The sequence below is a fragment of the Coprococcus sp. AM11-30B genome, from assembly GCF_027674365.1.
GTDB lineage: Bacteria > Bacillota > Clostridia > Lachnospirales > Lachnospiraceae > Allocoprococcus > Allocoprococcus comes.
Map to the genome: position 1 here is coordinate 1 of NZ_JAQDVB010000006.1, position 57,671 is coordinate 57,671.

46 protein-coding genes and 20 tRNA genes (1 of these 66 running past the window's edge) are annotated in these 57,671 nt (G+C 35.5%); 5 read left to right on the forward strand and 61 right to left on the reverse strand.

Annotated features, from left to right (window positions below; genetic code table 11):
* The first annotated feature begins 218 nt into the window (after nt 1-218).
* Genes PGU50_RS04655 through PGU50_RS04670 form a run of 4 tightly spaced genes read left to right on the forward strand, consistent with a single transcriptional unit; the run spans nt 219 to nt 4,974 of the window.
* A complete protein-coding gene (locus tag PGU50_RS04655; protein WP_118174462.1) occupies nt 219-557 on the forward strand; it encodes a hypothetical protein in 339 nt (112 codons plus the stop codon).
* Nucleotides 547-2,373, forward strand: coding sequence for a Mu transposase C-terminal domain-containing protein (locus PGU50_RS04660; protein ID WP_270246230.1), 1,827 nt, complete (start codon nt 547-549; stop codon nt 2,371-2,373). The genes PGU50_RS04655 and PGU50_RS04660 overlap by 11 nt, the downstream gene beginning before the upstream one ends.
* Nucleotides 2,357-3,607 carry a TniB family NTP-binding protein gene (locus PGU50_RS04665; RefSeq protein WP_270246231.1) on the forward strand — a complete coding sequence of 417 codons (1,251 nt, stop codon included), beginning with the start codon at nt 2,357-2,359 and terminating at the stop codon, nt 3,605-3,607. Before PGU50_RS04660 ends, PGU50_RS04665 begins: the two co-directional genes overlap by 17 nt.
* Nucleotides 3,601-4,974, forward strand: coding sequence for a TniQ family protein (locus PGU50_RS04670; protein WP_270246232.1), 1,374 nt, complete (start codon nt 3,601-3,603; stop codon nt 4,972-4,974). Before PGU50_RS04665 ends, PGU50_RS04670 begins: the two co-directional genes overlap by 7 nt.
* Before the next feature lie 42 nt (nt 4,975-5,016).
* Here the strand turns inward: PGU50_RS04670 and PGU50_RS04675 are convergent, their stop codons facing one another.
* The 17 genes from PGU50_RS04675 to PGU50_RS04755 all read right to left on the reverse strand — a co-directional run bounded on the left by PGU50_RS04675 (nt 5,017) and on the right by PGU50_RS04755 (nt 29,470).
* Nucleotides 5,017-5,517 carry a hypothetical protein gene (locus tag PGU50_RS04675; RefSeq protein WP_270246233.1) on the reverse strand — a complete coding sequence of 167 codons (501 nt, stop codon included), beginning with the start codon at nt 5,515-5,517 and terminating at the stop codon, nt 5,017-5,019.
* A 9-nt stretch (nt 5,518-5,526) separates the two neighbouring features.
* Nucleotides 5,527-5,985 carry a hypothetical protein gene (locus PGU50_RS04680; protein WP_270246234.1) on the reverse strand — a complete coding sequence of 153 codons (459 nt, stop codon included), beginning with the start codon at nt 5,983-5,985 and terminating at the stop codon, nt 5,527-5,529.
* A 10-nt stretch (nt 5,986-5,995) separates the two neighbouring features.
* Nucleotides 5,996-6,451 (reverse strand): putative ABC transporter permease, encoded by a 456-nt coding sequence (locus PGU50_RS04685; RefSeq protein WP_118174474.1) that lies wholly within the window; start codon nt 6,449-6,451, stop codon nt 5,996-5,998.
* 72 nt (nt 6,452-6,523) lie between these two features.
* Complete coding sequence (locus tag PGU50_RS04690) at nt 6,524-7,138, reverse strand: hypothetical protein (RefSeq protein ID WP_118174476.1); 615 nt, start codon at nt 7,136-7,138, stop codon at nt 6,524-6,526.
* Between the two features lie 54 nt (nt 7,139-7,192).
* On the reverse strand, nt 7,193-8,839 hold the full coding sequence (locus tag PGU50_RS04695) for a phage tail tip lysozyme (protein WP_270246235.1): 1,647 nt from the start codon (nt 8,837-8,839) through the stop codon (nt 7,193-7,195).
* 55 nt (nt 8,840-8,894) lie between these two features.
* Complete coding sequence (locus tag PGU50_RS04700; protein WP_118174480.1) at nt 8,895-9,284, reverse strand: hypothetical protein; 390 nt, start codon at nt 9,282-9,284, stop codon at nt 8,895-8,897.
* Nucleotides 9,285-9,295: 11 nt separating this feature from the next.
* Entirely contained in the window at nt 9,296-9,700 is a 405-nt protein-coding gene (locus PGU50_RS04705; RefSeq protein ID WP_270246236.1) for a hypothetical protein, read from the reverse strand.
* Nucleotides 9,701-9,726: 26 nt separating this feature from the next.
* Complete coding sequence (locus PGU50_RS04710; protein WP_270246237.1) at nt 9,727-10,272, reverse strand: hypothetical protein; 546 nt, start codon at nt 10,270-10,272, stop codon at nt 9,727-9,729.
* Between the two features lie 10 nt (nt 10,273-10,282).
* The gene (locus tag PGU50_RS04715) at nt 10,283-10,498 is read right to left on the reverse strand and encodes a hypothetical protein (protein WP_270246238.1); all 216 of its coding nucleotides are present in this window, start codon (nt 10,496-10,498) and stop codon (nt 10,283-10,285) included.
* Nucleotides 10,461-11,729: a reverse transcriptase domain-containing protein gene (locus PGU50_RS04720; protein WP_270246239.1), complete on the reverse strand. Its 1,269-nt coding sequence runs from the start codon at nt 11,727-11,729 to the stop codon at nt 10,461-10,463. Before PGU50_RS04720 ends, PGU50_RS04715 begins: the two co-directional genes overlap by 38 nt.
* A gap of 333 nt (nt 11,730-12,062) precedes the next feature.
* Nucleotides 12,063-12,692, reverse strand: a complete 630-nt coding sequence (locus tag PGU50_RS04725; RefSeq protein WP_270246240.1) for a hypothetical protein — start codon at nt 12,690-12,692, stop codon at nt 12,063-12,065.
* An 87-nt stretch (nt 12,693-12,779) separates the two neighbouring features.
* On the reverse strand, nt 12,780-13,712 hold the full coding sequence (locus PGU50_RS04730; RefSeq protein ID WP_270246241.1) for a hypothetical protein: 933 nt from the start codon (nt 13,710-13,712) through the stop codon (nt 12,780-12,782).
* 18 nt (nt 13,713-13,730) lie between these two features.
* Nucleotides 13,731-15,647: a DUF859 family phage minor structural protein gene (locus PGU50_RS04735; RefSeq protein ID WP_270246242.1), complete on the reverse strand. Its 1,917-nt coding sequence runs from the start codon at nt 15,645-15,647 to the stop codon at nt 13,731-13,733.
* 29 nt (nt 15,648-15,676) lie between these two features.
* On the reverse strand, nt 15,677-22,546 hold the full coding sequence (locus PGU50_RS04740) for a hypothetical protein (protein WP_270246243.1): 6,870 nt from the start codon (nt 22,544-22,546) through the stop codon (nt 15,677-15,679).
* Nucleotides 22,546-23,346: a phage tail domain-containing protein gene (locus PGU50_RS04745; RefSeq protein WP_118174495.1), complete on the reverse strand. Its 801-nt coding sequence runs from the start codon at nt 23,344-23,346 to the stop codon at nt 22,546-22,548. The genes PGU50_RS04740 and PGU50_RS04745 overlap by 1 nt, the downstream gene beginning before the upstream one ends.
* Before the next feature lie 38 nt (nt 23,347-23,384).
* Nucleotides 23,385-23,687, reverse strand: a complete 303-nt coding sequence (locus PGU50_RS04750) for a hypothetical protein (protein WP_118174497.1) — start codon at nt 23,685-23,687, stop codon at nt 23,385-23,387.
* 44 nt (nt 23,688-23,731) lie between these two features.
* Nucleotides 23,732-29,470: a hypothetical protein gene (locus PGU50_RS04755; RefSeq protein ID WP_270246245.1), complete on the reverse strand. Its 5,739-nt coding sequence runs from the start codon at nt 29,468-29,470 to the stop codon at nt 23,732-23,734.
* An 82-nt stretch (nt 29,471-29,552) separates the two neighbouring features.
* Here PGU50_RS04755 and PGU50_RS04760 point away from each other — a divergent pair, with 82 nt between their 5' ends.
* Nucleotides 29,553-30,086 (forward strand): ribosomal protein L7/L12, encoded by a 534-nt coding sequence (locus PGU50_RS04760; protein WP_270246246.1) that lies wholly within the window; start codon nt 29,553-29,555, stop codon nt 30,084-30,086.
* Nucleotides 30,087-30,489: 403 nt separating this feature from the next.
* Here the strand turns inward: PGU50_RS04760 and PGU50_RS04765 are convergent, their stop codons facing one another.
* From PGU50_RS04765 to PGU50_RS04980, 44 genes are all read right to left on the reverse strand, one after another.
* Nucleotides 30,490-32,667, reverse strand: a complete 2,178-nt coding sequence (locus tag PGU50_RS04765) for a phage tail tape measure protein (RefSeq protein ID WP_270246247.1) — start codon at nt 32,665-32,667, stop codon at nt 30,490-30,492.
* 14 nt (nt 32,668-32,681) lie between these two features.
* Nucleotides 32,682-33,110, reverse strand: coding sequence for a hypothetical protein (locus tag PGU50_RS04770; RefSeq protein ID WP_118174503.1), 429 nt, complete (start codon nt 33,108-33,110; stop codon nt 32,682-32,684).
* Nucleotides 33,111-33,136: 26 nt separating this feature from the next.
* The gene (locus PGU50_RS04775) at nt 33,137-34,171 is read right to left on the reverse strand and encodes a tyrosine-type recombinase/integrase (protein WP_118174505.1); all 1,035 of its coding nucleotides are present in this window, start codon (nt 34,169-34,171) and stop codon (nt 33,137-33,139) included.
* Between the two features lie 57 nt (nt 34,172-34,228).
* Nucleotides 34,229-34,783 carry a hypothetical protein gene (locus PGU50_RS04780; RefSeq protein ID WP_270246249.1) on the reverse strand — a complete coding sequence of 185 codons (555 nt, stop codon included), beginning with the start codon at nt 34,781-34,783 and terminating at the stop codon, nt 34,229-34,231.
* A gap of 3 nt (nt 34,784-34,786) precedes the next feature.
* Nucleotides 34,787-35,083 (reverse strand): hypothetical protein, encoded by a 297-nt coding sequence (locus PGU50_RS04785; protein WP_270246250.1) that lies wholly within the window; start codon nt 35,081-35,083, stop codon nt 34,787-34,789.
* A 347-nt stretch (nt 35,084-35,430) separates the two neighbouring features.
* The gene (locus PGU50_RS04790; protein ID WP_118174512.1) at nt 35,431-35,700 is read right to left on the reverse strand and encodes a hypothetical protein; all 270 of its coding nucleotides are present in this window, start codon (nt 35,698-35,700) and stop codon (nt 35,431-35,433) included.
* 68 nt (nt 35,701-35,768) lie between these two features.
* Nucleotides 35,769-36,794, reverse strand: coding sequence for a hypothetical protein (locus PGU50_RS04795; protein WP_118174514.1), 1,026 nt, complete (start codon nt 36,792-36,794; stop codon nt 35,769-35,771).
* 27 nt (nt 36,795-36,821) lie between these two features.
* Nucleotides 36,822-37,589, reverse strand: coding sequence for a hypothetical protein (locus tag PGU50_RS04800; RefSeq protein ID WP_118174516.1), 768 nt, complete (start codon nt 37,587-37,589; stop codon nt 36,822-36,824).
* Nucleotides 37,576-38,061: a hypothetical protein gene (locus PGU50_RS04805; protein ID WP_118174518.1), complete on the reverse strand. Its 486-nt coding sequence runs from the start codon at nt 38,059-38,061 to the stop codon at nt 37,576-37,578. The genes PGU50_RS04800 and PGU50_RS04805 overlap by 14 nt, the downstream gene beginning before the upstream one ends.
* Before the next feature lie 12 nt (nt 38,062-38,073).
* Complete coding sequence (locus PGU50_RS04810) at nt 38,074-39,105, reverse strand: hypothetical protein (protein ID WP_270246251.1); 1,032 nt, start codon at nt 39,103-39,105, stop codon at nt 38,074-38,076.
* Nucleotides 39,106-39,117: 12 nt separating this feature from the next.
* Nucleotides 39,118-39,540 carry a hypothetical protein gene (locus tag PGU50_RS04815; RefSeq protein ID WP_118174522.1) on the reverse strand — a complete coding sequence of 141 codons (423 nt, stop codon included), beginning with the start codon at nt 39,538-39,540 and terminating at the stop codon, nt 39,118-39,120.
* 21 nt (nt 39,541-39,561) lie between these two features.
* Nucleotides 39,562-40,137 carry a hypothetical protein gene (locus PGU50_RS04820; RefSeq protein ID WP_270246253.1) on the reverse strand — a complete coding sequence of 192 codons (576 nt, stop codon included), beginning with the start codon at nt 40,135-40,137 and terminating at the stop codon, nt 39,562-39,564.
* A gap of 75 nt (nt 40,138-40,212) precedes the next feature.
* Nucleotides 40,213-41,325, reverse strand: a complete 1,113-nt coding sequence (locus PGU50_RS04825) for a hypothetical protein (RefSeq protein ID WP_270246254.1) — start codon at nt 41,323-41,325, stop codon at nt 40,213-40,215.
* A 35-nt stretch (nt 41,326-41,360) separates the two neighbouring features.
* A complete protein-coding gene (locus PGU50_RS04830) occupies nt 41,361-41,825 on the reverse strand; it encodes a hypothetical protein (RefSeq protein ID WP_270246255.1) in 465 nt (154 codons plus the stop codon).
* 29 nt (nt 41,826-41,854) lie between these two features.
* Nucleotides 41,855-43,078, reverse strand: a complete 1,224-nt coding sequence (locus PGU50_RS04835; RefSeq protein ID WP_270246256.1) for a hypothetical protein — start codon at nt 43,076-43,078, stop codon at nt 41,855-41,857.
* Nucleotides 43,079-43,161: 83 nt separating this feature from the next.
* Nucleotides 43,162-43,356, reverse strand: a complete 195-nt coding sequence (locus tag PGU50_RS04840; protein WP_118174532.1) for a hypothetical protein — start codon at nt 43,354-43,356, stop codon at nt 43,162-43,164.
* Nucleotides 43,357-43,373: 17 nt separating this feature from the next.
* Nucleotides 43,374-45,032, reverse strand: coding sequence for a hypothetical protein (locus tag PGU50_RS04845; protein WP_118174535.1), 1,659 nt, complete (start codon nt 45,030-45,032; stop codon nt 43,374-43,376).
* Nucleotides 45,033-45,051: 19 nt separating this feature from the next.
* A complete protein-coding gene (locus PGU50_RS04850; protein ID WP_270246258.1) occupies nt 45,052-46,794 on the reverse strand; it encodes a terminase large subunit domain-containing protein in 1,743 nt (580 codons plus the stop codon).
* Nucleotides 46,778-47,839 carry a hypothetical protein gene (locus tag PGU50_RS04855; RefSeq protein ID WP_270246259.1) on the reverse strand — a complete coding sequence of 354 codons (1,062 nt, stop codon included), beginning with the start codon at nt 47,837-47,839 and terminating at the stop codon, nt 46,778-46,780. Before PGU50_RS04855 ends, PGU50_RS04850 begins: the two co-directional genes overlap by 17 nt.
* 51 nt (nt 47,840-47,890) lie before the next feature.
* Nucleotides 47,891-47,974 (reverse strand) — tRNA-Leu (locus PGU50_RS04860).
* Between the two features lie 43 nt (nt 47,975-48,017).
* The gene (locus tag PGU50_RS04865) at nt 48,018-49,460 is read right to left on the reverse strand and encodes an MBL fold metallo-hydrolase (protein WP_270246260.1); all 1,443 of its coding nucleotides are present in this window, start codon (nt 49,458-49,460) and stop codon (nt 48,018-48,020) included.
* A gap of 32 nt (nt 49,461-49,492) precedes the next feature.
* Nucleotides 49,493-49,572: transfer RNA gene (locus PGU50_RS04870), tRNA-Leu, on the reverse strand.
* Nucleotides 49,573-49,659: 87 nt separating this feature from the next.
* Nucleotides 49,660-49,742, reverse strand: a tRNA-Leu gene (locus PGU50_RS04875).
* 78 nt (nt 49,743-49,820) lie between these two features.
* Nucleotides 49,821-49,893 (reverse strand) — tRNA-Thr (locus PGU50_RS04880).
* A gap of 322 nt (nt 49,894-50,215) precedes the next feature.
* A tRNA-Gln gene (locus PGU50_RS04885) sits at nt 50,216-50,287 on the reverse strand.
* A 7-nt stretch (nt 50,288-50,294) separates the two neighbouring features.
* Nucleotides 50,295-50,366: transfer RNA gene (locus PGU50_RS04890), tRNA-Asn, on the reverse strand.
* 466 nt (nt 50,367-50,832) lie between these two features.
* Nucleotides 50,833-50,903: transfer RNA gene (locus PGU50_RS04895), tRNA-Ile, on the reverse strand.
* Nucleotides 50,904-50,915: 12 nt separating this feature from the next.
* A tRNA-Ser gene (locus PGU50_RS04900) sits at nt 50,916-51,007 on the reverse strand.
* A gap of 4 nt (nt 51,008-51,011) precedes the next feature.
* Nucleotides 51,012-51,082: transfer RNA gene (locus tag PGU50_RS04905), tRNA-Lys, on the reverse strand.
* 65 nt (nt 51,083-51,147) lie between these two features.
* Nucleotides 51,148-51,240: transfer RNA gene (locus PGU50_RS04910), tRNA-Ser, on the reverse strand.
* A gap of 9 nt (nt 51,241-51,249) precedes the next feature.
* Nucleotides 51,250-51,321 (reverse strand) — tRNA-Arg (locus PGU50_RS04915).
* 4 nt (nt 51,322-51,325) lie between these two features.
* Nucleotides 51,326-51,397 (reverse strand) — tRNA-Arg (locus tag PGU50_RS04920).
* A 70-nt stretch (nt 51,398-51,467) separates the two neighbouring features.
* Nucleotides 51,468-51,540, reverse strand: a tRNA-Phe gene (locus tag PGU50_RS04925).
* A gap of 116 nt (nt 51,541-51,656) precedes the next feature.
* A tRNA-Tyr gene (locus PGU50_RS04930) sits at nt 51,657-51,740 on the reverse strand.
* A gap of 26 nt (nt 51,741-51,766) precedes the next feature.
* Nucleotides 51,767-51,839, reverse strand: a tRNA-Gly gene (locus PGU50_RS04935).
* A gap of 4 nt (nt 51,840-51,843) precedes the next feature.
* A tRNA-Trp gene (locus tag PGU50_RS04940) sits at nt 51,844-51,915 on the reverse strand.
* 126 nt (nt 51,916-52,041) lie between these two features.
* Nucleotides 52,042-52,114, reverse strand: a tRNA-Glu gene (locus PGU50_RS04945).
* 4 nt (nt 52,115-52,118) lie between these two features.
* Nucleotides 52,119-52,190, reverse strand: a tRNA-Asp gene (locus tag PGU50_RS04950).
* 141 nt (nt 52,191-52,331) lie between these two features.
* Nucleotides 52,332-52,405 (reverse strand) — tRNA-Cys (locus PGU50_RS04955).
* Between the two features lie 87 nt (nt 52,406-52,492).
* Nucleotides 52,493-52,565 (reverse strand) — tRNA-Met (locus PGU50_RS04960).
* A 147-nt stretch (nt 52,566-52,712) separates the two neighbouring features.
* Complete coding sequence (locus tag PGU50_RS04965) at nt 52,713-53,096, reverse strand: hypothetical protein (RefSeq protein ID WP_147343918.1); 384 nt, start codon at nt 53,094-53,096, stop codon at nt 52,713-52,715.
* Nucleotides 53,097-53,140: 44 nt separating this feature from the next.
* Complete coding sequence (locus PGU50_RS04970) at nt 53,141-54,349, reverse strand: hypothetical protein (protein WP_147343919.1); 1,209 nt, start codon at nt 54,347-54,349, stop codon at nt 53,141-53,143.
* Between the two features lie 187 nt (nt 54,350-54,536).
* Nucleotides 54,537-55,490: a hypothetical protein gene (locus PGU50_RS04975; protein ID WP_270246262.1), complete on the reverse strand. Its 954-nt coding sequence runs from the start codon at nt 55,488-55,490 to the stop codon at nt 54,537-54,539.
* Nucleotides 55,487-57,671, reverse strand: the 3' portion of a protein-coding gene (locus PGU50_RS04980) for an RNA dependent RNA polymerase (RefSeq protein ID WP_270246263.1). Its footprint extends 635 nt past the window's final position; only the last 2,185 of its 2,820 coding nucleotides appear in the window; its start codon lies off the right edge, out of view; it ends in the stop codon at nt 55,487-55,489. The genes PGU50_RS04975 and PGU50_RS04980 overlap by 4 nt, the downstream gene beginning before the upstream one ends.

The following is a 57,671-nucleotide window of genomic DNA, read 5'->3' on the forward strand; positions in this document are numbered from 1 at the left end:
TTAAAACAGAGGATAACGATTTTTACGAAAAACAGAAAAATCATGTTTGCGAAAGGATATATAGTATTTTTGTTTTACGTTTCTGGGAATATATCTTTTTGGGGAAAATGGCTTAAATCTCACATAATCGGCACTTTCGCCCCAATTTTCCCAAAAACAAAACACGTTTTTGGCAATTACTTCTGATTTTGGGAAATATTTTTGGGAAGGAGATTCATATGCGAAAAAAGAATTTCAAAGGGCGATGTGAAAAAATCACAGTCACAAAATCAAAATCAATCTGTAAAACCTACGATGATCTACAAAGAAGCTATCTCGAAAAATTAGAAGCAAATTCCGACATTCAAGAAATCCGTATGAATATCGTTTTAGACAGCTTGCCAGATTATATGTCAGACTTTGTTTGTGTTAAGAATGATGGTGGTTTAATGGTGCGAGAATGCGTATATCGGAAATTTCTCACTAAACCAATGACAGTAAAGTTATTGGACGATTCAAGGAACTATTGGCGAAATCATGGTGTAGAAGATTGGGGGTTAGTTATAGATGCAGAATAATCTTATCAAAATTCAAGATGGCACGATTTACCGTATATTACAAGAACGTGACTCAGAATGGCTTGTAATTGATTGTATTAAGCGTACTATGCCGAAATGGATAGAAAGTTTGGCTGAATTTGAAAGCGTGCCTGAAAGCGTTTTATGGGTGACTACTGGCATTTATCCGACTGACACAAACACTTTATCAACCAAAGAGAAAAAGTATATGAATGAGCATTACAGCTTGTTTGCTAGTGTTCTGGGCGTTATTGATGATGAGAAAACGAGAAGCTATATTATCCGTGAGATTGCTGAATTATATAAAGTTACTAAGCAGACAATACGCAACAATTTATGTTTATATTTAGTTTATCAAGATATTACAGTCCTGCTGCCACACAAAAAAGAAAAACGAAACTTGACCAATGATGAAAAAAATATGAGGTGGGCATTAAACAAATATTACTACACCACAAAGAAACACAGTATTTCCGATGTTTATACAATGATGCTGAAAGAGAAATACTGTGATGAAACTGGTCATCTCAAAGAAGATCATCCTTCTATTCATCAATTCCGCTATTACTTTCAGAAGACCAAGAAGCTGCAAAATTTATATATCAGTCGTGGCGGTTTAAAGGATTATCAGAAAAATCATAGACCGTTGCTTGGTGATGGTGTACAGGAATTTACCCCAAATGTAGGTTTTGGTATGTTGGATTCTACAATTTGCGATATCTACCTTGTGAATGATGCAGGGGAAGTTGTAGGAAGACCGATATTGACGGCTTGTGTAGATGGGTATAGTGGTATGTGTTTAGGTTATTCGCTTGGTTGGAAAGGTGGAATATATAGTGTTAAGGGACTAATGCTTAATATCGTTGCAGATAAAAAGGAACACTGTAAAAAATTTGGTATTGATATTGCTGATAATGTGTGGGATTGCCACCAAATGCCAGGGGTAATGATAACAGATAAAGGATCAGAATATATATCTGAAAACTTTGAACAAATCACAGAACTGGGAATAAGGTTGATTGATTTACCATCATACCGACCAGAGCTAAAAGGATCAGTCGAAAAATTCTTTGACCTTATACAGAATTCTTTCAAAACCGTGTTAAAAGGAAAAGGTGTAATAGAGCCGGATTTTCAAGAAAGGGGCGCACACGACTATCGAAAAGATGCTTGTATCACATTGGAAATATTCGAAAAAGTCTTGTTACATTGCATCATTTATTATAATAGTGGACGCATACTGGAAAATTACCCATTCACTGAAGAGATGCTTTCTGCTAACATAAAACCATTTGCTTGTGAAGTTTGGAATTATGGCAGAAACCGTAATAATGCAAACTTGATAGATGTATCTGCAGAGCAAGTTATTATGACACTGCTGCCTAGATGCATCGGCAAATTTGCCCGAAACGGCTTAAAGGTGAACGGATTACGATATAAGCACCCTAACTATACAGAAATGTATCTGAAAGGTGGGGAGGTTACTGTTGCTTATAATCCGGATTCTGTTTCTGATGTTTGGCTTATTGATAATGGTGAATATGTAAAATTTGAACTGATTGAAAGTCGATATGAACACATGAATGTGGCGAATGTTGCCTCAATAAACGATGTGAAAAAAGAAGTTATCAAACAAGCGGAAAATGAAAACAAGCAAGCAAAAATAAATTTGCTAAAAACGATTGAAGTCATAACGGCTGGATCAGTGCCAAAATCTGTCCCTATAAAGAAAATACGTGAAAACCGTACAAAGGAAGAAACTCGTACACATATTGATTTTACGAAGGGAGTAAAGAAATATGCTACAAGAAAATAAGATTATCGAATTATTACCACAAGTGTTATCGGGAGATCGTTTAATTGAAGAACTTGGGTATCTTCCAGCGTATAATGAAACAATAATAGAACAAAGTCAGGCAAGCAGATTACTGGCATTGTCGGATATATATAGGGTGTATGTGCCATCTGAAATGAGTATTGAAATATATAATAAATTATATCTGGCACTATTACTATCTATAAAAAAGAAATTCACGGCAGCAGCAGTAAAACAAAGATATGAGAATGCAAAAATGATAAAACGAATGGATTCTGTGGGAATAATCGGTGGTTCGGATTCATTCACTATTATTGGTTCATCTGGTATTGGAAAGAGTAGTGCTATAGAAAAATCCATTGGACTCTTAACAGAAAACGCCATTATACAGGATGATGAACTGATAGGGAATGTTATTCCTTGCCTGGTTGTACAGTGTCCTTTTGACAGCTCAGTAAAAAGTTTGCTTCTGGAAATTCTCAGAAAAACAGATGAGGTGCTTGAAACGAATTATTATGAGTCAGCTAAAAAATCAAGATATACGACAACAGATGTTTTAATTGGTTCGGTCAGTACGATTGCATTAAATCACATAGGACTTTTGATCGTGGACGAAATACAAAATGTGGTTAATTCTAAGAATGGGAAAAGCCTCATTGGATCACTAACACAGTTAATCAATAATAGCGGTATATCTATCTGCATGGTGGGAACACCAGAAAGTGTGCCATTCTTTGAACAGGCTATGCAGTTGGCACGTAGAAGTGTAGGGTTGAGATATGAAGCAATGGAATATGGCGATTACTTCAAATTTTTATGTCAAGTATTATGGCAGTATCAATATGTAAAAGAGTGCGTAGAACTTACAGAAGAAGTCACGTACTGGCTGTATGAGCATTGTGGGGGTGTTGTTTCTATTCTTATAACATTGCTGCATGATAGTCAGGAAATGGCAATTATGAGTGGCTATGACACCTTAGATTTGACGATATTGGAAGAAACATATAAAAGCCGGTTATCTATGTTACACGGATATATTAAGCCAAATATGGGAGCAAAAGCCAGCCAGAAAAGAAAGAAAAGGATGCCAGAAATCAGCAGTAAAATTCTTTGCATCGAAAACGAGTCCCTAATTTCAGACCTAAGTACAATCGTAAAACAGGGGGCAATGGATATTGATGAAATGATAAATAGAATGAATGTGGCATTTATGGTAGAGGTGATTGCATGTTAGGGATTGTACCAAAGTTATACGAAGATGAGCTTTTTTATTCATGGCTGTGCCGGTATTATGTGGCAAAAGGTTTTACGTCCAATTCTCATTTTATAGAGGAAGTAACCAGGAACAACAGATTGTATTTGAATAAAGAGTTTGTGCCACCATTCAAAGCAGAGTTTCGCCATGACATTGAAAAAATATTTGGTTTTGAGAATGTTATAAGAAATCATACTCTATACGGACAAGAAGCACGTTTCTATACTGAGGAAGAAATAAATAATGTGTGGGAGCTTTTGCAGACAGATTCCTTTGATATTAGAACATTATTTAGAATGCAGAAATCAAAAGAGGGGCATTCTCTTAGTTATTGCCCTTTGTGTGTTAAAGAGGAACGGGAATCTATCGGTGAATGCTACTGGCATAAATCCCACCAAATACAAGGTATAGATATCTGTTTAAAACACAGGTGTAAGCTAAAAGAATCCGAAATAAGAGTTGGTTCAAAACATAATGATATGATATCTCCGGCAGAATGGTGGTGTAATGATTCGGAAATAGAAATGGTAGAAAACACGCATTGCTTGAAATATTATAATTATGTGTGGGAAATTGCCAATGCCCCCTGTAACGGGATGGATGCAAAAAAGATTATAGCTCTGTTATACAAGAAGCTGAAAGAAAAAGGCTACCGGACACTAGGACAACGGCTTTTAGGGATTATGTCAGAAGATATGGAGCAGTATTATGAGGAAATGGGCGTATCTTATGAAATGTGTTATTCAACATTACAGACAATATTTGCAAAGTATAATTATCCGTTTATTGCCATTATCCAAACAGCGTACTTTTTAGGTGTGACAGCAGAAGAGTTACTGAATCCAGTTGTTAGTGATTTTGATATTGCAGATGAGGAATGTAGCCACTATGTCAGTGACCGTAATAATACAAATATCAATCGTGATCTGATGGATCGAAATTATCTGAAATCTGTTAAAAGAGAATGTGAGTTGATATATAGTGGTCATTATCATGCAAAAGGAAGACCGATGAAGGTGTCTGCACTTAAAGTATGCAAGAGAGTTGGAATTACACATACTTTGATTAAGTTTATGCCACTTTGCAAGGCTTGTATTGATGAATATGCAGAAACGGATGACGAATATCATGCGAGGATTATTGTGTGGGCTTATAGAAAATTGAAAGCAGAAAAAACGGACGGTGAAATAATTCGTGTGTCAGAAATTCATAAACTTACAAGTGAATGGAAGGAAAATATCATAAGAGCATTGCCATATATGGCGAAATTTGCGGATCAAGAAATGATAAATGAGATAGATGCATTAGCGAGAGAGAAGCATTGGCATAGAAATTTAGTGGACTAAAGCGTAAAAAATAGGCTGTAGAATATTCTACAGCCTTAAAATTTATTCACACATTATACTAAAATATACCTGTCCACTATATGAACCGGCAGATGCAGAATGTGGATCAACATCTACTTCCGTATTAAAAGTAGTAATCTGTCCGTCTGGACTAGAACCAAATTGTGCAATTATGTTGTTTCCAGAATTACATCGGTTTCCAGTCTTATCAACGAAGAAAACATTTATTGTTTTAGAAGAATCATTATCATTGTGAAGTTGAATTGTACCATTAGAATCAAGACCTTCAATTCTTACATAGATTGACTTCTCTGGCGAGATATTAGTTTCCATAGCATAGATTTCAGATTCAGTTCCGACATTGATAGTCTCTGGAATCTGTACATAGAAATAATCGTCTACCGTATATGTAAGTGTGGAACTTCCAAACTGAGGTTCTGCAGCTTGCACGACCATTGGTGTTTGAATTGGACTAACCAATAACATCAGAGATGTAAGAATACATGCAATATTCATTTTAACTTTCTTTACAAAATTTCTCATATCTTTCACCTAATAAACATATAAAGTAAATGCAATATTACATCCGTTTAATTCTACACCATCTTTGTAGCATCTTATTGTAAAAGTGCATTCTTCATAAGTCCCTTTTTCTAATTCTTTATTGAGTTGTATATCGTATAATCCGTAACTGGGTTGAATATTTTCTTCTGACCATAGAACAGAACCATCCGGCATTAAGATACTAAAATCCATACTACAAGTATTTGTATCTGGATTATATAAATTGATTTTCTGATTGGTTGAATTCGCTTCAAATGAGATTTTTGTGAATCCAGGAATAGCAATAGAAGACTGCTCATAGTCAGTCTCTATAGTTTGCTTTCCATTCCATAAAATACCATTACTTTCTCTTTTATCATTCCGACCAAACAGAAAAAGTAATGGCAAAATAATCACCAATGCAATAACCGCAACAGCTATCACATATTTCTTCTTGAACTTTTTCATTTACTTTCTCCTATTTTTCTTTGAACTGTATGATTGTACGTCCGAACAGTTTATAGTATGGTGCTGGTTCTTCATCAAAGACATAATAATTTATTGAATCCGCAACGATTATTGCCAAAAAAGAAAGAACTATCCATAGCAGCATAAACGGTACACAGATAATTCCTTTATAATTGAGTGGCAAATTTGAATAGTCCCACATTACAGGTAACAAATCCGTATTCAAGAAAATGTTCCCTATAATCAATTCAAGTGCCGTAACCATTGACATGCCTATCACGCACTGTAATAGAATATCAACATCCCATGATATATGATCGTTGATTTTATCCAACACAACAACTACTAAACCGGCACAAACACCCATGAGAGGGTATGAATATCCTCTAAACAATACTTCTATAGTGATATACAGGCAGAAGCCAACAATAAATAAAATTACATTTTTATATACTTTTTTACTCATTTATACTTCTCCTTATTAAGATAAAAAAATAGAGCGGATGTCAAATTTCCGCTCTATTAAACAGATATGCAATTAAATATTATATCCACGCACATCTTCAACAAATGAGTGATTTTTCATATGGGTTTCATAAGCATCCATAATGATATGATATGCAATATCAATCTCACCATTTGTCAGATTATTGTCTTTGATAATATCCTCATACTCTTTGTACAGCTTGAATACACGGGTAAATTCCTCTCTCGTAACAGAACTGTTTTCGTCAACAACTTTCGATGCAAAAGCAATAACAGTATTTCGCTTATTCTCTATGAGTAGAGACAGAGTATCGGCATTATTTTTATCTAGTTTCTTATCAAATTCCTTAATCCATTTATCATTTTCTTTCAGACTCTCATTTACACTTTTAATCCAATTATCTCTCATACGAATATTATCCGTATCGTAATGAGATTTGAATTCATTGAGTGACTGCTGAACTTCCCTTAATGTTTCAGGAACTTGACGTAGGATTTCCCTTTCTTGCTTTTTGCGAGAAAAGTATTTACGAATTTTCACAAACTCAGGAACAACCTTTCCTTGCACTTCCATCAATTCACCGACAACTTGCGTTATCAAGAACAATGCAACAATGGAGAGTGCAACCTTTGTTGGAACATTCAAATATTCTATATATTCAATCAATTTCTTCACTCCATACTAGATGGTGGCAGAAAACCCACCACCATCATAGCTTTCTTATTGTTTTTTCAAATACTGGCTTGAAACATATCCAGTGTATGTCTTGTAGGCAACATAGTACCATTTCACACCACCAGATACATTGTAATAGCCATAGCACTTCACTGTACCACCACTAGGAATAGCAAGGATTTTACCTTTTGAAGTTCCTGCACCAAGTCTCAGATTCAGACCATCACTTGAAGTTACTTTGTAAGTTCCGGCGATTGCTTTATTGAAGTTCTGTGCCCCCTCAACCTTTGAGCTTGATGTAGCTGGTGAACTAGCGGAAGCAGAAGTGCTTCTTACATATGAACTATGTACGAAACCATATTTTCCGTTATACTTAATATAATACCAAGTAGATCCGTCTTTCGCTTTTACAGAATCACACACATCAACAGAAACATTCGCTTTAAGCGGACTAAATGAACATGTAGCATTTTCTGTACCAGCCCATTTTCTTACATTCAGTTCTGTGATAGTAGTACCTTTCCATTTAACTGTACTATTCAATTTTGTTGAAGTAGAAGTTGTAGGTTTGGAAGGGGTGGAAGGTGTAGACGGAGTAGAAGATGTTGCTTTTGAAGAATATTTCGGTGCGATAAAGCCACGAATATATCTCTGATTAACAACAAGGTTTCTTTTCTTTACTGTGTTAGAATAATTTCCTTCAATTACTACAAATGAATTGCCGGAAACACTGTACACAATACCAACATGATCGGCAGAACCCATATTGTCACCAACACCATTATCCTGCCAGTCGTAGAGAATAACATCTCCGACCTTTGGAATATAGGCATCATTCTCAATCCAGATTCCGGCGTTTTTCGCTTTTGTAATCATGTTGTTACATGAGCATTCAACACATGGGAAAATACTTGTCAAACCACATGCGATAAATGCAGCAGAAACAGCAGTAGCACACCAAGCATCATTTACTGTCATGGTATATCGTGTGCAAAGTCTACTGTTATTGAAGATAGAAAGAATTTCTCTATGTTTAGCAGAGCCTTCAGCACAACCAAGATAGCTGTCAAGCCAAGTAGCAACTTTACGTCTTAATTCGCTTTCAGTCATAGTGTTACCTCCTAATGATGATACGCCATTTATTTTGGCGTATTTATTGTAATAATTTTGTCCGTAACTAGCACGTTTCTCCTGAACAGAAGTACCCATGTTTGCTGGTACTTCAAATTTCTTCAATACAATGTCAGATGCTTCACGGACAGATTTTGCATTTTTCAAAACGGACATTACAGATTTATAAGAACCATTCAACTCTGTTAATAAAAATTCCAAACAGTTTTCTTCGTCTGCAATGGAAACGCCTTTAGCTTTTGCGGAATCATATAATCCGGCTTTTCTATTGGTACTTGTCCATTGAGCAATTGAATAGCCGTATACTTTGCCTGGAAGTGGATTTAAGAATTCAGCTCTGCTAATCTTTCCACTGTCAACATCAGCAGTATAAGTGGCATCCGTATAGGTTTTTCCGTTCTCTTTTAATCGCTTCAAACAAAGCATTTCTACACGATTAAAAATGAGTCCAGATTCAGCGTAGAGATTACCCATTAAACCAGCCACGCCAAATTTGTTCCCGATTTTTTCATAAAGATAATTCCATATTCTTTCCTCTACAGAATTTCCATGTAAACTCATAATTTACTCCTTATAAAAAAGAGAGTGGTTATCAGCCACCCTCAATCAACAGTTCTTATTCAGTTTTAGAATCTTCTGTGTTTGTCGCAACGATTTCTCTCAATGTTTTAAGAGATTCTTTGATTTGATTATCAATCCATTCTGTCAAAGCAGTCTGATCCTTAACCTTTGAAAGAATAGGATATTTTCTATAAATCTCTTCGATAACCTGTGAACGTTTAATAGAACCAGCAGCATTCCAATCTTCCCATTCACATTCTGCATCAGAAATCATTTTCAAGATTGTTTCCTGAATCTGAGATTTTGCGATTTTTATTTTTTCGTCATCTGACTTAGAGAAAAAATCAACAGTTTTTCTCACAATTCCGGCAACACAACCAAGACAAACAAGAATTGTAATCCAGTTGTCATTTAACAACTGCAAAAAGTTCTGTACTCCCTGCATAACGCTTCCTCCTAACCTTGTGTAGAACTATCAGATGCACCAACACCATTATTTACGTCTGATAATCCATGCTCCAACATCGCCATGTCGTATGTAATGCCACCTTTGGTATTCTGAGCTGTGGCTTTTTTTGCATATATATAATAGGTAATTACTTGACCAGCAATATCAGTAATTAAAACACCCAGGCAAGATAAATCTGCAAAATTCCACATGCTTATCATAGAATACACAAGGATTACATTTAATATAATGAACAGATAAATTGCGATTAACTTATCTGTTGTTGGTTTTTTTATATTGATAGACACTTTTTTCTTTTCATCTTTTAATTTGTTATATCTATCAATTGATTCATTCCTACGTTGAATCACTCTCATTTTTGAGTTAAATTCTCGTTCACTTATATATTTCATAACGAACACCTTGTCACTCGTTTATTTTAGCTTGTTTGTGCATATAATGCTTTTAATACTTCAGATTGATATTCCTTTGGTATGACCATGCCATATTCAACATTACATACGCTATTTAGATCAGTCATACTTTGAATATAATCCCTTAAAGAATTAAAATAAGTTACTTGAAATTCTATGCAATTCTCCATTTTAGTATTGATTGTCACAATATCGTCCTTTGAATAAAATTTACAAGGTTCACCATCTGCATGATAAGGAAGAACAGTAACACCAGCATTTGCCCTATCATTAAGTTTAGAAATCTTTAATTGATCGGAAACTTCTAAACTAAAATGGTGCTTTTGATTATCAGATAGTGTTATGTCAAATCCTTGCACAATTATTTCATTACAAACAATACTCATTTCAGCAATTTTTGCTTCTTTTACAGCATCAATGTTTTCATCTGTTATTATTCCAAGTTTAATAAGTTCATTGACAACAGAACTTTTTATTTTATCAGGAACATCATCTAAATTTTTTTCTCCATTTTTAACAAGGTTAGTCCAAAAATTTGTTAATTGAATCATATAATCCCTCCTATAATAAAGAACTCATTTCGATAATGCAGCGTTTCATTTTTTCCATTTCTGTCATTTCCCGAATGATAAATCTTGTATGACCGTCTTCTTGCCAAATATTTGTACATATCATATCGGCATAGTCAACGCCACCTATATTAACTGTTGTTAAATTGTTATCAGACAAAAGTTCCATATTAACCACATCGTCTGTTATATAATTGTTTCCATTCATTGTGGCGTGAATCTCTGTTTTGTCTGCGAGGATAATATTGTAAATAGTATTTTCCATCTATAAAACCTCCAAATAAATCAAAATAAAGAAGATTCAAATTATCTCGTTGTATTTTACTCATTAAATGAGCATGACCGCCCATCCATGCACGAAACATATTCTCAACTTCTTCTTGTGTACGTTCTCCACGTATAACTTTTAGACTAAGTTTCTTTAATTTTCGCCTCATATCAACAATTCTTCTTGGATTTATTTTTCTAATAACCCTACCAGTATCGGTAAGAGAATATGTGATTTGCAGAAATTTATAGTAATCTGATAATTTTACGATTCTTGTCTTTTTGCGATTGAGAGTCATACCTAATTCTTTTGCTTTTTCTGCAATTTCTATTTCAAGCTGTACTAAAAATTCTCTGTCACGGTGGATAACATAACTGTCATCCATATACCTTCCATAAAATTTCTGACTTTTTACAATTTTTACAAAATTATCTACAGGTGTTGGATAAAAGATACCTATAATTTGAGAACATTGATCCCCAATATTTACAGATTTGCGCATATACTTTTCGCCAGTATGAGCAGATTTAGGAATTTTCAATCTATATTCAGTTGAATTAAATGGAACATTCATACAATTTGAAAATTCTTCATCATTCATATACGAAACATCAATTTTAAAATTATCAAAAATCTGTTGTAACAACCAAAGAGAAAATTCATCATTCACATGCTTGGCAATTTCTCGATAAGCTATATCATGTGGAATATTATCGTAAAACTTACTATAATCCATCAATAAAATATATCCGTCATTACCATACATTCGATAATATTTATGTAAATGTTCTTCAAAGCGTTTTCGACTAAAATCAATGCCTTTACCCTTAAGAGAAGCACCATTATCATAAATAAGATAATCTATGAGAGATGGAGATAAAACGTTATCACAAAGAGAATGACGAATTACTCTGTCAGACATTTGTAGTCCTGTAATTGGTCGAACTTTACCACGTTCATTGATAATAAATTCAGAAGATGGTTTTGAATGATATTCTCTATTCTTTAACAAATCCTTGGTTGATACAATATTAGGCAAAAAGTCAATTCCATACTTTTGTACTTGTGGTTTCCAATCAGAATCTTTCTTGGCTGCGAGAAATGCAGAATATAATGAGTTCAAATCATATACAATATTATCTACATTGTCTTGAGCATTTTCTTTATTCATTTCATAATCTTTTCTTTCATAATCATATTTATTTATATTTGACGTATATAGCAATCAGTCGTAACGAATTGCATCGTCTTTATCTTTTTGCGTATTATATAGCACACGCAAGGACAACTTCTCCTTTCTTCGTTTCCTGTATCTGCATATAGCATAGTTAAACAGGCAGAAGAAATCGGGCGAACACCATTAGAATTAGAGGCGTTGTTGTTGTTCGCATTACCGTTGTTGTTCACATTAGCGAAGTTAGTCGCACTCCTCACACCACGAAGCCAATAGTTGAAGCGACAAAACAGTACATAAACATGTAGAAGTAGCCCTAATAAAACAGAATTATGAGGTTGATAAATCAGGTGTTATGATAGTCACCCATAATTCTTTTAACAAATTATAAGATTTACGCAACTTACTTTCAGTAAGCTGCCCAGTTAATTCTTTCTCAAGAATCTTCTTACGAACCTTATTATCAGATTTACGCCATCCTTTAATAAGTTGTTGTTCATGAACAATCATTTTTGTGATTGTCTCATATTTTTCTATGTTTACATGAAGAGTAGTAATAACATACTGCAATTCCTGGATCAAATTTTCACAATATCCAATTGCTAAATCTTGGTGAAGTCTACGTTCATCGCATTCACAAAGATGTTGCGGATATATTTCATTTGCAAGAAATATTTCATGAATCATATTTCTGCACAAATTTAATATTGATTTTTGTTCATCTGGTATGAACCATTCAATGAACGCTTCATAGCGTTCCTTATTCTTTGCTACAGATTTATCATAACCATCCTTTTGTTGTTGACTCCATTTACTGTATGTTTCTGGTTTAGGCTTTTCAACGTATTCTTTTAATCCAAATTTACGAAGTGCTAAATCAGTTATTACAGTTCTAATTTTATATGCATAATGTTCAACTTCAAAAGGAGAGGGCTTTTGATTAGCTTTTAATACAGACATTTTAATCTCCTTCGATTTGTAGCTGTAACACCACCCACCTAAAGGTGGATGGGATTACAGATATTGTTTTATATTTCCGTCAACATCTTAATTAACGAAGAAGAGCGGGCGAACACCAAGAGAATAAGAGGCGTCGGTGGTGTTCGCACAACCGGCGTTGGTCACAAAAGCGAAGGTAGTCGCACTCCTCACACCACGAAGCCAATAGTTGAAGCGACGGTGAATGTATTCTGGTGCTAATGTAAACAATGGAAGCTGAGAGTTAATACATCCAACTTCATAACCACTGTTAGCCCATACTTTAGTTCCATATACCATTACTTCTGACATCAGTTCAACTTTACAGTCGTACCACGCCCAACCCGAAGATTGTCCGTCAGCAGTAGCATTCGGTAAAACATCTCTGTATGATATAACATGAGAAGATCCAAAATCATTTACAATTTTCTGAGTAGCTTGTGCAAGATTTGATGTTCTCATATCGGAATTTGCGTATGCACCGGTTGTTGTATTTGCAGCAGAGCCTTCCGTGTACTGACCGCTATCTGTATTGTGCATCTGTGCGTTATATAATGCAGAATCGGGAACAAGGCACATGTTATTACCAATTGACACATTATCACCACAATTTTTAATAATGTTAAAACCAGCAATTCGGTAAACAGTACCATTGATCGTCAGATAATCTCCAACATATAAATCATCAAAAGTTCCATTTTGAATAGCTTTTGACATAGCCGAAGTATAAGAAGTCCCAAGATTCTTGCCTCTGAAAATAGAATTGTGACCAGCAGCACTGTTTCCTACAGAACTTTTATAAAGTTCATTAACAGCCATTGGTAACGTTTTTGTACCTTGATCGAGTCCATAAGTTTTTGAAGACAATTTGTTTAAAATTGTTGTTGCGAGATTCGCCAAAGTGATACCCTTAGTCCCATTTGCGCCATCGACAGCGATGACATCAGAATCGGAAGGAGTGGTAACACTAGAAAGATCTTTTATTCGAGTCGTATTTGCCATAGTATATTTCCTCCATTTTTATATACCAAGTATCTTTTCGATATTTTTTAAGCGTTCATCATACGCTTGCAATTTCATCTCATCGTAAAGCAATCTGACAATTAAAAAATGAGTATACTCAATACAGTAATACTCATCTTCATCATCAGGATTAAGTTTTCTTGTATCTAACATAAGTAACTTATCAGCTACTCCATACCGTTGAAATGATCGTTGTAAATCTTGTGCCAAAATACCGACACATAATAAATCATGATCGTAACCTGGCGCAGACATTCTAAATTGTTTAAATGGTACTTCACCAACTGCATTTATGATATTTCGTGCAATTGGTTCGATATCACGCTTCATTCTTTGATCGGAAAGTGAACCACTCCATGTCCCGTCAAGAAATCCTTTTCCATTTTCGGCTTTGATATGTATACCATCGGAATTTGCGTAGATACGCCCACGTTTTCCTTGAGTTCCATTATTATTGTAATACCAATCAGACCATCCATATCCACCGGGCGTATTTTCATTCATTAGATTTACACCTTTAAAAATACGCATTAGCATAGCGCAATCAAAACCAGAGCGATTAGCGGTTTTTCCAAACGCAATACCATCACCACCAGCTTTATAATCCATAGTTGCGAAGCCGTTTGATAATGTCATTGTGGCTGTGGCTTCACGACCTGCTTTATCTCGAATGACAATTCTGATATCATATGCTTCAGTGTCCGAAACAGCGATAACACGAATATCATTAAGAGATAAGGAACTTGTACTGATATCTAGGTTTGTCCAAGCGGATTGCCCTGCAATTCTGTATTGTAGGACAGGAGTGAGCGTGTTGCCGGATATACTGCTTACAGAACCTTTGGCAACGATTTTAGCATGATCTCCAGTATCGTCTGATACGAAATTACTGGTAGTTGTTCCAGTACCACGAGATGCTGTGATAGAAGCGGATGGGAGACTATAATCAACTACCGTAACATCTAATGCAACAAATGCAGAACGACCTCTACTATCGGTAGCAGATACTTTGACAACTTTTGTTCCTGTCTTTGTAAACGCATCGAATGTATATTCCGTTCCGCTTGATGCTGTTTTATCTGACATATCAGTAACGGATATCTTCAGTGTTTTTATGGATGACCCGTACACACCAGAAGCAGTAGGTTTTACCTTAACTCCAGAAAGCAACTTCGCATAACATCCAAACGTATTATTCGTATTGGAAAGCGATGCAATATTGCATGTAGGAACTACGGATGCCGGGAGATAAGCAGTAACTGACACAGTTTTCGTACCAATCTTTGTGCTTCCATTCATCGTATCAACAGTGAATGTTAATGTTCCGCTTGTCGCATTCGGTATCTGACCAGCATATTTTGCTATCGTAAATCCATTCCATACGACATTATCCACACAAGAGTTCGTTACTACTTCTGACTTATTTCCGAATGTAGCTGTTACCTTATGTGTAAAGTTCGCTTTCTTGTTCATATGTATGGTTATTTGATCGCCAATGTTTACCGAAGATACGCTTGAAGGCCAGTTGTTTACAGAGGGCTGCGATGCTCTTGGTATGGTGTCAAGAGACCAGCTACCACTTCCGTTTCCAGTACCATCTGCGTAATAGTAAATAGCACTAGAAATACTTGCTGAAAAAGATTGCGTACCATTACTGTTATGACTAACAGTAACAGATCCACTACACAGCTTTCCTTTATATTGTTTCCATCGACCAGTGTTGTTATAAACTATGTTCCCGGCAACAACTACCTTACATGGTCCAGTCATATACCATCCAGCACTACCTCCTATAGCTTCGACAGTATAAGAGATTGTAGATGTATTTGCGCCAACATTTTGTGAAGCAGTCCAGCTGAATTTCCAGCATCTTCCTTCGTATCCACTGGTCGTAAAACTTCCGCTTAAAGCCATACAATACCACCTCCTTTATGGCTAAGAATTTATTGCCCCCCCAAGTACCTAAATGACAGGTTGCCATTTGAACGTGGGATAAAAGCAAATTTTCCAAGTTGCAATCTATCTAAGATTTCAGCATCCGTTACATACAGCTTATTGTTACTGAAATAAGCAACTTCATCTGTTCCTTGGTAGAAACTTAACTTTTGCTCGCTCAACAGCATTGATAACTGCATAGACGGATCTTGGCTAGAAATCTTTCTTGTAATACGCAGTCCGGCATCTTCCATAGAGAAACATTCAGTCGTTTGCTCTATACTTTCAACTCTTCCGTTTATGGCATCAACACGAACAATGTATGTATTGACATCAGTTTGTACCTTATCAACTTGTTGTTGTGTCGTGACATTACTTTTCCGGATTTCTTCTATACGCCCATCTTCGCCGACCAAATCATCAAAGTCTTTTCTATTTGAAACAACATCATTGATTACATCAGAGATAATCTTCTTCAATTCGTCAGACATATCACCAGTAATCTTATCTGCGTAATCTGTTAAATCCTCTGGAGCAGGGTAGTAGTCTGTAGGACGGTTTCCTTTTTCCAACTGGATATAATCAATTGCATAATAGTCATTACTGTTCATGTTATCTGTAATTCTAAGCACATTTGATGTCACCCCAACATTGCCAGTAGAAATCAACTGACCTGAAGATGTAACAAACATGTCACGATTGTCAGATACAATATCAAACTCTGTATCTTCTAAAGTCAGGACGGTGTAAACCTTGTTCCATCCAGATGTAAGCTGTATCTGTTGCATATCAGTTGTCTGCATTACACCATTCGTATTTGCAAGGCAAACATTGAGTGTCATATTTTGACGAGAATATACATTCATTGATACCGTCAGTTTCGTTCCAAGTTCCGTAGCAACCAAATTGTCCGTATATACTTCGTAGTACACAGCCTTGGCAGCATTTGAGCCAGTTCCAGGCTGTACCTTGATTACACGCTTTGCATCAATTTCAGCTTCAGAAATAGAATATACTTTGTCAGTTCCATAATAATGACAACCTTCAAGCTGGTTCGATTTCTTCAACAGGTTTCTTGCTCCGATAAGCATGTTTGAACTATCAACTAAGATAGGAACTGTCTGAATATCAAGTAGATTATCTTCAGTTGGAATTTGATTAGCTTTGTGCATTTCTATAGTGTAAAAAGCTGGCATGTTAGCCTCACCATAAATAGTAAATATTTGTTCGGAAATATTATTTGATGAACTTATAATTTCTTCTGTACGATTATCACTATAAGTTTTTGATATAATAAAACGGCATGGGTAAACAACTCGATCACCATCCCCATCTCTATAATATCCTTTTGCTTTTATCGTATCTGGTGTGATAATATTATTTCCGTCAATTTTTACAGCACTTGTATCAAGTTCTAAGAAATAAGTTCTTCCGGCATCACCAACATCACCTTGTTTTGCATTAGTATATGAGACAGTAGAGTTGCCATCTGAATATTGAACGGTTGTTCTTGTCCAAAGGTACATGCCATCTACTAAATCAGGGATTTCATCTGACCATTTATTCGTTACGAATAAATTAGAAGAATTATCAATCAATGATTTTCCATCATTTGTAACAAGCTCAACTGATTCTGGAGGAACAGAAGAATTTTCTGTTGTGGTGATATATTCTACTTTAGTAGAAGTGATAGTAACATCATCACCCTTGATTTTTGACCAAGTGTAATCTGTGGGATTTTTACTATCTGTCTCAATATTGTCAGTATATTGTCCGATATATTTTTTATTTGTTCCATTAACTGTATCAAAACCAGTTTTACCGTCAGAGGAATCGGCATAAGCTATATGAATATATCCGTTTTCACCAGGAACGCCATTTTCACCTACATATTTAGACCACTTATATTCGCTTGATTTTGTTGGTGCGATTGAAGTGGTAGTTGATGCTATACCAACATATTTTGTCGTTGATGATGGAGTTGCAGTCATTCCAGTACCATTTGCATCAGTAGCATAACGTACCCAAAGGTAAGAAGATGTACCATCGAAATAATCTACACCCTTAATAGGTGTCTTTCCGTCCGTTCCTTTAATTAAAGTCCACGTATATTTTGTCGAATCATCACTATCGGCTTCAATATTATCGGTATATTGACCAATGTATTTTTTACCCATTCCAACTGTTTTACTAAATCCAGTTTTGCCATCGGCAGAGTCAGCATAAGCAATATGAACATATCCATTCTTTCCAGGAGTTCCGTTTTCGCCTACATATTTCGACCATTTATAATTGCTTATTATAGTTGGCGCAGTGTTTGTTGTGGTAGTCGCAGTACCTATATATTTTGTATCTGCACTTGGAGTCGTAGTCATACCACTTCCATCAGAATTAGCGGAGTAACGAATCCATAAATATGAAGATGTACCGTCAAAATAGTCAACACCTTTTACTGGTGTTTTACCATCATCACCCTTGATTTTTGACCAAGTGTAATCCTTATAATTTCCACTGTCTGCTTGTGTATTGTCGGAATATACTCCAATATAAATTGCACCAGTAAATTCGGATTTAGAGAATCCTTCCTTACCATCAGCACTCATGGCGTAAGCAAAATGGACATAACCATTTTTACCTGGAATACCATCTTCACCATCTTTACCAGCGAACTTAGACCATACATAAGAATTTGCAGAGTCAGGATCTTTTATTACATCGTTGACACAAATACCTATATAATCAGAAGGAATTTCTGAAATTTGGTCATCTGTAGGATTTGGATAAGCAGAATATTTTATATGGACATAATTACTTGAACCATCTCTACCATCACGTCCATTGATACCGTCTTTACCGTCAGTTCCATCAATACCTTGTCTCGATACACTGTATGTGACGGTCGAATTTCCGTCTGAATAATTTACAGTAGTTCTCGTCCAAAGATAAGAACCTTCAATTACATATGGAATAGAAGATAACCATTTATTCGTTGCAATTTCATTTCCATTACTATCAACAATATTTTTGCCATCACTGGTAGCAAGAGAATTTGCTTGCGGTGGTGTAATTCCGTTATCGCTAGGAATATATACAACTTCCGTAGAAGTAATATATATACTATCTCCGTCTTTACCATCATCGCCCTTAAATTTTGACCATGCATATTTTTTATAATCTGTACTGTCTGCTTTGATATTGTCAGTATATACGCCTATATAGGTTGCACCTTCATACTCACAAACGTTAAAGTTTACACTTCCATCGGCAGATTGAGCATATGCGAAATGCACAAAAGAATCTTCACCATCTTTTCCATCTAAACCAGGTGTTCCATCAGCACCGTCCTTACCTGAAAAACGACTCCAAGTATAAGAACTTGCAGTAATAGGATCGTTTAAATTTGTATCAACACAAATACCAATGTACGCAGCCGGAACTTCTGTCAACATATCATCAGTAGGATTTGCTACAGAACTATATTTAATATGAATATAAGTGCTAATACCATCCTTACCATCTTTTCCTGGAATACCTTGTATTCCTTGTCCACCAGTTGCACCAGCTTTAAGTTTTGCAATACGCAGCTTTTTACTTATGGCAATTTTACCCATATAAATGAGATCAAATACTACTTCTCCACGGTCGGTAGACAGTCCCTTTAAGGTGTAGCGATATTTAGTTTTATCCCATTCACCAGTAACACCACTTGTTGCAGTGATTGTCCAAGATAAGTCTGATGACTTTGTGATATCAGTGCTTCCAGAAAATACAGTTACATTTGTATAGCAATCCGTAAAATTACCACCATTACCATTGGAATCAGTCGTAATGCCTATATATTCATTGTCAAGTTGAACCACAAGAGCAGATGCTTCTTGCTTGATTGTTTTATCAATATAAGAGCCAAGATCATCACTGGTTGTCATCTGAATATGTTTGCCGTTAATTTTGATATTTCCATCATCATCGACATATACATATTTAGTGTAAGATCCATCTTCGTTCTTTCGTTGCAAAGTAAACAAATCTTTATTTGTATCGTTTGCGTCCGAAGTAACAGTAAAACCATTTTCGTCAATTTTTACTGAACCAGAAGTGTTATAGATTCCAACTTTATTTCCGAGAATAATGTTACCGACAATTTTATGAGCGATAATTCCATAGTCCTCTTTGTATGTACCAGATTCAGGATCAAAGTAAATATACTTACCAAGTCCAGTTTGAACAGTCTTCCAACCATCGTTTGTATAGTAAAAGCCATGATTGATTATTTTTGTTTGCTCAGAACTGTAATCATCACCAAACTCATTTTTTTCACGCATGAGCAAACCAGTCTCATCCACAACCATATTTTGATTGTCTGCAGCATTTACAATTTTCTTGTTAGTAAGGTTTAATCCATTTTCAACCATATCCATGATTTGTTTGTTGGCATTATTACCCTTATTCGCTTGATGCTGCACCATTGAATATGATGTTGACATAGACTGAGCTTGTGATAAGATACTCTGGATATCAGAAGCAGAATTTAATCCATAGGTTACATCAGAAAATTCTACATTCAAAGAATCAAGATTATCATAATCAATCTTATATGAAGTCAAACGCAATTTATAAATTGTTTCATCAATCTCTATACGAACCCAATTACCAACATCAAAATTTACTAAGAGTGGAGAAAATGTTGCATCACCTTTCACGAAATATAATTGATCGTGTGACACAATATTTACACCAGCCAAAGTAACAATTGGAACAGGAGATGATTCAACATCTTGTTCTTTTACGAGTAAAAAGTTACTCAAATTACAACTAATGGTGTGTTGCAAAGTAGCAGATTTTACAATTTCACGTTCCGCATTTTTGATAAATTCTTTGGCTTGCATAATAAGTTCTTTGTCTGACAATCCATCAGAAATGAAATTATCATTCTTATATGTGTCATCACGTCTAAATGAACAAAACTCAGTCCAAAGTGAATTCCCAAGATAAGTATGCAAATCCAAATTATTCGCAATAACCTGACGCTGCTTTTCGATATAATCAAGAACACCTTCTGGATTACTTTTAGAACCACGCAATTTCAGAATTTCAGATTCACGTTCCCTCAACTCATCTTCAATCCATATGCTTTTACTGTAATATGGATAATACATTGATTCATACATATCATTTTCTGGATCAGCAATACCTTGTTGAATTAGAATGTCTAAACAACCTCTTACAATACTTGCAAGAATATTCAAATTATCGACACTATAAAAGGACAAAGCCTTTTTGAATTCAGCCTCGTCCTTTTTAAATAAAGCAACTGTTCCAGTAGCATCAACATCATTTTTTTTCATTGCTTTTTCAAGCTGACATTTAATAAAATCCGATGTAGCATCTGATACATATATTGTTATAATTGATGTGGTTGCCTTATCATTCTCATCTGCATAACTTGATAGAGTGATAGTTCCTTTCCAAACATTCCCACTGTATGAATCATTTGTTGCTGTAATTCTATACAATGATGTGTCTACAAAAACTTTCGCATAATTTTGTAGAGCCAAAGTAACCGTAGATACAGACGCTTTATTGGCATTTTGAATACCAAGAGGTGAAAGCGTATTGGTAGTCAATTTCTTGATTTCTTGTGCAGCCGTTGTTTTCGTCCCACGTTCTGAGACTGGTGCAAGAGTAGTTTTTAATAAACTGTAAAAATTTAAAGCAGAATAATATAAATCTGTTAAAGAAGAGTACCCTACAATTGGATATTTCACATTCATTAAAGAACTATCGTACAACTTATATTTATTGATTAGTGTATTGTAATCACTAATAACAGTAGATGGAATATCAATTTTTTTATCTGATGAATATGAAGCATATTCTTTTTCGTAAGTAGATAATTTGTCACGTAATGTTTTTGACATATCGGCACGAACAGAATCACTAAAATACCAAATATATTGACTTCCGCTTGGATTTATATTTCTAATTGTGGCTGTCATTAAATCATCACCAGCGACCAAACGAAAACAGTTTTTTACTTCATCCTTATTTGAAGAATACGAAATATTTCCAGCGAAATTTTCATGGCTTAAAAAGATACCACTATCTGAACCATATCCAAATTTAATATTAGCAGAGTTACATTTGGTACACATTTTGTTTGTGAATGTTCCACGTTCTCCACATTCCATACAAACATCGTTTAAATCATAAACAGAAATTGTCCTGTGGATTTTTCCATCATTATTGACAGATTCGCCATAAACAAACAAACATTCTACTTCATTTGCGATATCATCAAATGCGCCTTTTATAGTAGAACCATCCCATGAAAATGTTCTTTGCAAATTAGCGATAGAGGAATCTACATGAACAATTGTATAATGGGATGCTTTATCTTTTAAAATTCTATCTAATGCAGATCCTTCTGGATTAGTTGGATCATATATAATAGTAGGGGTGTAATCGTCCCTTGCAATATCATCCTCTGTGTTGATTTCAATATCATTTAAACTAAGCTGTCCAAGTTCAGCTTCTTGTAAATGAACACCTTGACAGTGTTTTATAGTAGCATCATCCTCATCTGTTTCAACGGAAAGTTCATACCACGGATTAAAAGATGCTGTGTCAAGATGTGGGATATAGATCAATCTAAAGTCTCTAATGTCGTTCCATAATTCACATGTAACATTATCAACCTTTTTATAAACATCAAAAGTAATTTCAGCAGCTTGTGCAAGATCATTTTTATTGGTAAGTGATTGAACATTATGAATAATTCCTTGTTTTGTCCCACCACGATAAGCCAATACGAGATCAGGTGCAATAGGCTGTCCATCTGGACTTATTTCTATAAGACCACCATATAAAGAAGTATTCATTATGCAATCACCACCTTCGCTATTGGGTTATATGAAATTGAGTATGTACAAGGTAAGTTAAATGTCAGTTTATTAACTGTTTTGCCATACTCATTGTTAATTCGTATAAACTTATAATTAAAATCATCACCCAACTCATGAGAATTATTACTTGACATAATTTGCAAAAGATGAGTGAAAGTCAAAGTTTCACCAGATGAGCAACCACGCACAACAGTTGTCCGTTTATCGTACTCATTAGTGATTTTTAAATCACCAGCAGATTTAAGCGTTATTGTAATATCAGGATACAGATAACCTTCTTCATCGCTTGTGTCATTGATACTAATTGATCCGTCCTTGTCAACAGATCCACTAAAATTCAATTTATCCTTATAGCCGAACGGGGCAGTGGCAGTAAATGTTAGATGAAAGCCTATACAGCCAAAAGCATAATGAATTTCTTCTATATTAAATGTACCATTCCAAAAGTAACCATCATATTCATCACTACATAACCGCAGCTCAGATGCATTTGGAGATCCAAGCCATCTTTTTATAACTGCACATTCAGTTGGAGAAATTAAATTTTTATTGTTTTTATCGCCTATTTTACATATTGAGAATTCCATAACTAATTGGCTGTTATATGTATAATATAAAATAGGAAAATATTTACTTCCAAACATTGAAATAGAAGTAAAATCTCTTTGAGAGTCAGTAGTCGCAGTATTTGCAGACGAAGCATCATCAAAATCGCATACCATATATCCATGACTACTTAATTTTTCATCACGAAAAATAAAATCATAACCATACATAATAATTCCTCCATTAGTTTATTGTGAAAAATAACTGTTTACTTTTGACGTTTCATATTTTTTACTAAGTCATCCATTTCTTTTTTATATTTTTTCTTCATAGAATTAACAGACATAATTGCCTGAGAATATTTTTCTTTTAGTTCCTTTATATCCGCTATACCGTCACGATAGATTTGCTCGGATTCTTGTATGTCAGATATAACTTTTTCAAGAGAGGATATCTTCTGTTTCAATATAGTATTTTCTTCGATAAGTTCTTTATTTTTGAGTATTAAAGAATCATTCGATTTCAGAAGTCGTTGAATTTTTCTTTTTTGCATTTCTTTTTCTAAAATCATGTTTTACTCCTAATAAAAATGAAGGGCGTATTACAGCCCCTCATTTACCACTTATATTTATTTTTGGCTAATGTGCTTTTACCAGCAACAACACCAATCGTCATAGCTTGAATCATATCTTCAAACTTTTCATCCTTTTTTGCACGATTCATAAATTCCTCATAGTTTGTTACATTTGGCAGATTAAATGTAACTTCACCTATGCTGTTATTATTTACACGCATATAAGGTTCAAGACCAGAAAGAATACCATTATTAAACAAGTTCCCACTAATAAATCCAGACGGATCGCTTGCCATATCCCATATGTTTCGTGTGGCATCGGCGGTAAGCACACTGTCACCTTTTGCGATATGAGTTACAATAGCGTTCTCAGATGGCTTGACAATAGATTCACTACCAAGCTCATTTACCCACGCATTTTCAGCTTTCGGAGCATTTTTCAGACCGACAGCATATTTATTGTAATGATATGGTGAAAGATCACGGATTCCCTGGTATCTACCAACCCACGCACCAGAACGTACATAACCTTCTCTGCCCATCTGATTTACGATACTTTGAACTCTATTGGCATCAAAACCTTTAGCTTGCAAACGGCTAACTCTGGTATTTCCAGTTCCCCAACCATAGTTACCGTTCCAAATAGCAAGAGCAACACCATAGTAATCCTTATCGGTTCGTGCCGGTTTTGATGGTGTAGAAGGAGTATTGTTTGACGGTTTTGAAGGTTGACTTGCTGGTTTACTTGCTTCCGTCTGTTTCTTTGTGGCTTCCGCTTTAGCTTTCGCCTCTGCATCTGCCTTTGCAATCAAAGCATCAGTATAAGCCTTAATACCAAGAATCGCATTCAATGTAGAAGTATTCTGTGTTAAGAACTGATCGCCATATTTAGAAATAACAGTGAAAGCACCACCATCATTCGTCCAGATAGAATTCATGGTTTCTGACAATGTATAGCCAACATTTGCACATTCTTGTTGAATTGTATCGCTAATAGAAGATGAATTTGCATTGATTGAATCAATCATGTCAGATAAAAAAGCATCAACGTTATCCAATCTTGCATTAAGAGATAACTCATATTCATTATACAAATCATCTAATAATTTTTTCTGGTCTGTGATGTATCTGTCATACTCTGTTTCTTGCAATTCTTCCATAGCTTTTGATAAATCAACCTGAATTTTCTGAATTGTAGCTTTAGTTTCCTCTGAATTATCTCCGGCATAAGCTGATAACTGTTTCTGCAAAGAAGCAATTTCATCAGATTGTTCTTTTACCTTTTTCTGATAATCATAGAGGTCTTTTGCACTATCCAATGAATCTGTATAAGCATCTATCAAATCTTTGAGAGAATCAAGCTGCGCTTCAATTCCGTCTTTTACCAAATCAATCATAGCCTGTTTTTCATCTTCGGCAGCAAGAATAGATTTTCTCTGTAATTCGAGAAGTTCCTGTCTACGTTCAATGAGGTCAGTGTTATATGGATCTTTAGCAATTTCCGCATTTAACTCTTTGATAGCTTTGGCATATTGGTCAGCTTGTACCATATCGACATTGTAATTCTGTCCATGTAATCCCATAGTTGCCATGCCGGTATCTGTCATTTGACCTTTATCATCAAATAACTTTCCATTTGCCATTAAGTCAATGAGAAAATCTGCTTCATCGGTAATATTTGATATACGGTCTTCCATATAATCAAAATATTCCCAATCAAGCTCACGCATTGTTTTCTGATATTCAAGCAGCGAGAGATTAGATTCATCAATTGCCTCTTTGACATCATTGATGCTTTTCTGCATCTCATACCATTGCTCAGAACCCTTTTCGATTTCACCAGAAGCCATTGCCTGATTGAAAGATTCCGTTAAATCAACTAATTCTTTTTGGAGAATTGCCTGATTTTCTTTTTCAGCTTTTTGGAGAGCTTGATAATAAACCTTGCTTCCTTTTAAGCCTTTTGCTTCCAGTGTATCAAGCCCAGTGTTATATGTATCAGTCAAATGTTGTACAAGAGCTAACTGGTTATCAAAATCAGTGGAAATGTTACTGAATCTGTCAGCATATAACTGGGCGATTTCTTCATGCAAATCGGCTACAGCATCTTTTGCTTCAATCGCTTTTTCATAAAAGTCTTGAAAATCCTTAATCTTATCAGACAAGTCTTCATCAGTAATCGTGGATATATCAATCGTGCCATTCTTTACCTTGTCCATCCAGTCAGATGATAAACCGACAGAATTAGCCTGTTGCATATATCTGGTGTATGCTTGATTCTGAGTATTGATTTGCTGAGTGATTAAAGAGATTTCATCGGCAGCAGCACTATTACGTTTTGCCAACGTTTTGAATGCACTTTCTGCTTTTACTTTTACTCTGTCAATCGCTTCACTGATTCGATTTATGGCAATTTCAATCCAGTCAAATGTTTCTTCAAAATCTTTTTCTGTTGAAGAACTGCTTGAACTAGAACTTGATTTACTAGAAGAAGATGATCTTCCACTAGAACCGCTTGATTTTCCAGAAGACTTACTACTTGATTTTCCAGAAGACTTACTACTTGATTTTGATGAAGAACCGCCACTTGTAGAAGGAAACCTCCAACCACTAGCATAAGCAGTACCACCAAGATAAGAACGTCCCCTAGAGTTAATCTTGCCACTTGATAAAAGTTGGCGTGATTGCTCTGCATCGAATACAATAGAACCTTCTGGAATATGGGCAAATTCAGCACCACGATCTCCGACAGTCCACCATTGATTACCATTGACAACAATTTCTTGTCCTTTTTCACCGGTTAAAGCATCTTCAGATACTTTTGTCTTCCAACTGTCTTTAAGCCAACTTGTATCAAACAATGTTCCAGAAGCTCTTGCCGTACCACCATAACGAGCAGTACCAAGTAATTTACCCTTTCCAGTAGAAGAATATGTATCTATATGATGCGTATAGATATACATATTTGAGGTTTTGCCATTTACACCATTCAAAGCAGAAGCAGCACTACTAGCAACAGAAGTTGCATTTTCTGTAGCTGTAATATTTGCCTTTGGTGATAATTTCGGTTGCAAAGAATTTAAAGCATTGTCTACAGTCTGGATTTCGCCAGTTGCAGTATCAGTAATGGAAATTTCACCATTCAAATATGCTTCTTTTTGTTCTGGTGTAAGAGAATTCCAAGTATTGATAACCCATGTTGCTTGATCTTCGGCAGACAATGATGCAAATTTTGGATTTGCACTTGCATCATTCCATAACTGAATCAACTGAGTTGCATAATCTTCTGAGTATAAAGCACAAGTTTTAGAAATTAACTCACGTTTATTAACATCCTCGATTACAGGTGTTGCTTGATCTTCCGCAAGAATATTAAATGTGAGTGTATTATCTTCACCTTGTAAAACCTCTATTTTTTTCTGAACACCATCAATTTCGGCGGTATAAGTAATCGTACCGTCTTGATTTTTAAGAGCCTTTACTTCATCCTCAATGCCATCGCCATCAACGTCAGCATTAAATGTAATAGAACTTCCAGAAGCAAGTTGCTCAAGTTGTGATTGAATTTCATCAGTTGAAAGTTCCGCATTAACATGAAGCTCTTGAGGTTTGCTAAAGAAATCTTCCCATGCACTTTGTACTTCTTCTATAGAACTGTCAGTATTGATTTCTGGGTGAGTTTCAGAAAAAGCATTGAGTATGGATTTTTGTAATTCTTGAGTATTCTGGATTTTCGCTTGAATCTCAATAAATTTATTACTACCATATTCCTCTTTTGAAAGCTGGTCGTATAAGTCATTGATTGTATTTTCATTGACTTTTATCTTAGCTTGTACTTCTGCAGAAACATTATCAACTTGTAAACCTTGTTTGGCAGTAGTGAGATATTTTTGATTGGCAGCCAATACCTCTGCATTCGTATCTGCATTTTTACCGCCTTGTCCAGATTGTTTTGCTGTCAGTTCATCAATCTGAGCCTGAATAGTAGAAAGGTCATATACAAATTCGATATGTACAATCTGGTCTTCCGTGAGTTCTGTCATATCATCTTGATATTTTTGATACTCGTCATCCCAGTTTTCAATAAGACTTCCAAGATGTTTTTTAAGCTGTCCGTCTTCCATATCTTTGTAAACAGAATGAATTCCATCAAGTGCAGTCTTATATCTGTTTAATCCTTCAGCACTGAATACAACATCGTCAAATTCAGCACCATAAGATTCAAGACTATGCATAAGAGACTCAGTAGCCTCAACACTAATTCCAAGTTCTTTAGCAGCAGCAGCACTATTCTTGAATTTCTTTGTCCAAGAAAATTCGCCATTATCTTTTGTGGCAAATCCGCTCTTAACCAAATCATCGGCAAAATTAGTTACACTCTGAAGTGGGTTATCACTATCAAAGTATCGTTTTATTTTCTGTTGTGCTTTCTCCCAGTATTCCACATAAGCATCAGCATCGTACTTATAATCATCTGGATTTATTTTTCCATATGTCATAAATTGAGCAGCAGTTTGGAAATCATCTGTACCAACCTTGCCTTTCTTGTAAAGCTCCTGTGCTTTACTCAAAGCATCTGCCATATCCGTCCAATCTTGATCCTGATTCTTAGAATCCATTGCAGCCTTAACACCAGCGATAGAACCATCTACCCCAGTGATTGCTTCTGCAGCTTCATCGGCACTTGCAGCTAAATCATTGAAATATTTTGCAATATCGGAAGCGTCTACACCATCAATGGCGATTCCCATACGCTTAATATCATCCGCTGTAAGTTCTGCCTGTTTTGCAGCTTCAAGGAGATTATCTTTAATGAAGTTTTTGCCGGTACTTCCATCAAAGAAAGAATTGATTTTATTTAATTTCTTCTCTGCTTCTGATAAATCAACATTATTGTAAGCATCAAATAAATCATTTATACGATTTACAGTGTCTTCATATCCTGGAAGTACACTACCGTCCGTAGAGAAAAGAGAAGAGTAGTTTGAGTTAATTGTCTCAACATCTTCACTAACTTCTTTTTCCAAGTCACTAACATCTGATTTGAGATTTTTAAGCTGTTTTGTCTTCTGCTCATACTCAGTATCAGCTTGCCAGAAATGCTTATGATATTCCGGCTCCATGTTAGCAATTTCTTCTTCAAGTTTTACTTGCTCTGCTTTCTTCTCATTAAGTTTTTCTTGTTTAGATGTAGCACGATCAATGATATCACCAGACATATATTCCATAATTGGCATACCATTGGTATCAGTCATCATATATCCATTTTTATCTTTAAGGAAATCGCCAGTTTGCCATGTTAAATCTTTCGTCAAAACATGGTTCGCATCTTCGGCAGCTACACCTTGTTGATAATTAGCAAGTTTCTGTTTGATTGCTAACTGTCTTTCAAGCTGGTCGTTTTCAGCCTGTAACTTTTGTAATTCAGCCTCTTCGGTTATGGTAAGAGAATCCATAGAGTTTAACTCATTGATTCTGTCCTTTACCTCTGAAAGCCGAGACTCTAAAGATTCTACTTCACTTGCTGTCTGTTCATAAGCACTACGAGACTTATCGGCTTTTTCTACGGCTTCATCAAATGATTCTGTGACAAGATTGACTACGGCAACAACAGCAACGATGCCAGCAGCAATAGCAAGAAAGCCACCTAAAGCAGCAGTAGATATACCTATCGCACTAGCAAGACCTTCAAAACCTAATGATGCTGCAGCAGCAACATCACCTAAAGAAGTTAAGCCACCAGCAGCGGACATAGCACCAATAAGATCTTTTATCGCCAATAATAATCTTGCAAATAATAATAGTAATAAACAGATTTTTGTGATATAATTATAAATAATATCAAACAATAAGGAGAAAAATATGGCACTTATTAAATGTCCTGAGTGCGGAAAAGAAATTTCCGACAAATCAAAACATTGCATTCATTGTGGATATCCACTTGATGAATTAAAAATAAATAATACCAACCAACTCTACAAAATTGTATTAACAGATTATGGCAAAAACAAAGTTCAAACAATTGCCAAAATCCGTGAATTTACCGGCATGGGATTAGCCGAAGCAAAGAAATTTTCTGAATCTTTACCACAAGTAATTCAATCTGGTATCAACATGGATGAATGTGATTTGATACAGTCACACTTTTTATCAGTCGGTGCAACCGTAGAAATTCAGCCAGATAATGAATCTGTTTCAAAAAACACAGTTTTAGAGAATAAACCAATAGCAAAAGCTATAGTTAAAGACAAAAATGTAATTACTTGTCCGAAATGTGGATCTACTGCTATCGTAACCACAAATAGAGGATTCTCTATAATGACTGGATTTATTGGCTCTGGCAGTCCACGTAATGTATGTCAAAATTGTGGATTCAAATGGAAACCAAGAGCATAAATTATTACCATTATTATTTGCAAGATTAGATATGCTACTTCGTGTATTGGACTACAATGACAGTTTGGTTACTGACGAGCATATCAACATGACTATGATATAATCATGTTTTATCCGACTGTCTATCACACTTGCCTATGGCAAGCGAACTCCCTTACAGTCTGTGAACCTTCCCGTTTATCACAAATTCCAACGTGATACAAACCTATAAAATAGGAGAGGGGATTGGATGCTGACTATCCATTGTCCTATACAGTATACTTAGCATTATTTTTTAGCATATATACATTTTGACGTATAGTGTAAATTCAAACTTTTTTCTGCATTTCTGCGACTATCACGCCTATCCGTTAGGATTACGTTGTAGTGTTGAATTATTAAGATTTCCCAGCAGTTTGAAAGTTTATGCATCTATGGATTCACACCCATAGAGGGCAAATTCTTTACCAAAATTTTTAATTAGTGCTACGATTCCAACACCAGCACCTATTGTTCCCAAAGTACCAATGTGGTCGATTACTGTAGTGATCGCTTCCGCAATTTCCGTAAGACCAGAAACTGCGCCTTTTACGAAACCAGAATCTAAGAAAGAATTTGAAAGTCCTTCCCATGCAGCTTTGAGCTGATTTACTCTTGCTTCGATAGAATCCATGTATTTTTCGTGTTCTTGCATTGCAGAACCTTCAGAATTCATGGACACATCAAGGGCTTGTCTTGCAATATCAAAGTTCTCCATAAGAGATGCCATTACATTACCTTGATGTTTTCCGGCAAGCAATTCAGTAATACTTGCCTGTTGAATATCCGTTAAGTCTTTCCATTTCTGAGATAACTCGTCCATGATTTGATATGTAGACTTAAAGGTGTTTTTATCAAGCATAATATCTACGCCTGATAATGCTTTTATTTCTGCTTGAAGTTTAGCGGTTGATTCTGCCATACCGTCTGTTTCCAGACCAGCTTCTTCAAGCTCAGTTGTTGCGCCACGTATGCGCATTGAAATTGTCTTGAAAGCATTACCCACTCTTGGCGCATCCTGGACTACTGTATTAGCAGCAGTAATCAACGCTATGGTTTCATCAAGAGTGTTATTTGCAGCAGCCATTGAAGATGCGGATCTTGTTAAGGCATCACCAATACCGCCGGAACTGATAGCAAATCTGTTACCTACTTCATTGAATTTATCAACAATAGAAATAGCATCATTGGCTTGTATACCGAATGCTTGCATTGTTGAAATTACACTGGAACTTGCTTCATCAATGCCAGAAATTTCGTCACCAACAACACTATAGATATTGGCAACCTCTGAAAGCTGTGTAGCGTCAGCCATTGAGTAACCAAGTCGTGCAAAGTTAGCTGTTGAATTTACATAGTCGGTAATAGTCGTGCCAAGTTCTACAGAACGCTTTGAAGCATTTGTAAGAAAGCTAGAATAAGCGGAGTCCGTTTCATCTGTAACTTTCTTCAATTCTGTCATGGCACTATCAATATTTACTACATTTGAATACATATCTTTCAATCCACGAATGGCGGTGTTAATCATAGCCCCCATACCAAACAAAGGACTAAGACTTGTCATATTGTCTTTTAATGTAGCAAATACGCCCTTGCCGAGACTTCTAGACGCAGCAGCAGTAGTTTTTAATTCTGTAAATTGTCTATTTACATCTTTAAGTGCGCTACCAGTAGTGGCATTAGCCAAAGCTGTTTGTATATCTTTTAGTTCATTCTTGTACTTTCTAGCAGCTATCGTATTTTTGTTCATCCAGGTTTCAATTTGATTACCCAAAACTGTTCTCTGAGATAACAATTGCTGTGATGCTGCAAGAGAATCATTTTCTGCCTTTGCTTCTTTATAAGCAAGTTTAAGTTTTCCAACTTCTTGTGTTATTCTGTCAAATTCAGCTTGTTGTTTATCTAGTCCAGATATATTACCAATACCAGCTAATTCAGATTTTAATTTTGACAGTTCTGCAGAATAACTATTTGTATCACCTTTCAGCTTTACAAACCCAGCATTAAGTGATGCAATATCGGAGTTTAATTTTGACACATCCGCACCAGTAAACATCTGCCTAAAAGATTCACGTACTCTGGAAGACGTATTTATCAAATCACCAGTTTGTGCGCTGAATGATTGCATAGCTGTTACTGCACGACCTAAATCATCCACACCAGTTACAGTAACATTTAAGCGATCACCGTTTAATTCGTGACTTATGCCAGTTACAGTAACTTTTAAATTATCCAATTCCTTTGTAATATTGGATATGGAACTTTTATTAAAACCAAAATTCTGCAATGAATTTTGTAGATTTTTTATTTCTGTTTTCGTTCTACTTAAATCAATACTGTTTAAAGACGCATTAGCATTTCTGGCGAAATTATTGCCAGCAACATTACCAGCCTGACCAAATTGTGATTTTATCTGATTCAAATAGCCGTTTATATTTCCATTTTTGGACACCAAATTTACATCAACATCAATTTTATGCTTTGCATTTGTGAAAGCATTCATTTGTTGCTGTGCTTTGGCGGTATCAAGCTCCGCTATAACGTGAGCAATAAAATCTGACATAACTTCACCTCCCCTTATCTAAAGAAACTACTAAATGTACTGTCTAAGTCAGATTGAATTTTCTGTTCTGATCTTGCCCAGAAGCCAGAACGACCTTTGATATTCGCTGTACCAGCTTCGGCAGCATCAAATACCATAGGGGTTGAAAAATAACTTGAAAATCCTTTTTCTATAAAGTCTGGATTTGGAACTACATAACTGTAAGTTCTATCCAACCAAATATAGAAATGAACATTTTTTCCGTATTTAGAAACACCATAGTTCCTAACACTCTTTCCAAGTTTTCCAGTTCTTTTATAAATACTAGGAGAACCCTGCGAATAGAAAGACTGGACTTCGTTCTCTGTATCTTTGAGAGATTTTGAATGTACAACCGTCATGGCTTTTTGCATCTCATTCAAGATCAACTGTTCAAGTTCTGCCATGCTATTTGCTTTTTTCATGGTAGTCCTCCTTTATTATTGCCTAATTATAAATCACTTAAAGACGAACTCTTACCTTCAACAATTCCATCTTTTGTGAAATACTTACTGAATTCTTCGGAAACCTCGCTATCGTTGTAGAGATTAACCATGTCCGAACTACTCCATCCGAAAAATTCCTGAACAACATTTGCCGGGATATTCAGCTTCAATAATTTTGTGTTGAGATAGTGTCTCATACAGTGCCAGTAAAAATCTACACCTAATTCATTTGAGAAGATGTTCGCCCAACTATCAAGGGTACTGACTTTCATTTGTGCATAAGAACCATCACCACATCTATGTACAAAAAGCCATTCACTCTCAATACCTTGTTTCTTACGTTGTTCCATCCATAAATCAAGGTATTTCTTAAACTCATAAAGTACATATTTATTGAGCTGTTTACCTGTTTTACCAGCTCCCTTAGTTTTAATCTTAGGAGTCTTATACAGACCACCATAAACAATATTGTTCTCATCGAAGTATTCAACTTTGAATCTCAACAATTCTGATTTTCTAGCACCACTCATTGCAGCCAAAGCAAAAGCACATGCCTGTTGATATCGTTCTTCACTGACTAATTTATCCAAGAATTTATCTACGTCATCATCTGGGATAATGGTTTTCTCACGAACAGCTTCGTTCTTCGGAGATTCAATCTTTCCAATGATAGAGCGGAAATTTTCAAAATCTTCGTCTTCGTCCTGTAAAATATTTTCAATATAATTTGACATGCTACTGATAGCAGATTTTACCCTACGAATTCTTTTCGGACTCCAACCCCATTCATTGATTGCATATCCCTGGAATCGTGCAAGCTCACGTTTCTTGATATCAACAAAAAATTTATTGTTGTTGTATTCTAAGTTCCAGCAGAAGAAAATTTCTAGGTCGTTTCTGTACCCGTTAATTGTGGAAGGGGCACGATCAATAGACGCAAGATATTCAAGAAAATCTTCACAAAGTTGTTTATTGTTTGGATTGATTTTCTTGATAGATTCTTCGTTTGTAATTTTGTTATAAATTGTTGTTCTACCCATGTTACTAACCCTCTTTCTTAAAAGCGTAAAAAATAGAAGAGGGGAGTAACCCTCTTCTTATTCGACTTTAGTATTGTCTTGTTCTTTTTGAGAATTCTCATACGCTAAAATTCCACGAACTACATCATCTTGTGGCATTTTTGCAAGCTCTGCTACATTCTGTAGTTTATTCATAAAATCATCAGTGTTTAAATTCTCTAATGTGGAAGAATATTTATTGGCGATAGAAATTAACACCTCAAATAATTCGTCCAGTTTTGATGTATTGACAAGTTTGCTCCGCTCAAAATCAATTTTTCTTTCAGCAGCATCAATAACATCTTTTACATTAACTGTTTCTTTGATAACCTGTCCAATGCGTGTTTTCTCGATGAAATCCGCACTTTCAGTAAAAGACTCTGGCAAGGCAATATCAGTCAGATTATTTACAAGAGAAACAGCTACAAAATAATCAAACAGAATAGGCTCATACCCTACGGTATCATTGATAACACCGTGAACGATATCATCAACAATGTCCATTTTCTGTGAAAGAGTAGGAGAGGACACATATCTAAAAACTATGTGTTTTCCGTTTAATTCAAATGTTGATTCATCAGTATATTTTCTCATAAATTACACCTCTGTACTTTCTTTAGCAAACTGTGAATAGTTGTTTTCCAGGAATCTACGGCTCTTATCGGAAAGAGTTTTAGAAACACTATAAATTTCTTTGTTTTCTTTCTTGCCAATAGTATATGTACATGTAGGACACGCACAAATATTCGTACCCTCTACCCAGTTCATCGGCTGTTTACATTTCGGGCACATCAGGATTTTTTCCATGATTTCTTTAGCCTTACGTTTATTCTTCATTGCTCTACTTTTCTCTGTATTCACATTGAACATTTTTGCTACTTCTTTAATAGTCATAATTTAGATCTCCTTTTGTAAACGAACTTTTTAATAATTATGGTGGATAAACATTTGTATAATTTGCGATAAAAAATGATACCCATTAAAAAAGCCAAAACAGTTTTTAACCTCTTTAATAGGTATCATACACAAGTGCAGTGCTTAATAAAAACACCACACTTGCTAACAATCCTCGTAATATTTACAATGCATTTTATCTTGATTATGTGGGATATAACAAGATTTGTCTTTACAATATCTTTGGCAGATACATAAACCTTCTGAGTTTATCTTCGCACCACCAGAACAATAAATCATATTCTGCTTAGTTTTTTCATTAAGCTGAATGTATGCATATTTACACATTATTTCTTCTCAACTTTAAAATTCGGAGAATGAATATCTCCTGAATATTTGACAGAAATTTTATTACCAGGATTTTTTGATATACCAGTTAATTCATACCCGAAACCATCAAAAGAAATGATAGCGGTATTAGTACGCTCATTGTATACTAATACGTCACACTCTTTGGTAAGAGATGCCTTTCGTTTCGGTGTACTTGATTTTGTTTCAACTTTATTTTTTCCTTTATCTTGAACAATCTCAGTTGTATTTTCTTTTACATCTGTCATAATCTCAGCTCCTTCTTCCTAATAAAAATGTAGGCAGGTATAAACCCACCTACATATAGTTACTGAAATTATTTTGTTACAGTGATCTCAATTGTGTCTTCGAGTCCATTGTAAACGGCTTTGACTGTTGCTGTACCAGATGCAGTTGCACCACTCACAACACCAGTTTTTGCACCTACAGTCAATGCAGTGTTTCCGGCATCTACGATTGAAAATGTACAATCCTTTGGATCAAGCTCTGTAGGTTTATACATAACTCCAATAATACCAAGAACTGAAAGTGTCATGTTTGCACCAGTCTTAATTGTTGTAGCCGGTGCAGAGATAGCAATTTCAGAAACAGCCATATCTGTATTGTCATCATCAATTTCAGAGATGTATGCATATACGGCACTACCATCTTCACAAGCGTCACCTTCGACAGCAAGGGCACTACCAGATAACTTTGTACTTACTACACCATCAGGTGTGAATGAGATATCAAAGTTACCGTCAAGTGAGTAAGACGGAATTACGATTTCAACGACACCAACTTTACCTTTCTTACTGTTATGCTTGTCTGCCTGAAGAACAAGTTTTCCAATGTAAGGTGTTGATTCCGCATCAATAGTAATACGTTTTGAAATAGCATTGTACTGATATGTACATTTTACTTTTTCAGTTGTAAGACCATATGATGTCAAGTCAATTGAAGTACCATCGGCAGTAACTTCTACGAATGTACCGTTTGGAAGTTCTACACCAACTTTTGCACCAGTCAGAGGTGTATGGTCAATTGTACCTTTTCCAGCTACAAGTGTTACGCACTCATTAAGACTATATGAATCTTTGAGTCCTTTAGAAATTTGAGAACCAGCCTGTAAAGCAATGTACTCAAGTTTCCAGTCAGCAGCTTCAAGTTCTGCTGTAAGTTCTCTACCATATTTGTATGAGAATACTTTCTTATTACCTTTACCAGCATTTACAGCCTGTTCCTGCATAGATACAGAAATAGAAGAACTAAGGTTAGTCACTCCTGTACAAGCTAATACACCATTGATGTAAAATGCAAAGTCGGCAACTGAAACAACGAATTCTTTTCCCTTTGTATTCATTGCAAATTCCTCCTGATTTATAAATCATCAGCCACTAATCATTTTCTTTAATGACATGGCATCTGTTTTCACATCTTTGAACTTATCGCTCTCATCAAGTTCAGTCATCCAATACTGGACGGGTTCTTTGAATTTTACAAATCCCGTACTTTCAGCAGATTTCATAACATTGAAAATATCACGCTTATTTATTCGTTTAACATATCGCCAGAACTTACGAATAGTTAGCCCCTTAACTTTTTCTTCGGTTAAGTCCATTCCAACACAAACAGAATCAATATAATCTTCAAGAGAGGCTTTATCTTTGCCAGATATAGCATCCTGGGCTTTCTTTAATTCCTGTTCAGTGTCGTAGTGAATGAATTCATCAATGTCAAAATCAATACCATTTTGTAGGATAATAATTCTCCGAATATCATCGAACTGATCGGCGGTTATAACATTGCCATTTATTCTGAATCCCCCTTGTGTAGAACTAGCCAATACCTCTTGATCCTTAAATACAAGCTGTAAAAGCCGAAGTGCAAAAGAATAGTAGTAAGGGAGAAATGGCATGTTAAATTCTTTTGCTAATTCTACGTTGTTATGACAGTAAAATAAAAAATCAAGATATGGCATCTTGATGATTTTCTTTACTGGAAATATACTGTTTTTGCGAACAATAATACTTGACTTATATAAATTGAAATCAAGCACATTACCCATTTTTACAGGGTATAAAACTAAATCTTCGGTATAATAAATTGGTGAGCTATATATAAGGTACTGATATAAAGATTCGTTACTGATGTCCATATGATTCCTTCTTTGCAGTAAACGTAAGTATTCTGCATGGGTATTCATAGTACAATACTTCCTCAGTATTGCTTGCACATGTCAATTCACCAATCCAATTTGTTTCCATTCCAGATAAAGTTTTTTTCAATTCTTCACCCAAAATATCAATAACTGTACCCGATAGATATTCCTTTGTTTTATAGCTCTGCACTCTTTGTGCCATTGCCTTTTCATGGCAGACAATATATATGACCACTTTTATCTCTTCCAAAAAATATTGTTGGTTTCTCACATGATCGACCTTGAAACAGATGAATGGAGAGGTTTTCTCAATGGTCTTTGGATTCTGCAAATAAGGGAAAATTTTCTTATAAAGCAGACCACCACCGGCATCTATATATTCCTTATCGAGATTAAAAATAATCTCGTTATTTTCGACAATTGTATTTATTACCGCAGATTTAAAAGAGTTAATGTCAAAATCTTCCATAATAAACCTCATTTACCATAAAGCGGTAATCGTAATAACAACAGATGCCAATATTGTATCTACCGATGAAAGAACATTTAAGTGGAATTGCTTTCCAACCAAATCACGATTGTTTTTTACAGTAACTTTTACAAAATTGTCACCAGTAGTTAATACCAAATCTTTCTCATCGAAATCATTATCAGAAATTCCCCAATGATATTCGATATCATCTACCACATTATGTTCGTTGTCATAAAATGTAGCAGAGTATTTTTCAAACGATGATAAACTGATAGTGTCAGCTTTATATGTAAGTTCGCAAGTATAACCGTACTTTTCAGTAGGCTCAACATTATTTTGTTTGTAATCTGCAAGCATCATATCAACACTGTCTGTATTTTCATCGTATACAGTTTGAGTCAATGACAGATTTAACAACTTTACATTTTTATTGTTGTTTGTTAAACCATTGAATTTTGTGAGTTTATATACCAACGGTACATCGTTGGACATTTCCAACATAAATCGCATACCGTCATGAAGCCTTCTTGTATTTTTATCCATTGGCAGTAAAAGGCTATACTGCTTATCATAAGTGATAACAATATTTCCTTTGAAGACACCAGAACTATACCGTGTCACATCTTCACACCAATACCAATATTCAAATATTTTCTTGGTTTCTGGATCTTGCCATCGTAACTGATTGTGACAAACTTTAAGAACTGCCTTTTCATAAAATTTGTTATTACTTGGTTCAGAAGCAATAATCCAAATTTCATCTTCAAAACGAATGTAAGAGTATGTTTGTAAAGTTCCAATCGGCACTAAAATTTGTCTGTCTTCAGCTTTCAATTGTGTGTCTGGCGTAACACTCTGTATAATTGCCTTGCCGGGAGTAATAACAGAAAAATCACTGTTTATAAACTCAACATTATCGCACAACATAGTGGTATCAAGCATTTCCTTAAAACCATCTTGTGCATAAGCGAAAAATTCTTCGCCCTCAAAACCACCATTATAAATAGGTGGTTGATCCATTAAATACCAATCCACAGCCATAAATATCACCGCCTATGTATAAGCTGGACATTTTTGCTTTGTGTAAAGGTCTGCAATTTTTGAATCTATTGCATCAGCTTCCGCTCTTGTGTATTTCTTTGTATCACCAGTTCCGTTAAGACTGATATCTTTACCGATGATATTATTTAACTGATTTACACGCCTTACCTCTTGTTGCATATAGTAAGACTTCATAATCTCAGCCAGACTCAAAATGACATAGTTTTTCAAATCACCATTGTCATCGAAAGAATCTGAATCAGAAGAGGGTGGGGTAAATACTAAATCTTGTTTATCAAATCCTAAAGAATCAATATTTAGTTCATATTCACCTAATGCATTCAAGAACCATTGACGAACTAATCCGTCTGCAAGTACATACTTACATTTAATGATTGATTCAAATGCAGATACAACGTCTGTATATGATGTCATTGAATGCACCTCCAATTATTTTTAATCGAGATTTAATCCACTGACTGCCTCAATTTCAGCAAGCATATAAGACGGAACTTCATCAGTGTTGACAGAAGGGTATAAGTCCTTATCTGAACACATAATTGCAATCATTTTCTTTTCTGATTCTGTTACAACCAAAGAAGAAAGTTTATCATGGAATTCTTTCTTACTCTTAGATGCAAACAAATCATTCACTGCATCCACTGTTAATTGAACCGGCGAAATATCTTCTCCGAAAACATATTCTCTTACGAGTGGATCATTGATTTTAAAAGCAGCATGAGAGCCAAGCCCATCGACTCCACAAAATGCAATATTTCCGATTTTAACTTGTGAATCAACTTCTGCGAGTGTTAATCTCTTATAGTTTTTAATATTAGAACCCATTAGAATTGTTTTCCCATTTTCTTCAGAAACAAATCCAACAGTCCATGCACATAAATTATCAATAGAAACTCTATCGCTAAGAGAGAGATCATTGACAGTACGTGTCTTTGTTTTTGCACGTGGTGTTTTTGCTTTCGTTGTCTTAGTTACAACATTTGCGCTTTTTTCAATAACTTTTTCGTCCATTGATGTATAACTCCTTTAATAATGAAAGCATGGAGAAAATTGATTCCCCATGCTCATACATTTATTTACGCTTGATTAAGACTGTTTAGCAAGTAAACCAATCTCAAATTCACGACCTTTTACAACGTCAGCACCAAGTTCAACATCAAAACGTGTTTTGACTGTACCTGTTTCAACGTCTGTACCGCTCATTGTTGTGATACCGCCACGTCTGAAGATATTCAGTGGAGATTTATTACCAGCAGCAGTGAAGTACAGCTCATCATCTGCGTAGTAAGTCTCGAATCCAGACTTGTCAGCAAGCGGTTTAGTATAGTTGAACGGATTTTCAAGTTCTACAAGTGTGCTTCCTTTGTAGAATCCGTTTACACCGGCTTTGGCGATTTCATCTACCTGTGATGGGCTATAGAATGGAATCTTAGTATCACCAACAGTTTTATATCCGTTCCATCCACTGATTTCCTGGATTAAGCTGTAGTCACCTAAGATGGCAACTTTACCCATTTTACGAGTAAATGCAACTCTTTCAGCAACTTCATCCTCTGTAGGAAGAGTTCCTGAATATGTGCTATAGTTCTTCACATATTTAGTGTTGTTTGCAAGAGATTTCTTCAGAACACCAAGAACGTATGCTACACCTTTGTTGTTCATATCAACCTGAACCTGAGCCATTTCCTCTGCGATTGTTCCATCGAAGTTACCAGAAGCAAGTTCACGGTAATCAATAGCCATACCAGCAGAAATGGTTCTTGTAGCAACAGGATATTCCATCCAGTTTCTTCCAGCAAAACTTACATCAGAATTTGCAGCCTGCATACGAGCGTCAATTCCTTCGTAGTTGTAAGTTTTAACCTTCGGCTGTTCATGGTAAGCAAGTTCATGATAATTTCCTAAGAAATCATAAATCTTCATAGCCTCAAGCAGTTTCGGCTCAATAATGAACTTAACGATTGTATTGATTTCAGCTCTAGCTTTGAAATCGCCCATAGCTGCAGCTTCTCCAAGTGCAGAAAGTTTCTTTGCTACAGCATCTTTCTGTGTTCCATATTTACCGGCATCTGTACCAGTGAACAGGGCAGAACAGATTTCAACCATCTGTTTGAATTTAGCCTGATCCTTGATAGTTACATCATCTTTTACTGGATTTGCTAATTCAAAAGAAGTATTTAATTCAACGATATTTCTCATTGTTTCGTTCCTCCAATTAGTGTATTAAGTTACAATTAGGCAATAACAACCTCAACAGCAAGTCCTTCACCGTTGAAACTTGTTTTCTCACTTACTACAAAATATTCTTTATAGTCAGCTACTCCTGTGGCTTTCTTTACAGCTTTCAGTTTTCCACTGGCTTCTGCAACAAGGAAATCACCAACAGAAATATCTGCGTATGTGCCATCTACCTGATCCATATCCATGTCAATGATTCTTCCTTTCAGTGAAGTAAGAACAAATAAACGTGGATTCTCACCAACTTCGATCACATAATCGTTTGGTGAAAGAGTCTCAGGTTTGTCGATAGTATTCATAACAATTGCAAGCCCTGCTTCTTTTCCATCAGTAGGAACAGCAGCTTTCTTTGTAGCTCTATCGAAAGTTACAACATTACCGTTATGCAGCTTAACGTCTGCTGTGCAGTAACCAACATTAACGGCATTTTTGTATGTACCAATTTCTCTAAATTTTAACATGGTAACGTTCCTCCATTATTTTTGTTTGATTAAGCAAAACAATCAAAATCGTCAACGGAATTATCATCTTTGACGATAGGATCAATTGCTGACATAATGCCATCAAATTCGTCTTTCATTGAGTTCATTTCAAGAGATTTCTTTGCATTTTCCTCACGAATTTTCTTATATGCAGTTGCATCAATCTTTGTTGTGATTGAATTGATCTCTACAGAGAACGGATCAGCATTAAATGCTTCGATTTCTTCTTTGGCAAAATCTTTCTGCTCATCTGTATAGTCTGCAAGGGCACTATTTAACTCAGCGATTTTGTTTGCTTTCTTCAGTTCATTGAGTTCTGCAGCCTGTGTCTCAACAAGGGCATTCAGCTCTTTATTTTTCGCATCAAGCTCGTCCTCTTTTGCTTTGGCATCACTTTCAGATTTTTCACATTTCTGGTTAAGTTCAGAAATTTCCTCATCCTTTTCTTTGATAGAAGCATTCAGCTCATCAATCTTAGAATTGAGTTCTGCAACCTGTGATTCAAGACTAGCAACCTGTGAATTTACTTCAACTTTTCTAGTGTCCTGAAATTCTGAAATAATGTCAGTTTTTAAATCAGAAAGTGCTTTCATCATTTCTTCATTCATTTCAATAACCTCCAAGTTTTTACGATTGAACTGGTTAAGTTCAACTAATACGGCAGTCGAATCGGAAGGTTTTACGGATAAGATACAATATCCACTATAATCATAAATCATAGGGATACGACCTTGTTCTTTCCAACCGCCATCATAAATTATTTCACCGTCATTTTCCTTTGTACCAACAAATTCAACACTTCCTCGAATAGTAATGCCATCAGCAATCTTATCCTCAATCCATTTTACGAACTTTGGATATCTTGCTTCATTTATGTAGCCAACACCACATAAACATCTATGCATTCCGTCTTCCAATTCAATGTCTTCAATCGACCAGTCCTCAAACACACCTACTTGCACAGAATCTTCAAATACCGGCATATTTTTAATCTGACCAGTCAATCCATGACCATATGGGATTTCTTTATCATTATCCAGGAACTCAGCGCATAATGGCATACCTTTTACGGTATCTGCATTATCTCTTGTGTATTGTTCAAGATAGGAGATACCATTGATATTCCAACGTGTGTTATCGGGGTAAATTTCATGCAAAACAATTTTGACTCGTCTGCGTCCATTTGGGTTGGTGGCTTGTGAAATTTCTAAAAATCTTTTTTCCATTTCCATGATATGTACCACCTTTTTGTATAATTTATTGCAATAAAAAAGACACCCTAAAGTGCCATTTCTAACAATAACGTAATAAACATCTATTCAGATGTACTTAAAATAGTAGTGAAATCATTTACAAATTTTTCCGTTTCCACAAATATGAAAATAGAAGCGTCTGGATTTTCTTTCTTCGGCTTGATATCATAAACAGGATTTCCCATTTTGATTAAATGCCTTGCAACACCAGGCTTAAAAACTGATTTGCATTTCACTACAGAATTTGTTTCCGTCATGCACATAATCTTCCTTCCTAATCTGTACTTGGTTTAGGATTGGTGTTTGAACCAGAAGATTGTGATTGTATCGTATTTTCATTTGTCGCAAAATCTACTGTTTCACGACCACTTTCTTTACTATCTGCTTCATCACGACCACTCATTGTAAATGATGTAGCATGAACAGGATATTTGTTTTCAAAATCAGACTCTAACTCATAGTCAAGCAGAGAGATATATGCATCTGGATCAAACCCAGTTGCGCTTACCCAAGCGGTCAGAGATCCCTTACCATGAGAATATAAATCCTGCATGTATTTTACTTGTTTATCTCTGTTTGCAAAGGTTGTAGGTAAAATATAGCAATCAACCACACAAGAAGAATCCATGATAATATTTGCGTTAATGCATTTATTAAGCTCAAACATGAAATTCTCAACCCATGTGTAGGTATTGCTTGCAACAAGCTCTAAGTTAAGAGAAGCAGTTGCATAGTTACCTTTTGTATTACCGTCAAGACTGGCAGAACTGATACCTAAAGCACCAGGCACAGCGTCCTTAATAGATGCTTCATTTTTCTCATCGAAAATATCTATATCAACGTCCATTTTATCTATCTTAGTTCCACTTGCAAGGGAAAAGAAAGATATACCAGACTGACTTCTTCGAGTGATAACAGCCTCTTTTACTTTTTCATGCTGTTCTCTCTGTTGGTCTTTTGTAAGAGATGACGTTCCTTTTTCTTTTCCTTCCGGGAATGTCATATAAATAATCTGATTATTGATTGAATCCAAAACTGTACGTTTAGTATTGACAAAATACTCAGCATACATAATATCATCAAAGGCAGTTACAGCCATTGGTACACCCCAGGGCTGGTTAATTGCAGCATTTACTTTTGTAACGATAGTTTTTGTATCGTCAAGTATAATCCAATTATTGATGCTGCCTTTATTCTGATTATATCCATCACGAATTTCTTTCGGCATAGCTTGTAATCGTGCTTTTAATTCTCTGTCATTGAATTGATCGAAATATCTCAAATTAAAAGCCATACGATAATGATTACCTACTCTGCCACAAATTCTACACCAATCAACAGGCAAAGGAATAATAGAAACATCCATACCAATTTCATTTATCTCAACAATATTAGCCATTTGATAATCAGATATGAATTTCTCATTGCTAATAGGTCTGTTTGCAGTTTCAAAATAGTAGAAAGCAGTTCCATCATTTGCATTTTTCATCAGATTATCTCTGATTTGTTGCTTATAATTGATTTTGTCAAGAACGGATAACATTTTGAGTCTGTTTCTTTCAAAATTTCTCGGACGCTTTTTTCTATTCTTACAAACAATTACCTTATCAAGAGTGTGCATAGAGCCAATATAATTAACGGCACTCCTTACACTACCGTTAGTGTTATACGCCCACCAAGCCAAATCTCTTAACTGTTTGTTGTAATACTGGGGATTTTTAGAAAATGTTCTAATATCCTTTATCGTATATGGGGAGGCATCAAGAAAATCCCCTAAGACAGAATAGATATAAGGTAATGTAGTATTATAGGCATAAGCATTTGTTTCTACATTATGGTTAGCACGATTATTCGTGTTTGCCTTACGTTTAGGTGCAGATGATCTACCACGCTTTTTGGTAGTAGAAGCTGCCACTTCATTCTGTTCTGGCATCTATCTACCTCCTAATTTTTTAATTGATAAAAGTTGAAAATCCGTATTCGTCTTCAATATTACGCATGTCTCTTTCAAGCTCATTTGCAATATAGTTGGCATAGGAGATAGAAGAGTATCTATCCTTTCTCATACCAGCGACTTCAACGACTTTAATTTTTCCGTCAGTAGCAGTGTAGTCCAAGTTAATCATTTCTTTAATCATGGCAGTTGTCTGATAAAATGGTTCTTGGAACATTACTTGATCTTCAACTAATAAATTCTGGAAAGCCTTACTACGATTCAAAATATCATTAGAATCTATTTCATTGATAAGAAGTCGTAACTTTCCACGTTTGATACAGTCCCTAAGATATACTGCAGCATCAGAGTTGAATTTAGCAGTAGCCTTAATACTGTAGATGACTTTCTCTGCTTCAGGATCTTTACATCTTTCAGCCATTTTGTCATCATTGATACACGACCATGCCGGATATACAGTATTTCTTTCATCGTCAACCTGTTCAATAACAAGGTTATCGAATACACCAATACCGACACCATTTGTATCTACGATTATGTAATCACAATCGAAATCCTCAAATAACCGCCTTGCTTTTAAAGCCTGGTCAAATGTATGACCACCATCTAATGTAGTAATATACAGAACATTTCTAATATATTGATTGCTTGAAGTTGGAAGCAATTGCATCAGTGTAAAACAAGTAGCGTCATTTTTAGAACCGCCTTGTGTCGCAATATCCATTGATAAAAGACGTATCTCACCATTTCTTTTTGGTTCATACTTATACTTACTGTCATTCAACAGTGCATAATAAGGCTTCGGATATAATGCTCTCTGAATCTTACGAATCTTATCTACAGTTTCAAAGTTATAGAAAGCCTTTTCAGAACTACCAAAAAAAAGAGAATCCATCTCCATTGACCATGCAATGCTATCAAAGTCATCTTCCTGCATTTCTTCACGAATCTGTTCTTCTGGGTAATATCCTTCATAAACAGGTAATTGATACGGGAATCCAACGACCATGTAGCTTTCGCCTTTAATCATGGATTTAAAAAATGCCTTGAACTTTGCCCAAGACCAATGATACTTGTAGTATGCACTACTCAAATAAATCTCTTTATTAGGTTCTTTTGGATATTTAGCCTTATTTTCTTCAACCTTATCGCTGTATTCTTCTTTATTATAGAAGTTAGGTCTACGTTGTCCGGCTTTGAATTTTCTCAGTACCTTATCAACGACACCTTTATCAATAAGTCTAAACTCGTCCATTATAATGATGTTTGCTCTGGCAGAACGGGCAGAGTCCCTTGCCGTTACAACTTTTATAACAGAACCATTCTTCCAATATATAAATCCCTCTGAGGGAGAAGTATTTGTTTTGAGTATCTCATTCCTTAGATTAGGAGATTGTGGCATAAATTCCTCTACAATCTTCAAGAGGACGTTAATTGACTGACCACGTTGACCGGCAGCAATACATACCTTGACACCAGGATATAGTGTACAATAGGCACATAGGAAAGCAGCAACGATCATGGACTTACCCATACCACGACTCGCAATAGTCATAAAATTATTGAATCTGAACATAAATGTGATTAGCACTTGTTGGAATGGGCGAATCCACTCCATACCGTAATAATCAATAAGGAATCGTACAGGGTTTGCACGATAGTAGCCTATCCATATATTCAGACCACACATTATTTTGTCGTATTTAGAGTCCGATAAACTACCTTTATTCTTTCGTTCCATCAGCGTCACCGCCGTTTACAATGAAATCAAAGATATCTTCATCATCAGCTTCTTCTAATTCGGGAATCTCAACTCTGTATTTAGCCATTTCTTCTTCATAAAGAGCTGAGTATTTATTTTTTAATTTCAACATCTTGCATAAATGCCCTAAGAAATAGATAGTGATATATTTTACAATACCGTCTACATCTTCCCATTCTGGTCGGCACTTATCTATCGGACGTTCATCCTCAAACATTTTAATCATTACACCAATTGGTTTTTCAGATGCTTTATCATTTTCATCTTCTTGCTTCGGCTGTAAGTTTGCGGATCTCATAGTCTCTTGATATGTTTTCATCAGCTTTGTGTAAAGCTCAACATTATTATCCTTCAATGCAAGGTTCATCTGTAACTTAATAATACACAGTTCCCTTACAAGGGTTTCTCTTGTCTTGCCATCAATAACAACCCTAGATTTCCAATCGTCAAACATATCATTCAAAATACCATACTGCTCCGGCTCAAAACCAAATCCCCAAACACCAACAGCTTTTTTCAACTGAGTAGCATCCAATCCACTATATTCAGCAACGTCATCGGCTGAATTGATAGAGTTTGATTTTTGCTCAATCAAAGTATCGCTATATGTTTTCCCAGTATGAGGTTTAATCTGTATCTTGCTGATGTATACAGAAATACGACTACGATCCTCACTGATTTTTCTTGATGCAGCAAGGGCACTTTCATTAAAGTACAAATCAAACAACTGGCATATTCTTTCAATAGCACGTTCTTCATTACCATTGAAAAAATTAGTGTAATGTATAAACAATTCATCAACACAATTTTTACATGTGTTCATATATCCATCTGTACCGGCATAAATCGGTGACTTAGATGGAGAGAAATTGCCTTTTCTTTTTTTATAGTGCTTACCACAAGTCTGACAAACGTAATCATCTGGTTCTTCTTTGGCAGAGATTTTTTCAAGCGTGACATCGCTATTTACTGAAACGTCAGAAGCGAGTGATTTTTCCACTTGCTGTTTTTTTGTAACACCCATTTGTCAAACCTTCTTTCTTTATGCAATTTTTCCACTATAGAATAGTGGGAGTAGGAGATGTGGGACTCGAACCCACACGCCAATAACGGCACTGCGCCCTTAACGCAGCGTGTCTACCAATTCCACCAATCTCCCATATAAAAAAGCATGGGAAGTTTCCAACCCATGCTATAAAAGATTACAACGAAATTTTCATTCCTTTATTTGAACATAAGACTCTGAAAGTCTTATTATTTTTAGAAATTTCTTTTCTTAAACTTTCAGATAATGACTTTTTGCTTTCTTCGCTACCATGAACCAAGATAAGTTTGTTTGTATTCAAAGAACTACCGAACTTAATCAAGTCATCTCTATTGGCATGGCTACTGAAAGTAGAGAGCGATATACAGTCAGCCCTATTTACAACCGGCACTTTATTGATTGTCAGTTTCTTGTAGTCTTTATAGTTCTTGATTCGATAGGAGAGATATGAAGGATTATCGCCAACATATCCAGAGAATACAACCATACTGTTTGGATCGGGCAAGAACTTTTGTAAATAGTTTACAATCCTACCATTTGTACAAAATCCAGAGGATGACAATACAATCTTCGGAGTAGTATCATTCTGGCACATTTTGGATTCTTCTTTCTCAGATAAAAAAACAACATTTTTCCAATTTCGCACTTTCATCCATAATTCCAGGTCTTCGCCTTTAAGTATGGTTTCATATAAGTCAGAAATTTCACAGCTAAGTTTTGAATCAACAACTACATCAGCTTTAAATGAATCGTCACAACCAAAAATCAAATAGAGAACAGTAAGTAATTCTTGTGTCCGACTAAAACTGAAACATGGCAGCAGAAGAGTACCTTTTCGCTCCAATACAGTATTGACAGCTACTCTCAAATGTTCAACGTCAAAATCCCTGGTTTTCTTATTTACTTTTTCTCTACTTCCATATGTACTTTCCATAATGGCAACATCATTGAACATTGCCGGAATTTCAGTATTTCTTACATAATGATTTTTCGTATTCAAAGCACCAAGATCAGATGTATACAGAATTTTCTTTGTCTTCAATCCATCTGACAAAATCAATTGTAATTGAGCAGCACCTACACAATGAGAGTTTGGAATCCACTGAAAACTAACTACATCGTCAAGTTGGAAAACAACACCATATTCACTATAAGGTTTAATTAACTGCAATGTTTTAGAAACATCATCTTCACTATAAATAGGAGAGTAATTTCTGCTGTAGCGTTTTGAAAGAATTCTTGCTTCATCAGCTACAATAAAAGCACAATTAAAAAGCAGCGATTTCATAACCGCTGCAGTGTTAGGTGTAGTTATAATTTTTCCATTGAATCCCTGGGCAACCAATCGAGGAATTAAGCCACAATGATCCACATGTGGATGTGCCACAAACAAGTAATCAATCTCACTTGGTTTGAATCCAAATTTCTTTGAATTGATTTTATAGGAATCAAGATAACTATTGCTTTTGGATTGATATAATCCGCATTCCAGTAATATCTTTTTGCCTCCAAATTGTACAAGGTACTGAGAGCCGGTGACATCTGTTGATGATTCACCTAAGAAATAAATTCCATCATTATTTTGTTTGTGTTTAGACATATAATTCCACCTTTATTATTATTTGTTTATAGTAGTAGATACGAGACTCGAACTCGTAAGGTTTCCCGGCAGTGTTTGAGACTGCTGCGTTTGCCTGTTTCGCCAATCTACCACAATATATAAACAAAGCTACTTGATAAGTGTCAGATAGCTTCGGAATAATTTATGATTTACACTATTTGATAGTGGTAATTTTTAATGTGGATGATGGGACTTGAACCCATACACCATTAAGATAGCAGAGCTTAAATCTGCTGCGTCTGCCAATTACGCCACATCCACATGATATATTGTAGAATTATAGTCTAATTGAAAATGTAATGTTCCATATAATATAATCATTGCATCACACTCTCAATAAGCTGGTAAAGGGACTCGAACCCTTAACCTACTGATTACAGGTCAGTTGCGCTACCAATTGCGCCATACCAGCAGATGTGTTCAATGAGGTTTACCTAGTGCGCCCTCTGACAGACAATGAACTGTGCCATCCCCACGTGTATAAATAGTTATAGATTATCCTGGTGACTATTTCGGATACATACATGGTTTCAACCTTAACACCAGTTTCGATAAAACATCTACCCATCTATTATTGATATCTGATAATAAATAGACATAGCGTAATATCTAGCGCACTAAAAACCTTCATCCATCGCTTTAAACTTTGTGCGTTTCAATTGTATTTTGCTTTGTTACAATTCAAGTTTATTGTTATTTATCTTCAAAGCTAAGACTTTCACATCCACGGTAAACTGGGGTAGCTGGATTCGAACCAGCGAATACAGGAGTCAAAGTCCTGTGCCTTACCGCTTGGCGATACCCCATTATAAACTGCCCCGGTGGGGATCGAACCCACAACATACAGATTAACAGTCTGCCGTTCTACCATTGGACTACAGGGCATTAAAAACTGATAATGACTATGCCAAAATCAGATTTCCTATCTACACATGGTAGATGGATAAAAGACAAGTCGCTAAGATCGAAGAAAATCTGATGATAGACAATACACTGAAGATTGTCTGGTCAGATTTTTATGTAAATATTTGCATTACTTACCCAATTTTTCGTTATAATTTGCTGTATGCGACTTTCACTAGGCTCTAAATGTAAACTATTTCATTCATCAAAAATACTTAGTGTTTGAGGGGAAAATATAAAATATTCTTTAATATGTTTTGTTAGTTGTTCATATTTGCTGTGTGAGCCTATACTAGACACTTTGACAGAGGATATCATTATCTTCTGTTGATTTACAATAGGATATTAAGGGGAGGAATAATATCCTATGCTTTTTCATATAATTTTCATTTGCTTGTAAAAATAATTTGAAAGAATTAAATCAAAAATTTTGCTGTATGTGTCTAAATTGGAATAATAAGAATCGAACTTATGTGACCTCCGTATCAGAGAGGCATTCTACCATTGAATTATATTCCAGTATAATATGAGCGGTAAGGGTGGGCTACGACCCCACGGTACATGACTTAACATGTACGCTAGATTAGCAATCTAGTGCATTAAACCAACTCTGCCACCTTACCATGATGGGTGTAGTGAGGCTTGAACTCACGACTTACCGGTTAAAAGCCGGTTACTCTACCAACTGAGTTACACCCAGATTAAATAATGTACCTATAATATTACATGCCAACCAATCGCCAAATTGATTATAACTGTAAAACGAAGAGGGTGGGATTTGAACCCACGAACCGCCATCACTGACGGTTGCCAGTTTTCAAGACTGGTGCAATAATCCAGACTCTGCCACCTCTCCAAAAATAAACACCCATACTTGGAATCGAACCAAGATCATAGCTTTAGAAGAACCATGTTCTCTCCATTGAACTATACGGGCAAAACAGACATAATAGGAATCGAACCTATATCGCACGATTCGTAGTCGTGAACTCTATCCATTAAGCTATATGTCCATGATTATGTTTTCTTCACCATTTCATGTATACCTCATATGCCTTTTTATAAGGGCTTTATTTGATTGAGTGGGAAGTGGTGGAGTCGAACCACCTACACTTAGGGCTTCAACCTAATGCTCTACCAGTTGAGCTAACTTCCCAAATGTAGTTTACCCTTGCTATCGTGGAAGGAAAGATCTTCATTACCGCTTGTCGTAAACGCCAATTTCTACCGTTTGAAGTGAGTCGTTAGAATTGGTAAAGCAACTATCTCACATGGGCGTGGAGGGAGTCGAACCCACTAGATCCCGAAGGCAGCAGATTTACAGTCTGCCCGATCTCCGTAGTCGTTTACACACCCAAATATAAAATTGCATAAATGCAAAAAGCATCTGACCGGGAATGATCCGGCATCGCCTGGGTGGAAGCCAGGTATGTTATCCAATTACACCACAAATGCAGAACAGACGCAGTAGGACTCGAACCCACATCTTACAGTTTTGGAGACTGTTGTTTTACCATTAAACTACACATCTACAGTTAGTTTTTACTCGGCTTACACTATAACCCAACAAGCATATCACGTTAATATAACTTGCTACATTTATTTCTCGTTGTAAATGCTAAAAAACGTTTCTGGTTGACTGCAGATTCACCAGTAATAGGGTGTATGGGAATCGAACCCATCTCGTAGCCGTGAAAGGGCTATAACTTAAACCGCTTGTCCAACACCCCATAACGGTCTAGGTGGGAATCGAACCCACGACTTCGGAGAGACAATCCGATGTTATTACCACTTAACTACAAGACCAAAATCAAGGCACAATCCACTTAAAATATTCATCCATTTGAAAGTATAAGTAATTTGCTGTACGTGCCTTACGAAACTAAGCTCATTTCGGTAGTATTTTTAACAGAAATATCCCAAATAAATTGCTGTATGAGCTTAAAGAGAGTACAGTTGGATTTGAACCAACGAATACTGATTTTGCAGACCAGTGCATTGCCAGACTTTGCTATGTACTCTTACATAAACGATAGAACTATTACGCAATGAATAGCCCCACCGCTTATTAACAAAAACATATAGGACAAAACATAAAACAAGATAAATTGCGGATGGGGGATTTGAACCCTCGACCTCTTGCTTATGAGGCAAGCGAGCTGACCACTGCTCTAATCCGCATTATACATTTATTATAGTTTGATTAAAAGTAAGAGATAAATAGAAGTTTATGGATGGTAAACCTCTATTTATTTCATTTACTTTATTTCCTGTTCCTTATGTATGTATTATAGCATATATTCAGAAAATGTCAATACATTTCTACATTTATTTTTGCTTGTTAAAAATAAAAGTTCCCAAAACAGTAGAAGATAAGTCATCAACAGACATATCTTTTACAAGCTGCGAACTTACTGTATCTTGAACAATTGCAAATTTTGCTTCGTTACGATACATATTCTCCCCATTATAAGCTGGTTGAATGTAAAGCTCATTTTCTTCTGTAAGAGATAAGACATACAGATCCTTGCAAACAGGATCAATATCTGAAAGAATTATATCAATAGAAGCAATAGTAATATCGCTATACTCTGTAATAGCATATTTCAATGCATCTATAATAAAACTTGACTCCCCATATAATTTAACCGATTCGTATTCTTCGTGTGGAATTTTTGAATGAATCTCCAAACAATCAAAAATTTCCTTCATGCTGCTAAATGTTCTACATTGTATTTTGTAACTCATTATTAAGGTTAATTGAGAACAAATGTATGCTCATCAACTTTTCCTTTTCCAGTTTCAAATATAACAAAAGATGCTGTGGCATCGGCAGTCTTCCTTATTGACATTGAATAATCATCTGATCCAATAATTGATCCAACACCAATCACCCCTCTACGGACTCCACAGTTTACAAACTCTGAATGGTGTTTATGACCAGCCACAAGATAATCTATCTTGGTATCATAAATATCAGAGTAATCTTTAATAGCAGCAGTTAAACTACGGACTTCCCCATGAATCCCTATAACATTATATCCAGCAATATCAGTAAAAATAAAGCCGGATTTATTCGTTATGTAACGGAAGTTGGGATTGTCCTCATTTATAATACGAATAATACTTCCAGTAACCATTTCAATGTTATCATGTGAATGTTCACCTTTTTTACCATCCAGTAAGCGAAGTTCACCATGATTTCCATTTGTTTGATAGTATTCTATGTCAAATTCATCGGACAATCTTCTCAGCCATTTACCCATATACTCCCCGTATATAACGGCACTTTCCGGCACACCATACCGTAATGTCCATAATTGTGAATTACGCAAGAATCCATCTAACGAATCCCCTAAATTAAATACTTTGAATCCTTTGAGTTTCTCTTTGTGTGCATAATCCACCACTTCATTGTAGAGAACTTCCATACGCATAAAAAATATCTCAGGACTATAAGCATTTACAATTTCATCATTCAGACCATACACTTTGAAATCTTTTCCAAAATGACAGTCTGCTATATTCAAAAGACCATAACGAGATGAAAGCATACCACCGATTTTTTGCGGAGGATCTACTTTATTCAGCGTTTCGTGAATAGCAGTAATGACTTTTTCCTCAAATAAATCATCCCTGGCATCTTCACGTAACCATCTGTTATACTCCAACTTTTCAGTATGAAGTTTCGCACGCTCTTTGATAAGCTCTCTCTTTTTCAATTCAAGCTCTTTCAAATAACTTTCAGTGTCATCATGGCTTTGAGTTTCCATTTTCTCTTTGAAATACTGCATAACTTTATAACCAGAAAATTCAGTTACATTTGCAGCTTTTCGTAAGCTATCCCTATGGCAGTCTAAATGTAAAAGCGTGACAATATCTTCCCAGTCCAAATCGTCCGGCTTTTCTTCGACCTTTATAGAGATGAGTCTAAGACCATATTCGTAATCAGTCTCATTTTCCAACTTTTTGTACTTCGGATTGATACCAACCACCCCTTTTTATTTTTTGACTGTTACCATAAAAGCAAGGTTTTATGTACGTTCCTACATACTCCCTTATTCATAATAGGGTGCAAAAACAAAAAACCTCTGTAAAAAGCTCCCTTTGCTAATTACAGAGATTTTAGCTTATCAAAAAACACCTGTTCCGTTATGCTTTATGGCTCATTTTCCATTGTTTGATATCATTGGAACGCTTAATCTTTTGACAATTATTACACCTACATTTAGTTGTATTAGTAGCCATTACAGAAAATTCATTACCACAGTCAATACAAACACCAATTCTGACCTTTTTAGCTTTTGATTTATTATATCCACGATGTTTATAACAAAAAGAGGCATCTTTGAATTTGCTCTGCTTAAATAGTTTCCCACAAATTTTACATGTACCAATTTTCTTACCACATAATCTGTCGTAATGTAAACTCAAATGATCGTAATCCGTGATATAGTCAAGCACATCGTCTGGGTTATCAGATATATCAACGAATTTCACAAACCACGATCTGTATTTATTGTTTGTAATATCAAACAACCCATTTCTAAACAGACAACCAAGAGAAAAATTTTTCTCTTCCGCATTCTTAAATTTACATGCACCGGCTTTATAAATATCTCTTTTCTCCATATGACAATAAAAAAGTGTATCTTCTGTGATAGTGGCAGAATTCTCAATGGAAATACTATGTAGCCTGTGATATTTTGCATCAACAAGCATCACAAATAACATCCGGCGGTAATTGTCATTCTCAATCGTGCAAATTTTCTCCCACTCCTTTTTGGTGATAGGAGTAGGGAGTGGCAATTTTAACTTATACAGTCGTGAGCTGGCAACTGCATTGTCGATATCCTGAAATTTCACAATGTAATTGAAATCAATGTAATACCTATTGCAAAATGCTTTTAGCTCTTTTTCTATTTGGCTGTCTAATTGTTCCATATCTTCAACAGTGACATTATTGTAGTCCTTCCCGGACTCTGTAATCGCCTTGTATCTCAAATATTTTGCATACAAGAGCAAATCAGATCTTTTGTATTCGTCAACAGCAGTAGTGGAAGCCTCCATTTCCTGCGCAACGGACAATTCATCGAAATAAATCATACATTTACCTCCACAACGCTATATTTTTTACCGAGATATGATATTGTTCCGTTTTTTTCATCCAAAACTGGCATTTTGGGTGTGACAGTAGAGTTCTTTTTCAAGTTTTCTACAATCTGGTTGCCAAAAATACTCCAACAGAAGTCTTTTGTACGGCTAGGATGCAGTTCATAGCATACATAGATTGCCAAATCGCAAGCATATTGCACATCACCGATAAACTTATCTGTAATTCTGTCTCTGATGGCAAGCGGATATTTGATAAATTCCGATGTTTGAGAGACACTGTGAGTATAATCACTCTTGCGTTTTACTCTTAAACTGTCTTTTTGTGCTTTGTAGTCCAGGTATTGAGCGTTCATGTACTCAATATCTTCTTCAGCAAAGTTCAAATTAGTGCCAGAATACATTGACTTAACCAAATGTTCCGGCGTTTTCATATGTCTTTTTCTTTTTATTTCACTTAAATGCTTCTCCATATAGTGACAAATCTTATTCATCCTGCCATTATAATCAATCAGTGGCGAATAAGGGTAAAATTTATCAATTAGATAATCCCTCTCAGCGTCAGTAAGATCTTCCGGCGCAGAATCCAGAATGTCATAAATTGATTTTTGGAACAACATCATGCACACATCGTTCTCTTTATCCAGGTATTTAAGATACTTAGAGTTCTCAGAGCTGTAAAGATAACGGAAGAAGTAAGGTTTCTTGTCTGCAACTATTGAATTGTAAAACTCAAAGTCAATATCTTCCACATCGTCTGGCTTTTTAGAAATCTTCCTTGTCCAATGTTTAGGCATTGGCTCAATTTTTATTCCCTTCGCCTTATCAATCGAATCTCCCTGAGACTTTCTGATAAGTTTGAGGCGTTCCAAAATCTCATCTTGCTCACGCTTGAATGTAATATCACCCTCATAGCGTGCTAAAATCTCATAGAATGCAGTTGAAATATTCGTAATACGACCAATTGTACTATCGAATGATTGAATGTCTGCTTTGTACAGTTCATCTTCTGAAATGTACTCTTTATCTACAGTAGATTTTGAGTATGTAATTGGAAGATTGTCGTAACGGCAGCGTAAGAACACTGGATTATCAGTAGTGGCTACAATATCTCCGTCAAAATCGGAGTCTGCATGAATTATGCAGTCACAACCCCAAACATTATAAACAATGCCACTTGTCAGATATTTGAACCATTTTTCTGTTAATTCATTGTTCTTCAAGTTAAGTTTATTCACTTCTGAACGCCATGTAAGCGGTGATCTCATAGCAACAACATCAGTTTTTCCACGTTTGTTCCAAAAGTAAGAGTAATGCTCAAATTCTTTTAATGCACCGGTAACTGTACGACCAAATGCGTGCTGCATAAATGCATACATATCTGGAATCATTACACTAAAATTACCGTCCAGAATAAGTTTTCCTAAATAAGTTTCTCTGATTTTTTTATTTATGCTCATTATGATATTTGATTTTATATATTCTTCGCTAATCATTTCTGGATTAACAATCAGTGCTTTCGCAACATTGTCACTTGTCAAGTCAAAAATGTTGTTAAAATCAATATCATCTTTATCACATAGTTTTCCAAGCAAAAATAATATCGCCTGGTTTGGATCGTCAATCGAAATACCATTCAGCCACTTTACAGTAGGATCACATAACTCAGCTACGTCATCATCATTTGTGAGATCAATAGCCTGACAGAATTGATAATTGGAACGAAAACAATTATCGTCTGTTTTAGGAGTAACTTTTGTAACTCCCCACAAGAAACCATTTTCTTCACATAATCTATCATATTCTTGAATTGAATCATAAGCATTCCATAATTTAAACTGTGACTTTGTAAGGATCATATCTGTTTTAGTTATATCTACCAGATTCCCATACAGATCTTTCATTTCTGTAATCCCACATTCTGCAGCATACTGTTTGAAATCAACAACGAACACCATACCTTTTACATATGCGCATCTTACACAGAATGCAGATGGGATATAATCTAATTCCAGTTCATCAGCTACACGCTTTGCGAATTCCACAGAAACAGCACCACATCCATCGAATAAATTAAACGGCAGAGTTTTTATCTCTTCAGAAACTCGCTCATTATTTGCAATAGCGTCTTTTTCTTCTTTTGGAATCTTTGAAATCCAATCAACTTTCTTTTCC

Coding starts and splice junctions, on each gene's coding strand:
- PGU50_RS04655 (WP_118174462.1), top strand. CDS start 219: ATGCGAAAAAAGAATTTCAAAGGGCGATGTGAAAAAATCACAGTCACA.
- PGU50_RS04660 (WP_270246230.1), top strand. CDS start 547: ATGCAGAATAATCTTATCAAAATTCAAGATGGCACGATTTACCGTATA.
- PGU50_RS04665 (WP_270246231.1), top strand. CDS start 2,357: ATGCTACAAGAAAATAAGATTATCGAATTATTACCACAAGTGTTATCG.
- PGU50_RS04670 (WP_270246232.1), top strand. CDS start 3,601: ATGTTAGGGATTGTACCAAAGTTATACGAAGATGAGCTTTTTTATTCA.
- PGU50_RS04675 (WP_270246233.1), bottom strand. CDS start 5,517: ATGAGAAATTTTGTAAAGAAAGTTAAAATGAATATTGCATGTATTCTT.
- PGU50_RS04680 (WP_270246234.1), bottom strand. CDS start 5,985: ATGAAAAAGTTCAAGAAGAAATATGTGATAGCTGTTGCGGTTATTGCA.
- PGU50_RS04685 (WP_118174474.1), bottom strand. CDS start 6,451: ATGAGTAAAAAAGTATATAAAAATGTAATTTTATTTATTGTTGGCTTC.
- PGU50_RS04695 (WP_270246235.1), bottom strand. CDS start 8,839: ATGAGTTTACATGGAAATTCTGTAGAGGAAAGAATATGGAATTATCTT.
- PGU50_RS04700 (WP_118174480.1), bottom strand. CDS start 9,284: ATGCAGGGAGTACAGAACTTTTTGCAGTTGTTAAATGACAACTGGATT.
- PGU50_RS04705 (WP_270246236.1), bottom strand. CDS start 9,700: ATGAAATATATAAGTGAACGAGAATTTAACTCAAAAATGAGAGTGATT.
- PGU50_RS04710 (WP_270246237.1), bottom strand. CDS start 10,272: ATGATTCAATTAACAAATTTTTGGACTAACCTTGTTAAAAATGGAGAA.
- PGU50_RS04715 (WP_270246238.1), bottom strand. CDS start 10,498: ATGAATGGAAACAATTATATAACAGACGATGTGGTTAATATGGAACTT.
- PGU50_RS04720 (WP_270246239.1), bottom strand. CDS start 11,729: ATGAATAAAGAAAATGCTCAAGACAATGTAGATAATATTGTATATGAT.
- PGU50_RS04725 (WP_270246240.1), bottom strand. CDS start 12,692: ATGTCTGTATTAAAAGCTAATCAAAAGCCCTCTCCTTTTGAAGTTGAA.
- PGU50_RS04730 (WP_270246241.1), bottom strand. CDS start 13,712: ATGGCAAATACGACTCGAATAAAAGATCTTTCTAGTGTTACCACTCCT.
- PGU50_RS04735 (WP_270246242.1), bottom strand. CDS start 15,647: ATGGCTTTAAGCGGAAGTTTTACGACCAGTGGATACGAAGGAAGATGC.
- PGU50_RS04740 (WP_270246243.1), bottom strand. CDS start 22,546: ATGAATACTTCTTTATATGGTGGTCTTATAGAAATAAGTCCAGATGGA.
- PGU50_RS04745 (WP_118174495.1), bottom strand. CDS start 23,346: ATGTATGGTTATGATTTTATTTTTCGTGATGAAAAATTAAGTAGTCAT.
- PGU50_RS04750 (WP_118174497.1), bottom strand. CDS start 23,687: ATGATTTTAGAAAAAGAAATGCAAAAAAGAAAAATTCAACGACTTCTG.
- PGU50_RS04760 (WP_270246246.1), top strand. CDS start 29,553: ATGGCACTTATTAAATGTCCTGAGTGCGGAAAAGAAATTTCCGACAAA.
- PGU50_RS04765 (WP_270246247.1), bottom strand. CDS start 32,667: ATGTCAGATTTTATTGCTCACGTTATAGCGGAGCTTGATACCGCCAAA.
- PGU50_RS04770 (WP_118174503.1), bottom strand. CDS start 33,110: ATGAAAAAAGCAAATAGCATGGCAGAACTTGAACAGTTGATCTTGAAT.
- PGU50_RS04775 (WP_118174505.1), bottom strand. CDS start 34,171: ATGGGTAGAACAACAATTTATAACAAAATTACAAACGAAGAATCTATC.
- PGU50_RS04780 (WP_270246249.1), bottom strand. CDS start 34,783: ATGAGAAAATATACTGATGAATCAACATTTGAATTAAACGGAAAACAC.
- PGU50_RS04785 (WP_270246250.1), bottom strand. CDS start 35,083: ATGACTATTAAAGAAGTAGCAAAAATGTTCAATGTGAATACAGAGAAA.
- PGU50_RS04790 (WP_118174512.1), bottom strand. CDS start 35,700: ATGACAGATGTAAAAGAAAATACAACTGAGATTGTTCAAGATAAAGGA.
- PGU50_RS04795 (WP_118174514.1), bottom strand. CDS start 36,794: ATGAATACAAAGGGAAAAGAATTCGTTGTTTCAGTTGCCGACTTTGCA.
- PGU50_RS04800 (WP_118174516.1), bottom strand. CDS start 37,589: ATGGACATCAGTAACGAATCTTTATATCAGTACCTTATATATAGCTCA.
- PGU50_RS04805 (WP_118174518.1), bottom strand. CDS start 38,061: ATGGAAGATTTTGACATTAACTCTTTTAAATCTGCGGTAATAAATACA.
- PGU50_RS04810 (WP_270246251.1), bottom strand. CDS start 39,105: ATGGCTGTGGATTGGTATTTAATGGATCAACCACCTATTTATAATGGT.
- PGU50_RS04815 (WP_118174522.1), bottom strand. CDS start 39,540: ATGACATCATATACAGACGTTGTATCTGCATTTGAATCAATCATTAAA.
- PGU50_RS04820 (WP_270246253.1), bottom strand. CDS start 40,137: ATGGACGAAAAAGTTATTGAAAAAAGCGCAAATGTTGTAACTAAGACA.
- PGU50_RS04825 (WP_270246254.1), bottom strand. CDS start 41,325: ATGAGAAATATCGTTGAATTAAATACTTCTTTTGAATTAGCAAATCCA.
- PGU50_RS04830 (WP_270246255.1), bottom strand. CDS start 41,825: ATGTTAAAATTTAGAGAAATTGGTACATACAAAAATGCCGTTAATGTT.
- PGU50_RS04835 (WP_270246256.1), bottom strand. CDS start 43,078: ATGGAAATGGAAAAAAGATTTTTAGAAATTTCACAAGCCACCAACCCA.
- PGU50_RS04840 (WP_118174532.1), bottom strand. CDS start 43,356: ATGACGGAAACAAATTCTGTAGTGAAATGCAAATCAGTTTTTAAGCCT.
- PGU50_RS04845 (WP_118174535.1), bottom strand. CDS start 45,032: ATGCCAGAACAGAATGAAGTGGCAGCTTCTACTACCAAAAAGCGTGGT.
- PGU50_RS04850 (WP_270246258.1), bottom strand. CDS start 46,794: ATGGAACGAAAGAATAAAGGTAGTTTATCGGACTCTAAATACGACAAA.
- PGU50_RS04855 (WP_270246259.1), bottom strand. CDS start 47,839: ATGGGTGTTACAAAAAAACAGCAAGTGGAAAAATCACTCGCTTCTGAC.
- PGU50_RS04865 (WP_270246260.1), bottom strand. CDS start 49,460: ATGTCTAAACACAAACAAAATAATGATGGAATTTATTTCTTAGGTGAA.
- PGU50_RS04965 (WP_147343918.1), bottom strand. CDS start 53,096: ATGAAGGAAATTTTTGATTGTTTGGAGATTCATTCAAAAATTCCACAC.
- PGU50_RS04975 (WP_270246262.1), bottom strand. CDS start 55,490: ATGATTTATTTCGATGAATTGTCCGTTGCGCAGGAAATGGAGGCTTCC.